The following is a 55,437-nucleotide window of genomic DNA, read 5'->3' on the forward strand; positions in this document are numbered from 1 at the left end:
GCGTCGCCGCGTCGGACCACACCGACCCTGAGGCGTTGCTGTAGCGGACGCGGTACTGGCGACCGTCCATGTCGAGCGTCACCCGCTCGAAGGTGAGTGTGGGGTCAGCGGCGGCATCCGGTACGTCTGCCCAGCTCGCGCCCCCGTCGACCGAGTGCTCCCAGGTGGCGCTCGTCGGCGCAGCCGTACCGGTATACCGACTGGTGAACGTAGCCGAGCCGCCCTCCGAGACGGAACGGGAGACGGGCGACTCGGAGACGACCGCCAGAGCCGGGATAACGGTGAGCCTGGCCGGATTCGTCGCGGCCTCGGTCCGCGCGTTGGAGAACACCGCCCGGTAGGACATGCCGTCGAGAGCGAAGTCCGCCTCGACCTCGAACCGCGCCTCTGCGTTGAATCCGATCGGGACACGGGACCCGTCGATGTCGGTCCACGAGGACTGGTCGCGCGACTCCTGCCAGCGGACCTCGGCCGGGGCGGAGGCCCCGCCATGACGGGCGGTGAACACCGCTGTCGCGCCCTCCGCGAGAGTCTGGCCCTGCGGGCTGGCGTTGACGGCGATCTGCCCGGGGAGAACGGTGAGGGTGGCGGGGTCGCTGTAAATGACGACTCCTGTCGGCGCGGCGACCTTCGCCCGATACATGTAGCCATTCATGTGCCACCAGACGTCGGGCAAGTCGTACGACAGCGTCACCCTGGACGTGGAGCCGTTCATTGTCGTCTCCGTACCTGCGATATCGCCCCAGGTGAGCCCCCCGTTGATGCTCGCCTGCCAGTTACCCGTGAGATCCCTGACGGCCATCGGCCTCACATTCGCCGTGAAGTCGGGCCGGGAGGGCCGGCCATTGCGCTCAACGAGTGACACGTCCCGCGGGTGGGTAGCCCACTCCGGACGCACGCCCCACCCACCTTCACGAGCGAGGTCAGCGAGGCCCGGCGCCGCGCCGGAGCCGCCTCGCGCTGGCACGCCAGCCGCTGGGCTAGCCGCCTTCTGTCCCTCGGGTTGTTCGGGACCACTTCCTTCGCCCTCCGCGAGATCAGTCTCGCTCGCAGCGGCGCCCGCGGCATGCTCTTCCGTGTCCTCGGCGTCGGCCTGCCCCGCGTGTCCGGCCTCAGTCGCCACTATGACGGCGTGAGCCGACGCGGGTGCCTGCAGGAACGAGCCCACGGTCAGCACCGAGGCCAGTGTGAGAGCGATCAGCATCCGGAAGAACAGGTACACGAGAGGTTCCCATGCTCGAGGGCGGCACGACCCATGCGGGTCGTCTGGTCGTTCCGAGTCTGTACGTCACACATAGCGCTCTTACGCGACTGCGGCCGAACTGAGTGCACCCGTGCCCGACATGAGGGCACCGACGCGCCGCGTAGGTGCCCTCATGGTGTGCTCGTGGCCCGCGCTTCGCCGTACCGGGCTCGCGCCGCTGAGCCTGTCGACAGCACGTCGAGCACCCCGAAACCCACGCGACACCGCGGACGAGCAGCCGATCAGTCGTCGAGGAGCTCAGCCTCGATCACGTCCTCGTCTCCGCCGGCACCGGCAGACCCGGCACCGCCGGGCTCCGCCGCGGGACCGGCACTCGTGAGGACGAGCGCCGAGCCGTCGGCGGCGACATCGACCCGCACGATGTCGCCGTCGCGCACCCCGCCCGACAGGATCGCCATCGCGAGGCGGTCCTGGATCTCCGACTGGATGAGGCGTCGCAGCGGGCGCGCGCCGAACACGGGGTCGTAGCCGCGCTCGGCCAGCCAGGCACGCGCGTCGGGCGTGACGGCGAGCGAGAGACGCCGGTCCTTCAGGCGCCGCTGGAGCGCGTCGACCGAGAGCTCGACGATCTGCGCGAGGTCGTCCTGGCTGAGAGCCTCGAACATGACGGTGTCGTCGAGGCGGTTGAGGAACTCGGGGCGGAAGGCCTGCCGCAGCAGGATCTGCACCTGCTCGCGCTTCTGCTCGAGGCTCAGCGTCGGGTCGATGAGGATCGGCGATCCGAGGTTCGACGTCAGGATCAGGATGACGTTGCGGAAGTCGACCGTGCGGCCCTGACCGTCGGTGAGGCGGCCGTCGTCCATGACCTGCAGCAGCACGTCGAAGACCTCGGGGTGCGCCTTCTCGACCTCGTCGAGCAGCACGACCGAGTACGGACGGCGCCGAACGGCCTCGGTGAGCTGGCCGCCCTGCTCGTAGCCGATGTACCCGGGAGGGGCACCGACGAGCCGCGACACGGAGTGCTTCTCGCCGTACTCCGACATGTCGATGCGCACCATGGCGTGCTCGTCGTCGAAGAGGAACTCGGCGAGCGCCTTGGCGAGCTCGGTCTTGCCGACACCGGTCGGACCGAGGAAGAGGAACGAGCCCGTCGGGCGGTTGGGGTCGCTGATGCCCGCGCGTGAGCGGCGCACGGCGTCGGCGACGGCCTTGACGGCGGTCTTCTGCCCGATGAGGCGCTTGCCGAGCTCGGCCTCCAGCCGCACGAGCTTCTCGGTCTCGCCCTGCAGCAGACGTCCGACCGGGATGCCGGTCCACGCGGCGATCACGGCGGCGATGTCCTCGTCGGTGACCTGCTCGTTGACCATCCGCTCAGGACCGTCGACGGCGGTCTCGGCCCGCTCCGCCTCGATGACCTCGCGCTCGAGCGCCGGGATCTCGGCGTACAGCAGGCGCGACGCCTTCTCGAGGTTGCCCTCGCGCTGGGCCCGCTCGGCTTCGACCCGAGCCGCGTCGAGTCGCGTCTTGAGGTCGCCGACGCGGTTCAGCGAGGCACGCTCGCGCTCCCATCGCGCCTGCAGGTCGTCGAGCTTCTGCTGCTCGTCCTTCAGCGTCGCGCGCAGGGCCTCGAGACGCTCGCGGGACGCGGCATCCTTCTCCTTCTTGAGCGCGAGCTCTTCGAGCTTCAGCCGGTCGACGTGCCGGCGCAGCTCGTCGATCTCGAGCGGCGCCGAGTCGATCTCCATGCGCAGGCGCGAGGCGGCCTCGTCGATCAGGTCGATCGCCTTGTCGGGCAGCTGACGTGCCGGGATGTAGCGGTTCGAGAGGGATGCCGCGGCGACGAGTGCGCCGTCGGCGATGGCCACCTTGTGGTGCGCCTCGTAGCGCTCCTTGAGCCCGCGGAGGATCGCGATCGTGTCCTCGACGCTCGGCTCGCCGACGTAGACCTGCTGGAAGCGGCGTTCGAGGGCGGCATCCTTCTCGATGAACTCGCGGTATTCGTCGAGGGTGGTCGCGCCGATGAGGCGGAGCTCACCGCGGGCGAGCATGGGCTTGAGCATGTTGGATGCCGCGACCGATCCTTCGCCGCCACCCGCGCCCATCAGCACGTGCAGCTCGTCGATGAAGGTGATGATCCGGCCGTCCGACTCGGTGATCTCCTTGAGCACGCTCTTCAGCCGCTCCTCGAACTGGCCGCGGTACATCGCGCCGGCGACGAGCGCGGAGATGTCGAGCGAGACGAGCTCCTTGTTCTTGAGGCTCTCGGCGACGTCTCCCGCGACGATGCGCTGCGCGAGGCCCTCGACGACGGCCGTCTTGCCGACGCCGGGCTCGCCGATGAGGACGGGGTTGTTCTTCGTGCGCCGCGTGAGCACCTGGCTGACGCGGCGGATCTCGCTGTCACGCCCGATGACCGGGTCGAGCTTCCCCTGGCGGGCACGGTCGGTGAGGTTGATGCCGAACTGCTCGAGGGCGCTCTGCGCCTCCTCCTGTCCGGGCTGTTGCGTGGCGTTCATGTCTCTCCTGAAATCTCTCGGCTCAAACTTGAGCCTGTCTGACTCAAGTTTATCACCGCGAGGCTCAGGGCGCTACGGCCTCCGGCGCGACGCCGGACACCGACGCCGCCTCGGGTGTGCACGCGAACCGCGCCCGATACGCACTCGGGCTGAGCCCCAGGGCCCGGGCGAAGTTCTGGCGCAGGACGGATGCCGACCCGAATCCGCTGTCGGCCGCGATCTGGTCGAGCCCGAGGTCGGTGCGCTCGAGCAGGCGCTGGGCCCGCAGGATCCGCTGCCGCCCGAGCCACGCCGCCGGCGTCGTGCCGTAGTCGGCCTTGAACCGCCGCGCGAAGGTCCGGGGCGACATGTGAGCGCGCGATGCGAGGAGGTCGACGGAGAGGTCGAGGTCGAGGTTCGCGATCATCCAGTCGGTGATAGGCGCAAGCGAGAGCGACGCCGCCGCGGGAAGAGGACGGGCGATGAACTGGGCTTGACCGCCGTCGCGGAGAGGCGGGACGACCATCCGCCGGGCGATCGTGTTCGCCGCCTCGGCACCGAGCTCGATCCGCAGCAGATGCAGGCAGGCGTCGAGCCCGGCCGCGGTGCCAGCCGATGTGATGATCCGGTCGGACTGCACGTAGAGCACGTCGGGGTCGACCTCGATGAGCGGATACATGCGCGCCATGGTCTCGGCGTAGCGCCAGTGCGTCGTGGCGCGCTTGCCGTCGAGCACACCCGCCGCCGCCACGACGAACGCGCCGCTGCAGACCGTGAGCACCCACGCCCCGCGTTCGACCGCGCGGCGAACCACCGCCGTGACTCGCTCGTCGACGGCATCCCAGCTCTCGCGCGGGATAGGCGTGATGATCACCAGGTCGGCCTCGTCGGCGAACTCGAGTCCCGCGTCGACGTTCAGCGAGAACGCGAGGTTGGCCGGAACCACGCCGGGGTCGGGCGCCACGACCCGGAAGTCGAAGTTCGGAATCCCCTCGTCGCTGCGATCGAGACCGAACGCCTCGCAGGCGAGGCCGAACTCGAACGGTGCGAATCCGGGCTGGACGACGCAGGCGACCGTGTGCATGGCAGGAATCCTCCGAATACCGTCATCTCCGCCAGTATCGGCAGGATGACGCCTATCGTAGCTTTTCTGCCATGGATTCCGACATGCTTCTTTTCGCCGTCGCCCTCGTCGTCATCGCCGCGGTGACGGGCACCCTCGCAGTCGTCGCGCGCGACGGCTACCGCCGAGTGCCCACCGACGCGACGCGCGTGCCGCCGCGGGACGAGGCCGCCCCGACGCGCCCCAGCGCCAGCCGGCGCCGCGTCGAGGGATCAGCCGAGGTCAGCGGGCGCGGAGCGCGCGGGCGCGACGCGATGCCGCGAGCAGTCGCGACGCCGATTCCGCCCAGGTGAACCGGGCGATGTGTGCACGACCCGCCGCGACCAGCGCCGCACGAGCGGCATCGTCGTCGAGCGACTCGACGGCCGCCGCGAACGCGCGCGGGTCGCGGGGCGGCACGTAGAGCGCACCGTCACCACCGACCTCGTGGAAGATTTCCATGTCGCTGACCACCGCCGGCACCCCCAACGCGAGCGCCTCGGCGATCGGCAGCCCGTACCCCTCGTCCAGACTCAGCGTCGCGAGCATGCCCGCATCGGCCAGGAGGGCCGCGTACTCGGCATCCGTCACCCCGCCGTGGAAGACGATACGGGCGTCGGCGGGCGCGAGCTTCTCGAGTTCGGCGCGCCGGCTGTCGGAGATCCGGCTCAGCAGGTGCAGCGTACGACCGGGCAGCCACTGCATCGCGCGGACGAGCGTCTCGACGTTCTTGTAGGGCATGAACGAGCCCATGTAGACGATGTTGCGCGGCTTGGCGGCTCCCGGCATCGCCGTCGACGGCGCGAGATCCGCCAGACGCTGCGGAGCGTTGGGGAGGACGACCACCTCGCGCTTGGTCAGCTTCACGTCGGCGAACTGCCGCTTGCTCGTCTCGCTGACGGTCGCGACGAGGTCCGCGGCGTTGAGCGTGGCGCGCTGGGGCGCGTACGAGAGGTGGAAGAGCCGCCAGCCCAGGCGCACGAACCACGGCAGATCGCGGGGCGGCGTGCGGTGACGGTAGTAGATCGTGTCGTGAAGCGTCAGGATGAGGGCGAACCGCCGGCCGAGCGCGCCGATCGTCTGCATGGGTGAGTAGACCACGTCGGGCCGATGCCGGTTCAGCCGCAGGGCCGCGAACGGCTCGAGCATCGACGTGGGGGCGTGCAGCATGACGTGCGGTGCCCCATCCGGCAGGAAGGGAACCTGCGCGGGGTCGTGCACGATGAACGTGACCTCGACGTCCTCGGCGGGGGCCGCCACGAAGACGGCGTGCGCGAGCTCGTGCGAGAAGCGGCTGATGCCGTCGTGGAAGTCGGTGCGGATGTAGCGCGCGTCGAAGTAGAGCCGCATCGTCACGCGTCGAGCGGCTCGCCGCGGTAGAGCTTCTCGAAGGTGTCGAGGGTGCGCTCGATGTCGTGGATCTCGACACCGTCGAGCGAGGCCTGCTGCATCCGCAGGTACTCCTCGGGAGAGGCGGTGAGCACCCGGCGCAGCTTGTCGGCGAGATCGTCGACGTTGCCGGGCTCGAAGAGGTAGCCGTTCACACCGGACTGGACGAGGTGAGGCAGGGCGACGGCATCCGCCGCGACGACGGGCAGCCCCGAGGCCATGGCTTCCATCGTCGCGATGGACTGCAGCTCGGCGATCGACGCGATCGCGAAGACGTCGGCCCGCGTGTATGCCGCCCGCAGGTCGGCCTCGTCGGTACGCCCATAGAACGTGACGCGGTCGCTGATGCCGAGCTGCTGCGCGGTCTGCTCGAGGTTCCGGCGCTGGTCGCCGCCGCCGACGATGTCGAAGTGGACGTCGAGCTCGGGGGCGAGCTTGGCGACGGCCTTCAGGGTGACCTCGACGTGCTTCTCGGTCGTGAGGCGCCCGACGAACAGGATGCGGCGGTGCTCGCGCGGGGTGAGGTCGGGGGTGTAGTTGCGCTTGTCGATGCCGCAGCTGATCGGGATGACGCCCGAGATGTCGATCGTGTCCTCGAGGAACTCCGCGGCCTTGCGCGTCGGCGTGGTCACGGCACGCGACATCAGGAACGTGCGCTTGGCGTCGTCCCAGCAGAGCTTGATGATGATCTTGTCGAGGAACGGCGGGAGCGTCGTGAAGTCGATGACGTTCTCGGCCATGACGTGGTTGGTCGCGACGACGGGGATGCCGCGCTTGCGCGCCTCGCGCGTGAGTCCGCGCCCGATGACGATGTGCGACTGGCTGTGGACCACGTCGGGCTTGACCGAGTCGAGCACGCGCCGTGCGTAGTGCTTCGAGCGCCAGGGCAGCACGAAGCGCAGCCAGTCGTGCGGGTACCAGCGCCACCCGGGCAGGCGGTGGACGGTGAGGTCGGCGCCCTCGATGTTCTCGGTGAAGATGCCCGACTGCGAGTGCTTCACGCTCGGCGTCACGACGTGCACGTCGTGACCGCGGGCGGCCAGGCCGGCGGAGAGCCGCTCGGCGAAACGGGCGGCGCCATTGACGTCGGGGGCGAAGGTGTCGGCGCCCATCACGATGGTCAGGGGCGCGCGCGTACTGTCGGCGGGAACACCCTCGGTCGTCGTGGATTCGGTCACGGGTCAGGCCCAATCTGTACGGCGGAGTGCCGCCGGCTGTGGCCGACGCGGCGGGCCTGAGCTTACCCGAGCGGTCTTGGGGCTTCCGGGAGGCGGTGCGGCGTTGGGGAAAACCGGGCGGCACGGGCCCGCGCCGCGGGCTGCGCGGCAGACGGGGGCGAGCACCCAGGCGGCATCCCTAGGCTGTGGTCATGGCCCGACTCGAAGCCGATGCCGATCCCGCCCGCTGGGTACCCGTCACCGAATCATTCGGATTCTCCGGACGCCGCGCCCGCAAGCGCGCCATCGGGATGCTGCTGAGCCAGGCGAACGCCGCGATCGGCGCCGCGCCGCGCCCGGGCGGGCGCTTCGCGGCGTGGGCTGCGAGCCAGGCCGTGCCGATGCTCATGCGCCGCGCGAACGGGCGCGTACGGGCCTGGATGTGGAAGGCCGACCCCGAGCTGGTCGTCGTGCTCGCGCAGATGCAGGAAGCGACGCCGCAGGTACGCACCGCGCGGGCGATGATGCCGATGGAGTACGACGACACCGAGGACTTCCGCTCCCCCTACCTCGGGGCGGGCGAGAAGCTCGTGATGACGCTGCCGCCCGACCCGCGGACGCCGCCGTTCGTCTCGTACACGTGGGACACCGGGACGCATCTCGTGACGCTCTCGGCTGTGTGCAGCGACCGCGAGCGCGTGGGAACGGTTCTGGACGAGCTCGATCACCTCGCCCGCTCGCTCCGCGTCGTCGACGACCTGACCCTCGACGAGTCGGCCAACACCCTCCGCCTCCCACCCGCCTGATCGCCGACCCGACGCAAAGCGTCGTCGATCACCGGCCGGAGCGACCTTTCGCGTCGGTTGGGCGCAGAGTCGCGGAGGGCCGGGGTCAGCGGGCCAGCGCCTCGCGTGCGCGGAGGAGAATGGCGCGCCGCCGCGCGCCGCGGTGGGTCCTGTTCACCCGGATGACGCGCCAGCCGAGGCGAGCGAGGTCGTCGAGGCGGTCGACGTCGCGGCCGTACTGCGCGTCGTCGAGCCGGTGCTGCTGACCGTCGTACTCCAACAGCACGCGCCGCTCGACGTCGACGAGGTCGCCATAGGCCACGAAGCGCCCGGCCTCATCGCAGATGACCGCGTTGACCTCGAACGTGGTCAATCCGAGGTCTTCGGCGTCGAGACGCAGCTCCGTCTCCGCAACGGAGTCGGTGCGTTCCCGACAACGTTCGTACGCGAGTCGGAGCGCGCGTACGCCGCGCCGACCGGACCACCCCGCCACCGCTCCACGGAGCTGCTCGATCGACAAGACAGGATCATGCCTGCGCATGAGAGAGTCTGCCGCGATGACGAGCTCGCGTTCGCCCATGAGCTCGGCCGATTGGCACCAGGCGACGGCCGGGTGCGCGATCGGAACGGGTCCGAATCGCCACGGACTCGCCGCCGCGGCTTCGTGCCCGCGCACCCCGGCACCACGGGCACGCCCGAGCGGTCGCGGCGCCGCGACATCCACCTGCGCGCGCAGCCGCTCTGGGATCCAGCCGCCGACGAGAGCCACTGCCGTGGCATGACTGATGTGCTCGCCCGGGCGCAGTTTCGGCAGATAGGCGGTCACCAGCGCGCGCACATCCGTCACGGGCGCACGCGAGCGGAGGCCGTGGAAGGGCGCGGCCAGGTCGGCCGAACGGAGTCTGCCGCGCGTCACCCCGGTCGCGCGCGCCGTCCCGACCGTGAAGGCACCCGGCAGCGCCTCGGGAAGCTCAGCAGGAGTGCGTGCCACCCGTCCAGGCTGGCGGCCCTCCGCACCCCACCCCGAGATCTCCCCAGCCCGTTCGACATCCGATCTCCGTCGCCCCGCCTGTGCAGGACCCCTGCTCACATCCCCGCCACACGCGCGAACCGACCCGAATGGTCGGTTCGCGCGCCGGATAACGCCCCTTTGCGTCGGGTCGCTACGACTGCGGGGACGCGGGCGGGTCGGAGGGGCGGCGGTAGAGCACGACCTCGGTCGCCCGGCGCACGCGCGCGCCGTGACGCAGGGTCACGACCGCGCCGGTGGCGCCGGCCGCGAAGACCCGCGCACCGGGACGCTGCTGCATCTCGTCGCGCAGTCGTTGCTCGAGGTCGCGCACCTCGCGGCGGAGCCCAGCGACCTCGTTCTCGAGCTCCAGGATGCGCGCGATGGCGGGGAGGCTGATGCCCTCCGCAGACATCCGCGCCACCTCCCGCAGCTGACGGATGTGCCGCAGGGAGTAGCGTCGCGACCCGCCCTGCGTGCGGCCCGGCACCACCAGGCCCAGCCGGTCGTACTGCCGGAGGGTCTGCGCGTGCATGGCGGCGAGCTCCGCCGCGGCCGCGATCGCGAAGATCGGGGCGTCCTCGTCGATGTCGTCTTCAGCCATGGTTGGTCACCTCCTGGGCGTCGCGGGTGTCGCCGTCCAGCCCGCCGCCCCCGTTCCGTGGGATCGGGGACGGCGAGCGGGCAGCGGGTGGATCAGCCGCGCGCCTTGTTCATCAGGTCGGCGCGGGGGTTCTCGCGGGGCTCGACCTCCGCGAAACGTTCGAGGGCCGCTCGGGCCTCCTCGTCGAGATGGGCGGGAACGGCGATTTGAACCTCCGCCAGGAGGTCGCCCGTGCCTTTGGACGTGCTCACGCCGCGCCCCTTGACCCGCAGGACGCGACCCGACGGGGTGCCGGGCGCGACCCGCAGCTTGACGGGGTCGCCGCCCAGTGTCGGTACCTCGATCGTGGCGCCGAGGGCCGCCTCGGTGAAGGTCACCGGCACCACGACACGGAGGTTGAGTCCGTCGCGCGTGAACACCGGATGCGGCCGGACGGTCACGCTCACGACGATGTCGCCCGGCTCTCCGCCATCGGGCGAGGGACGCCCGCGACCGCGCAGCCGGATCTTCTGCCCGTCCTTGACTCCGGCCGGGATCTTCACCTTGAACGGCTTGCCGTCCTCGCCCTGGAGCGTGACGGTGTCGCCGCGAACCGCCGTGGCGAAGTCAAGCGTCGTCCGCGCCGTGACGTCGGCGCCGCGCTGCGGGCCGCCGAAGCCCTGGAATCCTCCGGTCGAGCGGCCGAAGCCGCCCGACCCGAAGCGACTGGACCGCCCGGTCTGCTGGTTGAACATCGCGAAGATGTCGTCGAAGTCGGCGCCGCGCGCTCCGGCGCCGCCCCGCGCACCCTGGTTGAAGGCGCTGAAGACGTCCTCGAAGCCACCGGCGCCCTGGCCACCCGCGGTGAAGCGGGCGCTGCCCGACCCCATCGCCCGGATCTGGTCGTACTCGGCACGCTGCTCCTTGTCGGAGAGCACGGAGTACGCCTCGCTGATCTCCTTGAACTTCGCCTCGGCCGCGGGGTCGCCCTGCGTCGAGTCGGGGTGGTACTTGCGCGCGAGCTTGCGGTAGGTCTTCTTCAAGTCGCTGTCGGAGACGTCTTTGGAGACGCCCAGCACCTTGTAGAAGTCCTTGTCGAACCAGTCCTGACTGGCCATGTCGTTGCCTCCTATTCGGCCGGCACGGCGACGACGACCTTCGCCGGACGCAGCTCGATGCTGCCGAGGCGGTAGCCGACCTCGACGACCTCGAGGATCGTCGGCTCGGCCGTGCCCGGGGTGGGCGCCTGGAAGATCGCCTCGTGCTGCTGCGGGTCGAAGGCGTCGCCGGCGGCGCCGTAGGACTCGACACCCAAGCGCGCCACGACCCCGCGGAGCTTGTCCGCGATCACCGCGAGCGGCGATCCCTCGACGAGGTCACCGTGTTTGTCGGCACGGTCGAGGTCGTCGAGCACGGGCAGCAGCCCCTTGGCGACCGACCCCTTGGCGCGCTCGATCTCGGCCTCGCGCTGGTCCTCGGTACGCCGACGGTAGTTGGCGTACTCGGCCTGCACGCGCTTGAGGTCGAGTAGCAGGTCGTGCTCCTCGGCCGGCGCCTCGGCGACGGCCGCCTCGTCGGACTGCGTCGCTCCGAGGATGTCGTCGATGGTCAGTTCGTCGTCCGCAGCCGCGGCGTCGGCGGCATCCGATGCTCCGGAGGCCTCGTGCGCGTCGGGGCCGGACGCCTGGGCGTCCGACCCCTCCTCGCCGAGGACCTCGTCATCGCCGTGCGGCTCTTCGAAGTCCTTGTCGGTCATGATTACTTCTTCTCGTCCTCGTCTTCGACGACTTCGGCGTCGACGACGTCCTCATCGGATGCCGCCGCACCGGTGTCACCGGTCGGAGCGTCGGTCGGGGCTCCCGGCGCCTGGTCGGCCTGACCCTGCGCGTAGATGGCCTCGCCAAGCTTGCCCTGCGATGCGTTGAGCTTCTCGAACGCGGTCTTCACGGCCTCGTCGTCGTCGCCAGCGAGCGCGGTCTTCAGCGCGTCGACGTCGCCCTGGACCTCGGTCTTGACGTCCTCGGGGAGCTTGTCGGCGTTGTCGGCGATCAGCTTCTCGATCGAGTACGACAGGGTCTCGGCCTGGTTGCGGACCTCGGCGGCCTCGCGGCGCTTCTTGTCCTCTGCCGCGTGCTCCTCGGCCTCGCGCACCATGCGCTCGATGTCGTCCTTCGGCAGCGACGAGCCGCCGGTGATCGTCATCGACTGCTCCTTGCCGGTGCCCTTGTCCTTCGCCGAGACGTGAACGATGCCGTTCGCGTCGATGTCGAAGGTGACCTCGACCTGCGGGATGCCGCGGGGCGCCGGTGCGATGCCCGTGAGCTCGAACGTGCCGAGCGGCTTGTTGTCGCGGGTGAAGTCGCGCTCGCCCTGGAAGACCTGGATGGCGACCGACGGCTGGTTGTCGTCGGCGGTCGTGAAGGTCTCGCTGCGCTTGGTGGGGATGGCGGTGTTGCGCTCGATGAGCTTCGTCATGATGCCGCCCTTGGTCTCGATGCCGAGGCTCAGGGGGGTCACGTCGATGAGGAGGACGTCCTTGCGCTCGCCCTTGAGGACGCCGGCCTGCAGGGCGGCGCCGACGGCGACGACCTCGTCCGGGTTCACACCCTTGTTGGGCTCCTTGCCGGCTTCCTTCTTCACCAGCTCCGACACGGCGGGCATGCGGGTGGAACCACCCACGAGCACGACGTGGTCGATGTCGCCGACCTTGATGCCGGCCTCGCGGATGACGTCCTCGAACGGCTTCTTCGTGCGGTCGAGCAGGTCCTTGGTGAGGTCCTCGAACTTCGCGCGCGACAGCGTCTCGGACAGCGAGACGGGGCCCGAGTCGGTGAGCGAGAGGTAGGGCAGGTTGATCGAGGTCGACTGCGAGCTCGAGAGCTCCTTCTTCGCCTGCTCAGCGGCCTCCTTGAGGCGCTGCAGCGCGATCTTGTCGCCGGAGACGTCGACGCCGGTCGTGTCCTTGAACTGCTTGATCAGGTACTCGACGATGCGCTGGTCCCAGTCGTCACCACCGAGGCGGTTGTCACCGGCGGTGGCGCGCACCTGGATGGTCGAGAAGTCGTCGTCCTTGCCCACCTCGAGCAGCGAGACGTCGAAGGTTCCACCACCGAGGTCGAAGACGAGGATGAGCTCGTCCTCCTTGCCCTTGTCGAGACCGTAGGCGAGCGCGGCGGCCGTCGGCTCGTTGATGATGCGCAGGACGTTGAGACCCGCGATCTCGCCGGCCTCCTTGGTGGCCTGGCGCTCGGCGTCGTTGAAGTACGCAGGGACGGTGATGACGGCGTCCGTCACCGTGTCGCCCAGGTACTGCTCGGCGTCGCGCTTGAGCTTCTGGAGGATACGGGCCGAGATCTCCTGCGGCGTGTACGCCTTGCCGTCGATCGACTGGGTCTTCCAGTCGGTGCCCATGTGGCGCTTGACCGAGGTCAGCGTGCGGTCGACGTTGGTAACGGCCTGCCGCTTGGCGGTCTCACCGACGAGGACCTCGCCGTCCTTGGTGAACGCGACGACCGAGGGGGTCGTACGGAGCCCTTCGGCGTTGGCGATGACCTTGGGCTCGCCGCCCTCGAGGACGGCCACGACGGAGTTCGTCGTGCCCAGGTCGATACCCACTGCACGTGCCATGAGTTGTCTCCTTACTTGCGGTTCGAATGGATCGGAAGTCTGCGGCGGCCCAACCTGAGCCGCGATGACTCAACTGTACTCGCGCCGGAAAACCCTGTCAAGAGAACTTGAGTCTGGTCGTATCAAGTTCGGCGATAAGCAGCGTCAGCCGCATGACAATGGCCTGAGGAAAAGCTGAGTAACCCTGAGGCGGCATCATCGAATCCTCCCAGGGGGGCGCTATATGTTGAGTCCACCCATGACAAGAAGCGTGAACCCGAACTCGCCTCTCGTCGACATAGAGCCCGCGATGGGCGGTCGCCGAGCGTTCCCGCGCGCACGGAGGCGCTCATGACTCGCAGCGCTGTCGTCATCGAGGATGACGACGACCTCCGTCACCTGCTGACCCAGACCCTCGAACAGCACGGCTTCGCCGTGCATGCTTTCCCCGACGGCCCGGCCGGCGTCGACGCGGTGCGCTTGCTGCGCCCCGACCTCACGACCGTCGACGTCAAGCTCGACGGGATCGACGGGTTCGAGGCCGTCCGCCGCATCCGGGCGTTCCACGACGGGTACGTGCTGATCATCAGCGCCGTCGACGACGAGACCGCGACGGTCGAGGGGTTCCGCAGCGGTGCCGACGACTACGTCATCAAACCCTGGCGCCCCTACGAGCTGCGCGCCCGGATCGACGCCCTGATGCGCCGCCCCCGCGCCCTCCAGCCCGGCGAGGCGGCGCCGGGGGCGTGGCTCGAAGCCGGCGGGCTGCGGCTGAGCCCCGGCTCGCGCCGCGTCGAGCTCGACGGCCGGTCGCTGGATCTCACACGCTCCGAGTTCGACGTCCTGCAGGCGCTCATGCAGCGCCCCGGCGACGTCATCGAGAAGGCGTGGATCGCGCTCATGCTGCGCCGGCAGAGCGGCGCCCACGGCGAACACGTCAGCGGACATGATCTCCACGCGGTCGAGGTCCACCTGATGAACCTGCGGCGCAAGCTCGGCGACGACGGCCGTACGGGCCGCTGGATCGAGACGGTGCGCGGCATCGGCTACCGGTTCGCGCGTCGCGACTGAAAAGCACGCTCCCCGCCCGGCAACGGATACGCTGACCCCGTCGCGATGACGCGACGCGCCGCCGACCGGCGGCACCGAGTGTTCACGGAGAGGTCGTAGCGTGCCCGGCATGTCACCCGAGACCGACCCACCCGGCGCGGGCCGCTCCCCGCAGGCATCCGATCCCGGCGTGCCGGCGCCTCCGACGGCCGCCGACACGCAGGCCCTCGGGCGCATCGCCGCCATGCGGACCCGCGACGTCGACGAGCAGCCGATCCCCCGCAAGGCCGTCGTGTCGTGGGCGCTCTGGGACTGGGCGACGCAGCCCTTCAACTCCGTCATCCTCACATTCGTCTTCGCGTCGCTGTTCCTCGTCTCGGATTCGTTCCTCCCCGCCGACATCGCAGCGCTGCCCGACACCGACCCGGTGAAGGAGGCAGCGCTGGCCGAATTGGCGAGCGGCTACGGCGTCGCCTCGACCGCCGCCGGCATCCTGATCCTGCTGCTCGCCCCCGTGCTGGGACAGACCGCCGACCGGTCGGGGCGGAAGAAGCGATGGCTCGGGGTGTTCACCGTCGTCCTCGCGCTGCTGCAGTTCGCCCTGTTCTTCACCTTCGCCGACCCGGCCTTCTTCTGGTACGGCGCGATCGTGCTCTCTCTCGGCGCCGTCGTCTCGGAGATCGCGGGCGTCAACTACAACGCCATGCTCGTCGAGGTCTCGACCCCCCGCACGATCGGACGGGTCAGCGGCCTGGGCTGGGGGCTCGGCTACATCGGCGGCATCATCGCCCTGGCCCTCGTGGTCGTCCTCACCTTCGCCGACTGGTTCGGGATGGACACCAGCAACGGTCTCGCCTACCGGCTCATCGCCGTGGGCTGCGGCGTGTGGACGATCGTCTTCGCCATCCCGCTGATGCTGAACGTGCCCGAGCGCTCCGCGCCCCACACCACGGAGAAGGTCGGCTTCTTCGCGGCGTACGCGCACCTGGTGGCCGACATCGTCCGCCTGTACCGCACGGAACGCCCGACGTTCTGGTTCCTCCTGGCGAGCGCGGTGTACCGCGACGGCCTGGCGGGCGTCTTCGCCTTCGGCGGCGTCCTGGCGGCACGCGCGTTCGGGTTCTCGGCGACGGAGGTCATGATGTTCGGCATCGCCGCGAACCTCGTCGCCGGCGCGTCCACCATCGTCGCCGGACGATTCGACGACCGGTTCGGGGCACGCGCCGTGATCGTCGCGACCCTGTCGGGCCTCATCGCTGTGGCCGTGCTGCTGTTCGTCCTGCAGGATGCCGGATCGATCGTGTTCTGGATCGCCGGACTGATCCTCTCGGGGTGCGTGGGCCCGGCGCAGGCCGCCAGCCGTTCGCTGCTGGCCCGGGTGACGCCCCCGGGGATGCAGGGTGAGATCTTCGGCCTCTACGCCACGACCGGACGCGTCGCGAGCTTCCTCTCCCCCGCGATGTGGGCGCTGTTCATCGCCTGGTTCGGCAGCATCATCTGGGGCGTCCTGGGCATCGCGGTGGTGCTGCTCCTCGGACTCGTGCTGCTGCTGTTCGTGCGGCTGCCGAAGCAGGCCGGCATCCGCTGACCGGGTTCAGGCGGGGCGGCGCATGGGCACGTGCGGGATGTCGTCCTCGGAGAACTCCGCCCCGCTGATCGCGAACCCGAACCTCCCGTACCAGTCGGCGAGGTGCTTCTGCGCATCGAGGTCGATCGCGGCACCGGGCCACCGCTCCCCGGCGCGCTCGACCGCCGCGCGCATGAGCTGCGCAGACAGACCACGGCCGCGCGCGTCGGCTGCGGTCGCCACTCGGCCGATGCGGGCGTTTCCCGAGGCATCGCGAAGCAACCGGAGCGTCGCCAGCACCCGCCCGTCGTCTTCGATCCAGAAGAGCTCGGTGTCGGGCTCGAGGTCGCGGCCGTCCAGCTCCGGATAGGCGGCGGCCTGCTCGACGACGAAGACGCTGACGCGCAGCCAGAGCAGGCGGTAGAGCGTCTCGGCGGGGACATCTGTCAGACGGGCGGAAGACACCGGGAGCATCCGCCCAGCGTACGACGAAGGCGCCGAGCGGTCGTGCCCGGCGCCTTCGAGGCGGTTCACTGACGACTCGCGGCAGCCGTGTCAGCCGCGCCTGCCGCCGATCCAGGGGAAGCGCACCCCCCGCTCGTTCGGCTCTTCGACCTCGAGCCCGTAGTGGTCGCCGATCCGCTCGATGAACTGAGCCCGCTCCGCGCGGGCGTAGGCGCGCCGTTCGCGCTGGAAGGCGAGCACCGTCGACCAGCACATCAGCAGCATCACGACCGAGAACGGCAGGGCGATGAGGATTGCCGCCGTCTGCAACGCCTCCAGACCTCCGGCCAGCAGAAGCGCGCTCGCGAGGGCGGCGGTCGTGATGACGAAGAACACGCGCACCCAGCGGGGCGGCTCGGGATTACCGCCCGTCGCGATCATGCCCATGACGAGCGCACCCGAGTCAGCCGAGGTGACGAAGAACACCGCGATCAGGATGATGGCGCCCACTGTGAGCACGCCGCCTGCCGGCACGCTCTCCAGCACCTGGAAGAGGGCACCCTGGAGGTTCACGCTGCCGTCGGCCGCGAGCATCGATCCGGGCTGCTCGAGCTCGCGGTACAGCGCCGAGCCGCCGAGGACGGCGAACCACAGGATGCCGATCAGCGTCGGGACGAGCAGCACGCCCGCCACGAACTGGCGCACCGTGCGCCCCTTGCTGACGCGCGCGATGAAGATGCCGACGAAGGGCGCCCACGAGATCCACCAGCCCCAGTAGAACGACGTCCACTGCGCCTGCCAGGCCTCACCCTCAGTGCCCTGAAACGCGCTGACCGTGAACGAGAGCCCGACGAAGTTCTGGATGTAGGCGCCGATCGACTGCACCCATTCACGCAGGAGGAACTGCGTCGGGCCGACGAAGAGCAGGAACAGCAGCAGGAGACCGGCAACGATGAGGTTGAAGTTCGAGAGCCACTTCATGCCCTTCGTCACGCCGGAGATCACCGACAGAAGCACGAAGACCGAGACGATGGCGATGAGACCGATGAGCATCGCGTCGTTCATGGGGGGAAGACCGATGAACTCGAGACCCGAACCCATCTGCATCACGCCGAGGCCGAGCGAGGTCGCGACACCGAACAGGGTTCCGACGAGGGCGACGACGTCGATCACGTTCCCCGCCACCCCACGCACGCGGTTGCCGAGCAGGGGCTCGAGCGCCCACCGGATCGAGATGGGCCGACGCCTACGGTGGATCGCGTAAGCGAGCGCGAGTCCGACGACGACGTACATCGCCCAGGCGTGCACGCCCCAGTGGAGATACGTCTGCGTGAGGGCTCCCTGGGCCAGCTGCTGCTCGGTGCCGGTGACACCGGGCCGCGGGTTCACGAAGTGACTGAGCGGTTCGCTCACGCCGTAGAAGACGAGGCCGATGCCCATGCCCGCGGCGAAGAGGAGCGAGAACCACGATGCCGTCGAGAACTCGGGTTCGTCGTCATCGCGTCCGAGCTTGATGTCGCCGAAGCGACTGAAGCCCACGAAGATCGCGAAGCCGACGAAGAAGGCGGCGATGAGGACGTAGTACCAGTTGAACGAGTCGACGATCGAGGTCTGGATGGCGCCGAAGAACGACTCGGCCGTGGTGGGGAAGATGATCGCGAAGGCACTGAACCCGACGATCACCACCGCGGCGGGCCAGAACACCCAGCGGGCGATCGTGCCCGGGGTGGACACCGCGGCTATGCGTTCTGCGGGAGAGGGCTGATTGTCGGTGCTCACCGAACCAGGGTGACAGGATACCGGCGCGACGCAAAGCGGGGAAGGCCAGTTGCCCGCGGCGGCGACAGCGGCTATGCGTCAGGGGCGCGGCCAGGCGTCGGCGAGTTTGGTGAGCAGTCGGGCCAGCTCGGAGCGCTCGTCGTCGGTGAACCCGTCCAACGCGCTGCCGAGGGCAGCGCGACGCTCACCCCGCACGCTCTGCGCGAATCGGCGCCCCTCGTCGGTCAGCGCGATGCGGGTGCGGCGGGCATCGTCGGGGTCGGCCTCCCGACGCACCAGGCCGAGGTCGACCGCCTGCTGGACGAGCCGCGAGGCACGCGGCTGGTCGACACCGATCGCCTCGCCGATCTCGCTGACGGTGAGCGGATGGGATGCCGCGACGAGCACCTCGAGCATCCGCAGGCGCGCAAGCCCCGCCATCCGGCCGCGCCCCTCGGCGAACGGGCCGCCGCGATGTCCATGCGGACCATGCCCGGCGTGGGCGCCGAACCCCCCGTGCGTGTGCGGTCCGCGCTCGATGCCCGGCCCGGGCCGCCGCAGTCCGCGGAGGCGACCGAGGGCATCGGCGATGGCATCGATCTGCGGGTCGTCGGCGGCCGTCATGCTTCGAGAATACATGCGACTTGACATGCACCTGATCTACATGTCATAGTGCATGTACATGACAAATGACATACATCTTGGGTCGAACGCACCGGCCCACGAAGGGAACACCATGGACACCCACGACAACACCTCCGAGACTCCCCACCCGCGTACGCGGCCCCTGACCTTCTGGATGCGCGCCGCCGAGACGGCCCTGTCGTCCGAGATGCATCGGACGCTGTCGGCCGAAGGGCTCGACCGCCGCGACTGGGCGGTGCTCAACGTCCTGGCCGGCGAGCGCGACATCCCCGAGCTCGCCGAGCGCGTGCAGCGGGGCGGCAAGCGCGTCCGGTCGCTCGCCGCTCGCGGCTGGGCCGCCGAGCGCGACGGAGCCTGGATCATCACCGACGACGGCCGGCGCGAACGCGACCGCATCCACGCGCTCGTGAGCGGCGTGCGCGACCGCGTGCGCAGCACCGTCAGCGAGGAGGACTACGCCACCACCGTCGCCTCACTCGAGGCGATCGCCCGCGGGCTCGGCTGGGACGAGACCTCGCCGCGCCGATTCGGCCCTCGCGGTCGGCACGGCTTCGGGCACGGCTTCGGTCGCGGCCACGGCTGCGGCCCGCGCTTCGGCGAGCACCCGCACCGCGGCGAGCACGCGCACCGCGGCGAGCACGCCTTCGAGCGCGGCTTCACCGCGGGCTTCGCGGCGGGACGCGACGCCGCCTGATCCGCGGCATCGCCTGCGACGGCCCCGAGGCGCGAGCCTCGGGGCCGTCATGCATGCCGCACGCGGCGTCAGGCGCCGCGCGACCCGGCGTCGATCGTGCCGACGTCGGTGCGGTGGAAGTTCTGGAACGAGCGGGATGCCGTCGGCCCGCGCTGCCCCTGGTAGCGATTGCCGTAGGGGCCCGATCCGTAGGAGTTCTCACTCGGCGAGCTGAGCTGGAAGAAGCAGAGCTGGCCGATCTTCATGCCGGGCCAGAGCTTGATCGGCAGGGTCGCGACGTTGGCGAGCTCGAGCGTCACGTGGCCGGAGAACCCTGGGTCGATGAAGCCGGCCGTCGAGTGGGTGATGAGGCCGAGGCGGCCGAGCGACGACTTCCCCTCCAGGCGCGCGGCGACGTCGTCGCCGAGGCGCACCTGTTCGAAGGTCGATCCCAGCGCGAACTCGCCGGGGTGCAGGATGAACGGCTGGTCGGGCTCGACCTCGATCAGCCGGGTCAGCTCGGGCTGGTCCTGCGCCGGATCGATGAAGGGGTACTTGTGGTTGTCGAACAGCCGGAAGTACCGGTCGAGGCGCACATCGACACTCGAGGGCTGCACCATCGAGGCATCCCAAGGGTCGAGGCCGATGCGGCCCTGATCGATTCCGGCACGGATGTCGCGATCACTCAGCAGCACGCACACAGCCTAGAGCGCGTCGCGGTGCGCCGCCGTCATCCGGCCCGTTGCCGCACCGGCGGCGCGGTCGTCTGCCGGGCGACGAGCTTCGTCGGGAGGCGCAGGTGCGTGGCCGGCGGAGTCTCACCGCGCATGAGGGCCAGCAGCATCTGGACGGCGGCCGCGCCCAGCCGCCCCATCGGCTGCCGCACCGTCGTGAGGGGGACCGGAAGCCGCGTCGCCTCGGGGATGTCGTCGAATCCGACGATCGACAGGTCGCGGGGAACCTCGAGCCCGAGCTCGGCGGCGACCTGCAGGATCGCGATGGCCGACACGTCGTTCGCCGCGAAGACCGCGGTGGGCCGGTTCGGCGTCGACAGCATCTCGATCGCGACCTCGCGCACCGTCGCCTCGCGATAGCGCCCCGCACCGACGTAGGTCGCATCGAACGGGATGCCGGCGTCGGCGAGCGCCCGACGATACCCCGCGTCACGTGCGATCGACGAGCGCAGGTCGGCGCGCCCGGCGATGTAGCCGATGCGCGTGTGCCCCATGCCGATGAGGTAGGCCGTCGCCTCGCGGGCGCCTCCGTAGCTGTCGCTCTCGACGATGGGGACGTCGGCCGGACCGGTGTGCGGGTCGATCGCGACCAGCGGCACGTCGGCGCTCGCCTTGACGACGGTCGGGGTGACCATGATCGCCCCGTCGATCAGCGTTCCGCTCAGGCGGGACAGCGACCGGCGCTCCCACCCCTCTTCGTCGCCGCGCGACCCCGAGTAGGCGAGCAGGTCGTAGCTCGTGTCGCGGAGCGCCTCGCCCACCCCCTTGAGGATCTCGGCGCTGAACGGTTCGAAGTCGGCGACGAGCACGCCGATCACACCGGTCGAGCGCGACCGCATGCTGCTGGCGATCAGGCTCGACTCGTAGCCGAGCTCCGCGACGGCCGCCATCACAGCATCCACGGTCGCCGTCGCAACCCCGTAACGGCCGTTGACAGCCTTCGACACGGTCGACACCGAGACGCCGGCACGCTCCGCGACGTCGTGGATGGTGGGTCGTCGTCGGTCCATGACCGCATGCTAGCCCGAAATGGAAACCGTTTTCGAAAACGTTTGACACCTCTTTGTTGCCCGCGCAAACTTTCGGTGTCCGACAGCACCAGCGAATGTCCGACGACACCGAGCATCGCCGCTCGGCGGTTCGAGCAGCCCAGCCCGGGCCCGGCCGCGGCGCGCTCATCGGCAGATGTCCACTCAACGAAGAGAGAAGGAATCACATGGCACGCACCATCACGGCTCGCCGCAAGGCGGCCGTCACGGCAGCCGTCCTGGCGGTGGGAGCCCTCGCCCTCACCTCCTGCAGCGGCAACGGCGACGGAGGCAGCGCTGACGGCACCGTCGAGATGACGCTCTGGCAGAACTCGACGACCGGCCCCGGCCAGCAGTTCTGGAAGGATGCCATCGCCGCATTCGAGGCGGAGAACGAGAACGTCAAGATCTCGATGCAGTCCGTGCAGAACGAGGACATGGACGGCAAGCTCCAGACCGCACTCAACGCGGGCGACCCGCCCGACATCTTCCTGCAGCGCGGTGGCGGCAAGATGGCCGCCATGGTGCAGGCCGGACAGCTCATGGACCTCACCGACCTCATCGGCGACACCGCCAAGGAAGAGATCTCCGAGGGCTCGTTCAAGGCCGAGACCTACCAGGACAAGGTATGGGCGATGCCGCTCGCGGTGCTCCCCAGCGGCTTCTGGTACAGCTCCGACCTGTTCACGCAGGCCGGAGTCACCGAGGCCCCCGCGACGATCGACGATCTCGAGACCGTGGTCGGGCAGCTCAAGGATGCCGGAATCGCCCCCATCGCCCTCGGGGCGAAGGATGCTTGGCCGGCGGCGCACTGGTTCTACAACTTCGCCCTGCGCGAGTGCAGCCCGGAGACGATCGAGGAGACCGGCGACTCGAAGGACTTCAGCGATGAGTGCTGGCTGAAGTCGGCCGAGGACCTCGCCGACTTCGCCCAGCTGCAGCCGTTCAACGAGGGCTACCTCACGACCTCGGCTCAGCAGGGCGCCGGCAGCAGCGCGGGCCTCATCGCCAACCACCAGGCGGGCATGGAGCTCATGGGCGCCTGGAACCCGGGCGTCATCGCCTCGCTCACGCCGGACGAGCAGCCTCTCCCCGACCTGGCATGGTTCCCCTTCCCCGAGCTGTCGGGCGGCGCCGGTGAGCCCGGCTCGATCATGGGCGGCGTCGACGGCTACTCCTGCTCGGCCAAGGCCCCGAAGGAGTGCGCCGACTTCCTGAACTTCCTCGCCAGCGCCGAGCAGCAGGAGGCCTACTACAAGGCCTTCAACGCTCCCCCGGTGAACTCGGTCGCGCAGGAGGCGGTCGAGGAGGAGTACCTCCAGGAGGTCCTCGCCGCGTACAACAAGGCGCCCTTCGTCTCGCAGTGGCTCGACACCGTCCTCGGACAGAACGTCGGCAACGCGCTCAACGTCGCCGTCGTCGACCTGCTGGCGGGCAAGAGCACGCCCGAGCAGATGATCCAGTCGGTCTCCGACGCAGCGAAGAAGGGCTGATCCGCATCATGTCGCTCAGCGAGACAGCCGTGGCGGGCACCGCCGACGGCGTGGATCTCGCGGCCCGGGGCGAGGGCGTCTCCACGACGCCCTCGCCCTCCCGGCGCCGCCGAGGCCTGGGCTGGTCGGGTCGCCTCGAGATCGCGGTGCTCGTCGGCCCCGCCCTGGTGATGTTCGTCGGGTTCGTCATCTTCCCCGTGGTGATGGCGGCCTACTACGGCTTCTTCCGCTGGCAGGGCTACGGGCCGCCCACCGAGTTCGTCGGCCTGCAGAACTACATCACGATCCTCACCGACCCCACCTTCGTCGAGGCCCTCAGCCACAACGCGATCATCGTCGTGGCGTCCCTCGTCCTCCAGGGTCCCGTCGCGGTCCTCCTCGCCCTGCTGCTCAACCGTCGCATGCGAGGACAGTCGCTCATCCGCGTGCTGATCTTCGTGCCCTACGTCATCGCCGAGGTCGTCGTCGGCACGGGCTTCGGACTCATGCTGCAGACCCAGGGCGCCCTCAACGGGGCCCTCGATCAGCTCGGCCTCGGGGCGCTCACGCGGGACTGGATCGCCGATCCATCGATCGCGATCTGGACGCTCATGGCCATCCTGACCTGGAAGTACGTCGGCTTCGCCGTCATCCTCTTCCTCGCGGGCCTCCAGGGCATTCCCGACGAGCTCTACGAGGCCGCCGCCCTCGACGGCGCGGGCTACTGGCAGATGCACTGGCGGATCACCCTGCCCCTGCTCGCCCCCACCCTGCGCATCTGGGCGTTCCTGTCGATCATCGGCGCACTGCAGCTGTTCGACCTCGTCTACATCATCTGGGGTCAGTACGTCGCGTCGACCGCCGGCACCTCGACGATGGCCACCTACATGGTCGTCAACGGCCGCAACGCCGGCAGCTACGGCTTCGGAAACGCCGTCGCCGTCGTGATCTTCCTCATCTCCCTCGTCGTCGCGATCGTCTACCAGCGCTACGTGCTGCGTCGCGACACCGCGGGGGCCATCACCGAAGGGAAGCAGGAGCGATGACCGCCCTCACCTCCCCCGCCACGCGCGCGATCGTCGCGCCCGCACCGACCGGGCGTCGCGGACGCCGCAAGGAACGCCTGCCCTGGGGCAGCCCCGTCGTGTACTTCGTCGCCCTCGTGGTGATCGCACTCATGCTCGCGCCGGTGCTGTACATCATCATCGGCGGCTTCCGCAGCAACGCCCAGATCACCGTCGACCCCGCCGGGTGGCCGTCGCCGTGGAACATCGAGAACTATCTGGCGGTGCTCACCGGCTCGCAGTTCTGGCAGCAGGTGCTCAATTCGACCATCGCCGCCGGCGCGACGACGATCGGCGCCGTGCTGCTCGGGCTCATGGCCAGCTACATCCTCGCCCGGTACCGGTTCCGCGGCCGCGGGGTGCTGTACGCCGTCTTCGCCTCGGGCCTCATGTTCCCCATCACCGTCGCGATCACGCCGCTGTACATAGTCATCCGCGACCTGGGCCTGATGAACTCTCTCGCGGGCATCATCCTGCCGCAGATCGCCTTCGCGCTGCCGATGACCATCATCATCCTGGTGCCGTTCCTGCGGGCCATTCCCGACGAGATCCAGGAGGCCGCGTTCATCGACGGATGCGGGCGCCTGTCGTTCTTCTGGCGGATGGTGCTGCCCCTGTCGGTGCCCGGCGTCATCACGGTCGGCATCCTGGCCTTCATCGGCAGCTGGAACAGCTACCTGCTTCCGCTGTTCATCCTCAACAACGAGGCGACCTTCACCCTGCCGCTCGGCGTGCAGGCGTTCTCGTCGCAGTACTCGGTCGACACCGCGAAGGTTCTCGCCTTCACCTCGCTGTCGATGCTTCCCGCCCTGGCGTTCTTCAGCCTGTTCGAGCGCCGCATCGTCGGTGGCCTGACCGGCGCCGTCAAGGGCTGATCCCCCGTAGAGAAAGCACGAACCGTGACCCTCACCGATATCTCCGTCTCGACGCGCGTCTCCGACCTGATCGCGCGCATGACCCTCGACGAGAAGCTGGCCCAGCTGGTCGGCTTCTGGGTCGACCAGGGCGATGAGGTCGTCGCCCCGATGGCGGGCGAGATGGCGTCGTCGACCGCCTACGCCGACGCGACCGTCCACGGACTCGGGCAGCTGACCCGCGTCTACGGCACGCGGCCCGTCGACCCGATCGAGCGGGCGGCGTGGTTGTGGAACGAGCAGCGCCGCCTGGTCCGCGAGACGCGTCTGGGCATCCCCGCGCTCGTGCACGAGGAGTGCCTGACGGGTCTGGCGGCGTGGCAGGCGGCGACCTTCCCCACACCTCTCGCGTGGGGCGCGGCGTTCGACCCCGAGCTCGTCGAGGAGATGGGGGCGCTTATCGGCGAGTCGATGCGCGAGCTCGGCGTCCACCAGGGTCTCGCCCCGGTGCTCGACGTCATCCGCGATCCCCGCTGGGGACGCGTCGACGAGTGCATCGCGGAGGATCCGTACGTGGTGGGCGTGATCGGCACCGCGTATGTGCGGGGTCTTCAGAGCACGGGGGTCCACGCGACGCTGAAGCACTTCGTCGGGTACTCGGGCTCGCAGGCGGGCCGGAACCACGCGCCGGTCCACGCGGGACCGCGCGAGATCGCCGACGTGTTCCTGCCGCCGTTCGAGATGGCCGTCCGCGACGGCGGCGTGCGCTCGGTCATGAACTCGTACGCCGAGATCGACGGGATGCCGGTGGCGGCGACGCCCGCCTACCTCACCGACCTCCTGCGCGAGACGTGGGGCTTCGACGGCACCGTCGTGTCGGACTACTTCTCCGTCGCCTTCCTCCAGACGATGCACGCCGTCGCCCGCGACCGCGGCGAGGCCGCGCAGCTCGCCCTCGAGGCCGGCATCGACGTCGAGCTACCGACGGGCGACGCCTACGTCGGCCCCCTCGCCGAGCGCGTTCGGGCGGGCCAGGTCGACGAGGCCCTCATCGATCGCGCCGTGCGTCGCGTGCTCATCCAGAAGGAGGAGCTGGGGCTCCTCGACGAGACCTTCGAGGAGCCGCCGACGAGCATCGACCTCGACTCGCCCGCCCACCGCGCGGTCGCCCGTCGCCTCGCCGAGGAATCGGTCGTGCTCCTGACCAACGACGGCACCCTTCCCCTCGCATCGCCCCGTCGCGTCGCCGTGATCGGGCCGAACGGCGACAGCTCCGACGCCCTCATGGGCTGCTACTCGTTCGCGAACCACGTGCTCGCCCACCACCCGGGCGTGCCGATGGGATTCGAGATCCCGACGCTCGCGGCATCCATCGTCGATGCCCTGCCCGACGCCGACGTCACCGTCGTGCGCGGCTGCGAGGCCGAGGGCGACGACCGGTCGGGCTTCGCCGAGGCGGAGGATGCCGCGCGCGCGGCCGACGTGGCGATCGTCGCCGTCGGCGACCGGGCCGGCCTGTTCGGCCGGGGCACCGTCGGCGAGGGGAACGACACCGACTCGCTCGAGCTGCCCGGCGTGCAGCGCGAGCTCGTCGAGCGTCTCGTCGCGACGGGCACCCCGGTCGTGCTCGTCGTCCTGTCGGGCCGGCCGTACGCGATCGACTGGGCGCTCTCGGGCGAGGGGGCCGTCGCGGCGGCGCTGCAGACCTTCTTCCCCGGCGAAGAGGGGGGTGCCGCGATCGCCGCGATCCTCAGCGGCGAGGTCTCACCCTCGGGCCACCTGCCCGTCTCGCTCCCCCGGTCGTCCGGCTCGCAGCCCTACAGCTACCTGCACCCGATCCTCGGCGGACCCAACGAGATCACGAGCGCCGACAGCACCCCCGCGCTCCCCTTCGGACACGGGCTCGGCTACACGACGTTCGAGCGGACCGGTCTGTCGGTGACGGAGACGGTCTCGGCCGGAGACGCGTTCACGGCGAGCGTGCGCGTGCGGAACACGGGCGAGCGCGCCGGCACCGACCTCGTGCAGCTCTACGCCCGCGACGTCCACGGAAGCGTGACGCGTCCCGTCGCGCAGCTGCTCGGGTTCGCCCGGGTGGAGCTGGCTGCCGGCGCCGAGGCGACCGTCTCGTTCGATGTCCCGACCGCGCGGCTGGCGTTCACGGGACGCGAGGGCGTGCGCATCGTCGAGCCTGGCGACATCGAGCTGTGGGTCGGACCGTCGTGCGCGGAACGCGAGACCGAGGCGGCGACACAGATCGTCGGCGCGGTGCACCGCGTGACGGCATCCGACCGGCGCATCGTAGAGGTCTCGATCGAGCGGTGACCGGGGGTCGTGCGCGGCGGGATCGAGCGATAGTGTGCGGGCCATGTACAACGACTACGCAGGGCCCGCGGCGGCCTTCGGCATCGGCTTCATCGTGCTCGGGATCGCGATCTACCTCGGGACGATCGCGCTCATCCTGTGGGTGAGCTACCTGCTGATGCGCACGGCGGTGAAGAACGGGATGCTGCTCGCGATGCGCGAGAGCGGCGGGCAGTTCCCGGGTGGGGGCGGGGCCGGTGTCGGGGGTGTCGGGGGTTATGGTGCCGGTCCGCGTCCGGCGGCGCCGCCGTACCCGCAGGCTCCGCCCGCGCCGGGAGGCCACGGTGCTCCGGGTGCTCCGGGTGGGCCAGCTGCTCCCGGCGCACCGGGCGGTCCGGCTTCCGGCGGTCCGGCTTCCGGCGGTCCGAGCCCTGTGGGGTAAGCTGACCGAGCACCTCCGGGTGCGTGGGGCTGTAGTTCAATGGCAGAACATCTGCTTCCCAAGCAGATAGCGCGGGTTCGATTCCCGTCAGCCCCTCCACTGCCCCGACGGGCGGCCACCGGCCGCGCGTCGGGGCATTCGCATGGTTGCCGCCGGAACCGACCCGCGAGCCGCGATGCAATGCTCCGTGCCCGACACCCCGCTCAGCGGCATCCGTCCCGGGGTGTCGTGTCGGATCCCTTGCATCCCGATCCAGGCGGGCGGATGCCGGCTCGCCGGCTCAGCGCTCGATGATGACCTCGTCGCCGACCCGCACGACACCGCCGCCGTCGGCGGGGAGGAGCAGGATGCCGAGGGTCGGCTCGGCCTGATCGAACTCGGTCGTCAGCACGCGCAGCAGCCGGGCGTCGCGCTCGCCCGTGTCGGGATTGGCCATGATCGCGGCGCACCGGCCGATGGGGCGCTGCACCTCGAACGCGACCTCTCCGATGCGGATGCGGCCGCTCCAGCCGAGCTCGTCCCATGCCCCGGCACCCGAAACCACGATGTTCGAGCGGAACCGCCGGCTGTCGACGGGCGCGGCCACGGCGGCGTCCACGTCGTCGACCGACGCGGCGCCGTGCAGCGAGACATAGCCGCGGGCCCGGTCCTGGAACCGGGCGGTGACACCGTCGCCGACGAGCCGCAGCGGCAGCACGCCCTCCTTCTCGAGCCGTCGGGCATCCGGCGAGGCCTGCACGAACGCGGTCACGGCTTCCTCGAGCTCGCGCCGGCCGGCGTCATCGAGCCCCGCTTCGGCGAGCACCGCGCCATCGGCGCTCAGCCGCAGCCGCTGGGCGTCGGCGTCGAACAACAGAGCCACGCGGGCGAGCGCCGGGAAGTCCATGAGCGCGAGGCCACGGCTCTTCGGCCACGACTCGAGGCCGTCGGCATCCTCGGGCTCCACCGCGTCGGCGAACCGGAAAGCGAGCACCCGGTCGCCGGCGATCCGACCGTCGGGCTGGACGACGAGCTCGTCGCGCGCTTCGGGGGTGAATCCCTTGACGGGGTAGCGGTACAGGGCGGAGACGGCGAGCACACCGCTACTCTGCCGCACAGCACAGTGCTGCGCCGCACCGAGATCAGCTGCCGGCGACCGCCCAGGCCGCGAGGGCGGCGACGAGCGTGCGGTGGCCGGAGGCCTCGAAGGCGCGTGCGTCGTGCCCGAGCACGTCGACCGCGATGCGGCCGCCGCCGTACTCCCGCACCCACGCCGCGGCCTCCTTCGCACCGTCTCCCTCGTGCCATGCCACGACGGTGCGCTGCCCGAGCCGCTGCAGCGCGCAGTAGCGCTCGTCGTGGGTGTGGAAGGTCGTGGGAACCTCGACGGGCACGGCATCCGGTTCGACCTGGACCGTCATCTCGCCCGCCTCGGGGTGGAACGAGAGCTCGGGCAGCCAGATGGCGCCCAGCGCGGGCGCCCACTCCGGGTAATCGCGCAGCGACGAGACCGCCGAGTGCACCGCGAGCACGCCGATGCCGCGCTCGAGCGCAGCGGCGAAGCCCGCGACCGACGACGGCGGAGCGCCGCGCGTCAGGCTGCTACCGCCGCGCCAGGGATCGCCCGCGCAGACCGCGACGAGGTCGTACCCGTCGAGGTTCGCCATGCCCTGATCGACGTCGTCCGACACGGCGACATCCCAGTCGCGGTGACGGAGGATGTCGGCGACCTCGGCCCCGACTTCCGCGAAGGGGTGCCACGGGTCGGCGTACCGCCCCGATCCGGTCAGGACGAGTGCTCGATGTGCCATGGCGGTGTCCCCCTCGCGTCTGTGCTCCCACCGTAGGGGCCCCGCGCCCCTCCCGCCGACGGGTTGAGAATCGACGCCGCCTGTGACACCGCGCGGTCAGGGCGCCGTGAGCTCACCCGGCCGGAGCCCGAGGAGAGCCTCGACGGCGGTGGACATGAGGCGGATGCGGGCATCGGCGTCACGCCACGACACGAGAGCGTGGGCGTTGAGCCCATCGATCATCCCGAGCACCTGGGCCGCGACGGCGACGGGGTCGTCGACCCGGAACGTGCCTGCGTTCACGCCGTCGCGGATGATGCCCTCGAGGAAAGCCGTCCAGGCATCCATCTGCGCGCGCACGCGCTCGGCGAGCGCTTCGTTGCGGCGACCGAGCGCCCACGACTGCACCCACACGAGGGTGACATCGGAACGGGTGCCGTCGAGGAGCGTGCGCAGCAGCTCGCGCACCAGCAGCACGCTGTCGGGACTCCTCTCTCGCAGGCGCTCGAGGTCGCTCAGCTCGGCCGCGACGATCGTGTCGAACGCGCCGGCCACGACGTCGTCCATGCTCGGGGCATGATGCGCGACGAGCGCCGACCCGACGCCGACCGACGCCGCGACGGCACGCAGGGTCACCGCGCTCAGTCCCTGCTCGCGGGCGATGCGCTCGGCGGCGGCGGCGATCTGCGCGCGGCGCTGTTCTCCGCTCAGCCGCGCTCGCCCCGCGGAATCCTTTGACGCCATGCCCGCCAGTCTGTACGCTTCCCAGAAATTGATCAACCGATCAACTGGATCCGGAGGAACGCGATGCCCTGGAGGATGCCGGCCGAGACCGCGCCGCACGAGCGCACCTGGATGGCCTTCCCGCGCGTCGGGTTCACTCTCGGCGACACCGAGGCGGATCGCGCCGAGGGGTACGCCGCCTGGACGGCCGTCGCCCGCGCCGTGGCCGAGTTCGAGCCGGTCTCGATGCTCGTCGACCCGACCGAGACCGCGCGGGCGCGCGACCTTCTCGGCAGCGGGATCGACCAGCACGAGACGCCGGTCGACGAGTTCTGGATGCGCGACCACGGCCCGACCTTCGTCGTCGACGACGAGCGGCCCGGCGTCCTCGGGGCCGTCGACTGGATCTTCAACGGGTGGGGCGCCCCCGACTGGGCGGACTGGCGCCTCTCCGCCGAGCACGCCCGCATCATCGCGGCCCACGTCGGGGCGGAGCTCGTCAGCTCGATGCTGGTCAACGAGGGCGGCGGCATCCACGTCGACGGTGCGGGCACCGTGCTGCTGACCCAGACCGTCCAGCTCGACCCCCGCCGCAATCCCTTCGCCGATCGGACGCGCGTCGAGGCCGAGATGCTCCGCACGATCGGCGCCGACACGGCCATCTGGCTGCCGCGCGGACTCACGCGCGACTACGACGAGTTCGGCACGAACGGCCACGTCGACATCGTCGCGACCTTCGCCGCGCCCGGACGGGTGCTCCTGCACGCGCAACCCGACCCCGCGCACCCCGACCACGCCCTCATGCCCGAGATCCGCGCCGCCCTCGAGGCGGCGACGGATGCCGCGGGCCGGCGCCTCGAGATCATCGACCTGCCGGGCCCCGCGCAGCTGCGCGACGACGAGGGCTTCGTCGACTTCAGCTACGTCAACCACCTCGTCGTCAACGGCGGGGTCATCGCCTGCGGCTTCGGCGACCCCGCGGCCGACGACCGCGCCCGCGGCATCCTCGCCGACGCCTACCCCGGCCGCCGCGTCGTGACGGTCGACGCGCGCCCGCTCTTCGCCCGCGGCGGCGGCATCCACTGCATCACCCAGCAACAGCCCGCCCCCGCCCCCTCCCCTTCCCCCGTCGACTCGCCACACTCTGCGGATGCCGCCCCCGCCGGATCCGCACTTCCTGGCGACTCGTCGGTGGGCGCGACGGGGACAGACCGGTGATCGAGGTCTGGGAGGCCTCCATCAGCGAGCTGGGGGCGGCGCTCGCGCGCGGCGAGACCACCGCGGTCGGGCTCGTCGAGGCGTACCTCGCGCGCATCGACGCTTACGACGGCCCGGACACCGCCACCGCGCTCAACGCGATCGTGGTCCGAAACCCCGATGCCCTCGCCGAAGCCCGCGCATCCGATGAGCGTCGCGCGCGCGGCGAGAGCCGCGGCCCGCTCGACGGCATCCCCTACACCGCGAAGGACAGCTACCTCGTGCGCGGCCTGACCGCGGCCGCCGGAAGCCCCGCGTTCGCCGACCTCGTCGCCCAGCGCGACGCCTTCACGATCGAGCGGCTGCGGGATGCCGGCGCCATCTGCCTCGGGCTGACCAACATGCCCCCGATGGCCAACGGCGGCATGCAGCGCGGTCTCTACGGGCGGGCCGAGAGCCCGTACAACGCCGACTATCTGACCGCCCCGTTCGCGTCGGGATCGTCGAACGGCTCGGGGACGGCCACCGCAGCGAGCTTCGCCGCGTTCGGGCTCGGCGAGGAGACGTGGTCGAGTGGGCGCGGACCGGCCTCGCACAACGCCCTCTGCGCCTACACCCCGTCGCGCGGCGTGATCTCGGTGCGCGGCAACTGGCCGCTCGTCCCGACGATGGATGTCGTCGTCCCCCACACCCGGACGATGGCCGATCTGCTCGCCGTGCTCGATGTCGTCGTCGCCGACGATCCCGACCCTCACGGCGACTTCTGGCGGGTGCAGCCCTGGGTCGAGATCCCGGCCGCCTCGGCCGTCCGCCCGCAGACCTACCGCGACCTCGCGGTCACGGGCCCCGCCGACGCCCGCGCGGTGCTGGCCGGCCGACGCATCGGTATTCCGCGCATGTACATCGGCGCCGATCCGGATGCCGGCACCGCCGACTCCCCCGGCATCGGCGGGCCGACCGGGCGACGCATCGAGACGCGGCCAAGCGTGATCGCGCTGTGGCGGTCGCTTCGCGCTGAGCTCGAGGCAGCCGGAGCCGAGGTCGTCGAGACCGACTTCCCCGTCGTGTCGCGCTACGAGAACGACCGGCCCGGCGCGGGGTCCATCGCGACGAACGGTCGCGTGAGCCCCGAGTACCTGCGCCGCGAGATCGTCGATCTGTCGGCCTGGGCCTGGGACGACTTCCTCCGGGCCAACGGCGACCCCGCCTTCCCCGGCCTCGCGCGCGTCGACGGAGCACGGATCTTCCCGCATCCCGACGGCGCCCTGCCCGACCGCTACGACGGATTCGACGACGACATCGCCGGGTATCCCGACTGGGTCCGCGCGCACCCGCGCGTCGCGCTCACCGACATCCCGCATCTCGAGGCCGGGCTCCGCGGGCTCGAAGAGACCCGGGCGGTCGACTTCGAGGAGTGGATGGATGTCGCGGGCCTCGACGCCGTCGCCTTCCCCGCCGTCGCCGATGTCGCACCCGCCGACATGGACGTCAACTCCGCGTCGGCCGATCTCGGCTGGCGCAACGGCACGTGGATCGCCAACGGCAATCTCGCCATCCGCCACCTGGGCATCCCGACGGTGACGGTTCCGATGGGACTCCTCCCCGACATCGGGATGCCGGTCGGCCTGACGATCGCCGGGCGCGCGTACGACGACAGCGCGCTGCTGCGGCTCGGGACGGCCGTCGAGGCGATCGCTCCGCGGCGGGTCGCACCGCCGCGGACTCCGCCGCTGACCTGATCCATCCGCCGGGCACCGACCTGTCCCGCACCGCCCCGACGGAACTACCCTCGACGCAAGGAGGACCCATGACCGAGCGCTTCCCCGCCCGCATGCACGACGTCACCGATGAGACGCGCGCGATCGTCGATCTCGTGCTGGAGTATTCGCGCGGCCGGCTCCTCGCCGAGGACACCCCGCTCGACAAGCCCCTGCCACCCTCCGAACTGCGGCGCCTGGCCGGGCGGACGATCGACGCGGGCGGTATCGGCGCACGCAAGGCCATCGGCGTCTTCGAGCACATCCTCGCGCCGTCGTGCATCTCGACCGACGACCCCCGCTACCTTTCCTTCATCCCGAGCGCCCCGTCGAAGGCCGCCGCGGCGTTCGATCTCGTCGTCTCGGCGAGCGCGCTCTACGGCGGGTCGTGGCTCGAGGGCGCCGGAGCGGTGCACGCCGAGAACGAGGTGCTGCGCTGGCTCGCCGACGAGTTCGGGCTGCCCGCGAGCGCCGGTGGTGTCTTCGTGCAGGGCGGCACGCTCGGCAACCTCTCGGCGCTCGTCGCCGCTCGCGAGTCCGCCCGCGGGCGCGGCATCCGTCCCGACCGCTGGCGTGTGGTCTGCAGCGCCGAGGCGCATTCCTCGATCGCGTCGGCGGCCCGCGTCATGGACGTCGACGTCGTCGCGGTACCCGTGGCCGATGACGGCGTGCTGCGGGGCGAGGCGGTGCGCGCCGCACTCGCGGAGCACGGCGAGAGCGTCTTCGCCGTCGTCGCGACCGCCGGGTCGACGAACTTCGGCATCGTCGACGACATCGCCTCCGTATCGGCTGTCACGCGCGAGCACGGCGTGTGGCTGCACGTCGACGGCGCTTACGGCCTCGCGGCGATGCTCTCCCCGATCGCGCGCCACCGCTTCGCCGGTGTGGAGAACGCCGACTCGGTCATCGTCGACCCCCACAAGTGGCTGTTCGCGCCGTTCGACGCGTGCGCGCTGATCTACCGCGACCCCGAGCTCGGGCGACGGGCGCACACGCAGCACGCCGAGTACCTCGACACGCTGACCGAGACCTCCGACTGGAGCCCGTCCGACTACGCCGTGCACCTCACGCGCCGGCCGCGCGGCCTTCCGCTGTGGTTCTCGCTCGCGACCTATGGCACCGACGTGTACCGCGACGCGATCACGCGGTCGATCGAGCTCGCCGAGCGCATCGCCGCCGAGATCGAACGCCGCCCGGAGCTCACACTGGTGCGCCGACCTCAGCTCGGTGTCGTCGTCTTCGAGCGGGTCGGGTGGGAGCGGTCCGACTATGCGCGCTGGTCGTCGGATCTGCTGGAGCGTCAGCACGCGTTCGTCACCCCGAGCAGTCACACGGGGCGGACGAACGCCCGGTTCGCGATCCTCAACCCCCGCACGACGTACGACGACCTGACCGGCATCCTCGACACGATGGCTTGATCGACGCGATGGGGCCTCATCACGTCGCGCAGGACGACGTGAGGCCGAGCGCGACGGAGAGGAAGCCGATCGTCGCGGTGTTGGTGGCGGCACGCTCCCACCCGCCGGGGCCGACGGCGTACAGGGTGAAGACCGACGAGCCGAGCTCGACGAGGCTTGGCGCGAGCGATACCGACGTGGCCGTGGCCGGAAGCGTGCCGGAGCGGTTGGAAGAGCCCACGAGCGTCCACCGGTACCCGGTGATATTGCCGCCCACCGGTGCCGTGTTCCACCCGACGACCGCGGGAACGAGCAGCCCGGATTGCACGCACCGCACCGCACCGGGCGATGTCACGGTCACGGCCGAGAGGCTCGTCGAGGCGGCGACCTCGGCGTCGACCCAGGCCGCATCCGTCTCCACCGGTGCGATCAGCCCGACGGCGACGCACCCGGCGAGCGCGAGCCCCGCGGCGACGAACCACGAACGGCTCCGAGGCCGCGGGGAGCTCACGCGCGCCCCCTCGGCCTACGCCGCCGCGACCGGTCTCCCCGGTCTCGCCGCGGCCAGAAGATCGCCACGACGAGCACCGTCGCAGCCCCGGTCACCCCGGCCATGACGGGCGGCGTCCCCACGCCAGCGATGAGCGGCGCGATGCCCGGAACCGAGAACATCACGATCCGAACGCGCTCCACGTCGTAGGGGAACGGATCCTCGACGACATTCGCGTCGCCGCGCATCGTGATCCGACGCGCCTCGGGGTCACCGTCCGGAACCGCGACGACACTCGTCACCCGGTGCGTGATCGGCAGCTTGCCCGCGCGCTCGACGGTCACGACGTCACGCACGCGGACCTCGGACGCCGGGATGCCGCGAGCGACGGCCGCCGCACCGGCGGGGATCGTCGGCGACATCGAGCCGGTGCTGAACAGCGTCACCCGGACGTCGAACACGGCCGCCGCGATCGTCAGCGCGATGCAGAGCGCTCCTGTCGCCGCAGCGAGCACGAGCATCGCGTCACCGACGCGCGAGAGGGGCCGCCGTCGTGGGGTCACGACCCGCGCCGTCCGGGCTTCGGCGCGGGTCGCCGGCTTCGTCAGCTTCGTCACCGTGGTCGGCGAGGTCATACGGATCTCAGCTCGCCGATGTTCCCGTGAACGTCCACGTCACCGTTCCGGAGGTTCCCTGGAAGGAGTTGGCCGCACCGGGCTGGATGCGCACTTCGACGCAGAAACCGAGCTGCGCCCCCGCGGCGTCGATCGGGTTCGCGACGATGGTGCCGGGAACCGTGGTCACCGGGATGTAGGTCGAGGCGCTGCCCGCGACGAAGACGGGGGTGCCCGACGTGAACGCTGCGGCATTGCAGGTCGCGGTGGGGACTGCGGCACTCAGCCGGACTGCGCGGTACTCGAGTGCCGGCGCCAGCCCGCCGGTCGCGGTCGCGGATGTCAGCGAGATCGTGCCCCCGACGGTCGAGGCGGGCGACGTGCGCACGTTGATCCAGGCCTGAGCGAGGGCACCCGGTGAGAGCGCACCACCCGAGAAGGTCAGGGTCGCCGCATTCGGCGCCGTCGCGTGACTCGCATAGGTTGGAGAGCCAGCCGTCTGCGACTGCGTGTCGAAGACGCTCGCGACGAACGACCCGGTGGCCACCTCGCTGTCGGTCCAGGCGGCGATCGTCGATGCCGTGCCCACCCCGAGCACGCTTCCCGCCGCGAGGACCGCCAGGACGCGTCGGCGCCGCCACCGGCGTCGCGCATCCCCTCTCGTCTGCATCCGCGGAATCAGGGCAGCGTGTCGCCCGAGGTACCCGCGAACTCCCACGTGATCGTCCCGGCTTCGCCCTGCTCGATCGCACCGGCAGTGACCACGAAGCAGAGGTTCACCGGGGTCCCGGCGGCGGTGAGGTCGAAGACGTCGACGGTTCCGGTCGCGTCGGCGGCACGGTCTGCGACGACCTCCGTGCCCGTGGGCGGGGTGGCTGCCGAACACGTCACGCCGAAGTCGTCCTCGACGAAAAGCGAGTACGTGAGGTCGTCGCCGATGGCTCCGCCGATGACGTTCTCGACAGAGACGGCGGCCTCGTTCGTCGAGGTGCCCGACAGCTGCACGGCGAACGGCGCGTAGACCACGTCATCGGGGGCGAGGGCGTCGGCGTCGAGCGTGAAGGTGAGGGTCTTACCCGGTGCGGCGGCATCGCTCGTGAACGTCGTCCCGTCGGTGCTGCCCTGGAGGTCGAACGACCCGGCGCCGAACGTTCCCGTGGCGAACTCCGAGTCGTTCCAGACAGCGAGCGTGACGATCGCACCGACCCCGAGGACCAGGCCGCCCGCGGCGAGCGCCAGCGCCATCCGCCGGCGGCGCTGCGGGTCGGGGGACGCATCCGCCCGGGATGGTTCTGCTGATGCGGGTGCGGATGTCATGGGCGGGGCTCCTCGGGCGCGACGCGGACGGTTCAGATCCTGAGGACTGTAGCCGCGGAATGTGCAGGTCCGAGAGGCTTCCGTGCCGAGACCAGTACACCGGGATTCATCCTCGGCATCCCTCAGTAGCCGGGTTCGCCGACTACTGAGACCCGCGCCCCGAACTCAGCGTCAGCCGATGACGGCGATGCGCTGCTCGTCGCCCGCGGGCGACACCAGCACGATCTCGCCCGGACGAGCGTCGTCCGAGACGCCGTCGACCCCGAGCACGCTCAGCCGGGGGGCGTAGTCCATCGTGCAGACCTGATCGGCCGCTCCGGCGGCCTCGGTGGCGCGCACCGCGTCACCGTCGAGCGCCACGGTCTCGAACACGGGCGGGCAGCTCGACGAACCCCAGGTGAGCAGCACGAGTCCCGCGTCATCGAACCAGCCGGCGCTCGGCACCATGTCGCCGGTCACCTCGCCCGTCGGCCCCTCGAGCCCGGCGACTCCGTCCAGATCGGCGTCGCCGGTGTATCCGCCGGTCACGACGATGTCGACGTCCTGGGTGGGGTCGACGCCCGCCGGCAGCCCGACGTACGACGCGCGCGGAACGTAGTCGCGCGTGCAGGCCGCGCCCTCGGGGTCGGTGAGCGCGACGGTGACCGTCTGTCCCGACGCCGTCACCTCGCCGACGACGGGCTGACACGAGGAGCTGCCGTAAGTCACGAGGCCGACAGCACGGCCGCCGTCGAGCCACGCCGCCTCGACATCGGCGTCCTGCGACGGCGCCGCCGAGCCGGTATCCGACCCGCTGGCACCCGTGTCGCCGGGCGCGGCCCCGCCGGGGGTCGTGGCGCAGCCTGCGAGCGCGAGCGCCGAGAGGAGCAGCAGAGCGGATGCCGCGGTCGTGCGTGTCGTCGTCATGGTCTCATCCTTCCGTCATCCCGAAAGTGTCGCGTCGCCGCGCATCGTCTCAGAACCCGATCACTGCAGCGCGGAGGTCAAGCGCGCGAGGTTGTCGAGCACCGTCGACCGGAGCGGCTGCTTCATCCACTCCTCGAGGGTGAGCTCACGCGAGAGCGACCGGTACTGGTCTTCGACCTGACGCAGCTGGGCGATGAACTCCTCGCCGCGCACGAGCATGGAGATCTCGAGGTTCAGACCGAACGACCGCATGTCCATGTTGCTCGAGCCGATGATGGCCACATCGTCGTCGATCGTCAGGCTCTTCGTATGCAGGATGTAGGGCTTGCGATACATCCAGATCTTCACGCCCGCCCGCAGCAGCGCCTCGTAGTAGCTGCGCTGGGCGTGGTAGACCATCGCCTGGTCGCCCTCTTCCGAGACGAACAGCTCGACCTGCAGGCCGCGCTGGCAGGCCGTCTGCACCGCCAGCAGCAGCCCCTCGTCGGGCACGAAGTACGGGCTCACGATGATGACGCGCTTCTGCGCCGCGAACAGCAGGGCGGTGAACAGCTTGAGGTTGTTCTGGAACTCGAACCCGGGCCCGGACGGGACGATCTGGCAGTCCAGGTCGCCCGGCCCGCTCTCGAGCTCGAACAGACCCACGTCTTCGGAGGGCGCCGAGCCGGTCTCGCTGTACCAGTCCGAGAGGAACACCGCGTCGATGCTCGCCACCACGGGACCCTGCACCCGCACCATCAGGTCGACCCAGTGCAGGCCGCGCTTGATGTTCTTCTTCAGGTTGTAGGTCGAGTCGGTCATGTTCTGCGACCCGGTGAACGCCACCCGCCCGTCCACGACGATGAGCTTGCGGTGGTTGCGCAGGTCGGGCCGCTGGTATTTGCCGCGCAGCGGCTGCACCGGGAGCATGTGGTGCCAGTCCGCGCCCATCGCCGTGAGGCGCTTCACCGTGGCGCGATAGTTCGGCTTGCCGCGGTTGGCCCAGTAGTCCAGGAGCACGCGCACGGTCACACCGCGCGCGGCGACCTCTTCGAGCGCGGCGAAGAAGACGTCGGTCGTCTCGTCGGACTGGAGGATGTAGAACTCCACGTGCACGTACCGCTCGGCTTTGCGGACCTCCTCCGCCATGCGGCGGATGCTCTCCTCGTAGTCGGAGATGATCTCGGCGCCGTTGTCGCCCGCGAGCGGCATCGCGCCGAGGTTGCGGTTGAGCGTGACGACCGAGGTGAACCACGCGGGGGCGTCGGGACGCAGAGTGCCGAAGTCGAGCCCCTGACTGGTCTCGCGGATGTACTGGTTGATCTCGCGCTGCATCCGGCGCCGCTTTCGCGGCAGACGGGGATTGCCGATCAGAAGGAACAGCAGCACGCCGACGAACGGGATGAAGTAGATCGCGAGCAGCCACGCCATCGCGGCCGTGGGGCGCCGATTGCGGGGCACGACGATGATCGCCGTGACGCGGATGACGAGGTCGGCGATGAAGACCAGGACGAGCCACCAACCGGGGAACTCGAACGCGGTGAACTCGATCGTCACGCCGCCCCTCCGATCTCCTCGGAATCAGCGTATCGGGCGCGACCGCTCATCCCACGGGTTCAGGGGGCCGAGCTGTCGGGCGCGGGAGCGGCGAGCCCACGGGCCGCACGCTCCTCGGCCTCGATCTTCGCGTACGCCCGGCGCTCGGTGCGATCCATGCGCAAGATGCCGCGGAGGACGAAGACGAAGAGCACCGAGACCACGAGGGTCGGCAGCAGCGACCAGATGACCGCGCTCACGTATTCGTCCATGCCCCCTATCGTACGTGTCCCCGCTGATGAAAGGCCCAGTCGGGCAGGTGGCCGATCTGCGCGAACGACGCCAGGATCTCGGCGAGCCCGTGGTCGGGGTCGATCTCGAGCGCCCGCTCGGCGTACGACGCGGCATGCGTGGATCGCCCCAGCGCCCAGGCGAGCCACGCGCACAGCGCGAGCGGTCCCGGCCGCAATCGACGCGGGGCCAGCGCGGCTACCTCGCGCACCACCGCGAGCGCGGCGAGCAGGCGGTCGGGGTCGGGTCTGTCGCCGTCGCCCCACATGATGCGCCCGAGCCGTTCGGGATACTCCTCACCTCGCTCCCACCGTCGCTGGGCTTCGAGGGCGTCCTCGCCGCGGTCGGCATCCGTCGCCCACTGCACGAGGGCGACATCGCGCAGCGACGGTCGTGACAGGCACCAGACCAGCAGCGCCACGACGAGAGGGTCGAGCTCGGCGGGATCGCCCCCGAGCACCCGCTCGAACAGTCGCGGCGGGGCGTCGAGCTCGCACGCCGCCTCGAGTGCGGCGGGGTCGACACCGCCGCCCTCCGCCCCCGACTCGCGCGTATGCCGGCGGCCACCGCCCACCCGGGGGATGCCGCACACCACCGCGAGCGCCGTCTCGAGCGAGCGGAGCGCGCCGCCCACCGCGCGCCGTTCTGCGGCGCTACGACGCGGCAGAACGGCGCCCGATGCGTGATCGCTGTCGATCGCGGGATCGGGGCCCGGACCGGGGTGCCGCGCAGCGGCCCGCTCGATCTCGTCGAGAGACCGGCCGCCCGTCGGGCACGACGAATCGAGGTGCGACCCCCAGCCGTCGGTCGCGACGGTCAGCAGGTCGACGACCCGCACACCGCAGACGTCGGCCGCCCGGCTGACCGCCGTCAGGACGGGCACCCCCGGCAGCCCGTCAGCCGCCGACTCCGGGACGTACGCGATCGCTGTCAGGGCATCGGCGTCCGGAATGCGGCACACCATCCCGACGATCGTCGCAGCGGCACTGTCGAGGTCGCCGAGCGCGCCGGTCGGCAGGTCGACGCGCATCGCGCCGAGGCTCCGCGACCCCGCGAAAGGCACCACGATGAGGCTTCGGCTCGGGACGAAGCCGAGCAGATGAGGAACGAGGGAGAGAAAGTGCGCGGCATCCGCGGCGCGAACAGTCGTGGTCATGCAGACCAGGCTGGCGCCGGGCGAGGCGGTGCAGAGCGCGAGCGGGACGGGATGTGGAAACCCGGACGGACCTCGCGGCCTCGCAGGAATCGGCGGTTACTTGACCAGCGGGAAGAGGATCGTCTCGCGGATGCCGAGGCCCGTGATCGCCATGAGCAGGCGGTCGATGCCCATGCCCATGCCGCCGGTGGGCGGCATCCCGTGCTCGAGCGCCCGCAAGAACTCCTCGTCGACGCGCATCGCCTCGTCGTCGCCGCGAGCGGCGAGCTTGGCCTGCTCGACGAAACGCTCGCGCTGGATGACCGGGTCGACGAGCTCGGAGTAGCCGGTCGCCAGCTCGAAGCCGCGGACGTAGAGGTCCCACTTCTCCACGACGCCCGCGATCGTGCGGTGCTCACGGACGAGCGGCGACGTGTCGACAGGGAAGTCCATCACGAAGGTGGGGCGCTCGAGCCCGCCCTTGACGAAGTGCTCCCAGAGCTCCTCGACGAGCTTGCCGTGCGTCGCGACCTTCTCGGGCACGACGACGCCCACCTCGGCGGCGAGCGTCTGGAGCTCCTCGAGCGAGGTGGCGGGCGTGATCTCGCGCCCCGCGGCGGCCGAGAGCGAGTCGTACATCGAGATGCGGTCCCATTCGCCGCCGAGATCGAACTCGGTGCCGTCGGCCCACGTGACGGTCGTCGATCCCGCGACGGCGATCGCCGCGTTCTGGATGAGCTCCTGCGTCAGATCGGCGATGCCGTTGTAATCGCTGTACGCCTGGTAGGCCTCGAGCATCGCGAACTCGGGGCTGTGGGTCGAGTCGGCGCCCTCGTTGCGGAAGTTCCGGTTGATCTCGAACACGCGGTCGATCCCGCCCACGACGGCGCGCTTGAGGAACAGCTCGGGCGCGATGCGCAGGTACAGCTCCGTGTCGAAGGCGTTCGAGTGCGTGATGAACGGGCGCGCGGCGGCACCACCGTGCTGCACCTGCAGCATCGGGGTCTCGACTTCGAGGAAGCCGTGCTCGTCGAACGTGCGACGCAGCGAAGCGTTGACCTTCGCTCGGGCCACGACCGTCTCGCGCGCGGTGTCGCGCACGATGAGGTCGAGGAAGCGCGAGCGCACGCGGCTCTCCTCGCTCAGCTCGGAGTGCAGGTTCGGCAGCGGCAGCAGCGCCTTCGACGCGATCTGCCACGCGGACACCATGATCGACAGCTCGCCGCGGCGGCTGGAGATGACCTGGCCCGTGACCGAGACGTGGTCGCCCAGGTCGACGAGCTCCTTCCACGCCTGCAGCGGCTCGTCGCCGACCTCGGCGAGCGAGACCATGGCCTGGATGCGGCTGCCGTCGCCCGACTGCAGCGACGCGAAGCAGAGCTTGCCGGTGTTGCGGCTGAACACGACGCGTCCCGCGACCGACGCGGTCACGCCGGTCTCGGCGCCCGCCTCGAGGTCGGCGAAGCGCTCGCGCAGCGCCGGGATGGTGTCGGTGACGGCCACGGCGACGGGATAGGCGCCGCCCGCGGCATCCGCTCGTTCGCTCAGCAGCCGCTCGCGCTTGGCGAGGCGCACGGCCTTCTGCTCGATGACGTCGTCGGCGTCGTCGACGGGGGGCACGGGCGCGTCGCTCATGGCAGAAAAACTCCTCGGGATTCGACGTGCCAGTCTACCGAGCGCGCCACGGCTGCTCGGCGATACACCCGTGCTCGGCGATACACCCGTCGGACCGGCGGTGCTGGTGTCGCCTCGGCGGCGCCGCGGCACGACTCCAGCACCGCCGGTCCGACGAATGTGCACCCAGCACGCCGCCGGCAGCGCCGAGCCGGCCGGCTACGCGACGGGACCGCGGGCGACGCGCAGGCCGATGTCGTCGTGCGCGCTGTCGGGGCGGGCCCCGCGGCGCGTGCCGGCCCGCACGGATGTCGCGGCGTCGGCGAACCCACCGCCCCGGAACACCCGGTCGCGCGACCCGGTGTGGGGGGAGAAGAGGTCCCAGCACCACTCCGAGACGTTTCCGAGCATGTCGAACAGGCCGAAGAGGTTCGGATGCCGCCCGCCCACGTTCTGCGGCGACGAGAGGTTGTCGGCCGCGGTCCAGGCGATCTCGGCGAGCGGGCCGTAGTGCGCCGCCGCCGAACCCGCACGGCAGGCGTACTCCCACTCGCGCTCCGTCGGCAGCCGGTACCCGTCGGCGTCGTCGTACCAGTGCACCTCGTCGCCGTCGACGGCGTAGGCGGAATCGAGCCCCTCCCACTCCGACAGCGCGTTGCAGAAGCGCACGGCCCGAAGCCACGACACCGCGACGGCCGGGCGACGGGGATGCGCGGCGGTGATCCCGAGCACCTCCCCGAGCTGCTCTTCGGTCACGGGATAGACGCCGATCTCGAAGGAGGCGACCCGCGGTCCCCGCCCCGCGCCGGCGACAGGCAGCTCTCCGGCCGGGATGCGGGCGAGCTCGACGTCGCTCACAGCAGTTCGTCGTCGGGGTCCGCGCCCCGGCCCGCGGCGGTGAGCGCACGGTCGACCGTCGAGTGCACGAGCGTCGAGAGGAAGCGCCCCGGGGCGTCGACTCCGGCGTCTTCGAGCAACGCGGCCGATTGCTGGACGATCGAGGCGGCGAACTGCGTCGCGGTCGCGATCGCCTCGCCGTAGGCCGGACGGTCGGCGTCGGCGACGACGACGGGCTCGCAGCCCAGCTCGACGGCGAGCGCCTGCCCGATCGGCAGGACGGCTGCCGGCGCGGTCACCGCGGCGTAGGCGCCCGTGAGCTGGCGGAGGTCGAGGGTCGACCCGGTGAACGCGATCGCCGGGTGCACCGCGAGCGGGATGGCGCCTCGCGCGGCCGCGGGCGCCAGCACGTCGAGCCCGTGCCCGGGATCGGTGTGCAGCACGAGCTGCCCGACCTGCCAGGCACCGAGCTCGGCGAGGCCGCTGACCAGCGGGCCGAGCTCGTCGTGCGGCACCGCGATGACGACGAGCTCGCTGCGGCGCACGACCTCGTCGGCGTCGAGCACCGGCACCCCCGGGATGACCGCGTCGACGCGTTCCCGATCGGAACCCGCGGTGACGCCGGTCAGCGCATGACCGGCACCCGCGAGCGCCGCGCCGATAACAGGCCCCACCCGGCCGGCGCCGATGATGCCGACGCCCAGGCGCGAGTTCGCGGTCATCGTCCACCCTCCGGAGGCGTCTGCCCCGCCGGCGGCGTCTGCTCCGCGGGAGGCGTCTGCTCCACGGGAGGCGTCTGCTCCACGGGAGGCACGAACGGAGGCGCATAGGGCGGGGGCGGCACAGTGCCCGGCGGAAGCTCCGTCGCGCTCGGCGGGGGCGGCACGGGGCTCGGGCCGGCACTCGGGCTGGGCGCCGGAACAGGCGTGGCCGGAACGGGCGGCACCGGCTCGACGGCATCCATCAGCGCGTCGGCATCCGCCAGCGCGTCGGCATCCGTCGGTCCGTCGGCATCGGTCGTCTCCGCCCAGCGGTGCGAGCGGTCGGATGCCGCCGCGGCGACGGCCACCCGGGCGACGCGCTCGAACGCCGCGATCGCGTCGTCGCGATCGATGCCCGCGACCGCGGTGAGCACCGGCCCCGAGACGGTGTGAGCGCGCAGCGTCGCGACCCGCAGCGCGCGTGAGACCGGCCCCTGGTGCAGCGCGACCGACTGCAGCCGCGCGAGCGGCAGCACCGCGAGCATGCGCCAGATGAGCCCGCGTCGCAGCATCAGCAGGTCGCCGTTGATGGCAAGACCGTTCCGGCGCCACGACAGCAGACGCACGATGCGTGCGCGCCGCGGCGTCGTGACGTATCCCCCGGCGGACGAGCCGCCGAGCACACCGTCGCGGATGATCGCCGCGCGCTCCTCCTCGCTGGCCGACGGCAGGATGAGGCCGAGCACCCGCTCGACGTCGGCGAGCGTGCCGACGGGAAGGACCGTGGTGAACTGGTCGGTCGTCGTGTCGGAGGCGCTTCGGCCGGTCATGCGGTTGATCCGAACCGTCCACCACCCGAACCCGCGCCAGAGGATGGACTGCGTGATCTCCACGGCGTGGATGCGTCCGGGAGGCAGAATCTCCGACACGGTCGTGAGCAGGCCGAACGTCACGCGCACGCCGTCACGCGTCGGCGCGATGGAGTAGCGCAACGACTTCACGATCGTCCGCACCCAGTACGCCCCGAAACCGAGCAGTGCCGGGAAGTAGGCGAAGAGCACCCAGAACACGCCCTGCGACAGGGCGATCGCGAGCGCGGTGGCGCCCGCGAGGATCACGACGGTGCCCCAGCTGGCGAGCTGCGACCCGATGAGTCGCCCGGGCGGGATGCGCACGACGGACTCGGGCTCGGCGGCATCCGCATCGTCGCCTTCGATGAGACCGGTGATGCCGCGTGCGACGGTGTCGGCCACCGCGATGCGCGCTCCGCCGGCGGCTGCCGCGGCAGCCCGCTGCTCGGCGAGGCGCTGTCCCGAGGCGAGCCGCAGGATGTCGGCGCGGATCGTCTCGGCGTTACCGGTCGAGAGGTACTCGAGCTTGACGTTCGCGTCGGCGCCCGCACCCACGATCTCGAGCTTCGCCGCCCCCAGAAGCCGCGCGACCGCGGGGCGGGTGAGGTTGACGCCCTGCACCCGGTCGAGCGGTGCGCGGCGCTGCGTGCGCGAGAGGATGCCGCTGCGCACCTCGACGTCGTCGTCGGTGATGCGGAACGTGTGGAAGCGCCACGACAGATAGAACGCCCCGATGATGAGCGCGAGCAGGCCGACGGTGACGAGCAGGGCGATCAGCAGGAGGTTGTTCGCCAGCACCCACCCGATGGGGTCGCCGGCGGCCTCGTACTCCTCCCACTCGTCGATGGGCGCATCGGGCGCGAGCGCCGGCACGAAGATGCTGATGAGCCGGTCGCGCATGTTCGCGACGACGATGCCGAGCACCACGAGCAGCGCCAGGCCGCCGCGCAGCAGCGGCGTCAGCGGATGCAGCCGATGCCACTCGCCGTCGCTCAGCGGCGAGCGGACGAGCTCGGACGGCGGCGCGGAGACGGTCGCGTCGGCCGGGGGCGGGCTCGGAACGGAGTCGCTCACAGCCCGGTCCGCCGCGATTCCGCCACCGACATGAGGTGGTCGCGCAGCGCCTCGGCGGCCTGCTGCGTGAGGCCCGGGATCACGACGCCCGTCGCTGCAGCGGCGGTGACGAACTTCAGCTGCGCGATGCCGAATCCGCGGTCGAGGGGCCCGTGCGTGATGTCGACGAGCTGCATCCGCCCGTACGGCACGGCCACCATGCGCTGCCACAGGATGCCGCGACGGAAGACGAGGTCGTCCTCGCGGAGCTGGTAGCCGATCGAGCGCACCTGGCGCGGCAGGATCGCCATGCCCGCGACGGTGAGCACGATGAGGATGACGCCCGGGATGAGCGCCCACGACTGATCGGCCACCAGGAGCAGCACGAGCATCACGGCGACGATGATCGCCAGGATGAACCCGTTGCTGATGAGCTGGACGGCGAGGTACTTGCGCGAGATCTGGTGCCAGACGCCGTGCTCGAGGGCGAGCCTCCCGGCACCGCGCGGCTCGCGGATGCGGTCGTAGGTGCCGGCGTCGAGGGTGGCGTCGATCGCACCCGGCTCCGCAGCGTCAGTGGTGGGAGGGAGTGGCGTCGGGCTCGGGTGGTCCGGGCTGGTCGTCATCGTCGTCCTTCCGAATGGTGCAGAGCTGTTCTGCGATCACACCGGCCGCCACGAGCACCACGGCTCCGACGATCGCGGCGACGACCGCTCCCGTCGAGCCTACTGACGGCGGCACCGGCCGTGTGAGAAGGAAGAGCAGGAGGCCGACGCCGACACCGCCGACGAGCGCCCCGACGATGCTCGACGCCTTCGCGAGCATCGCCACGCGCACCGCCCGGAACGGGTCGACCCGCGGAGCCTGGCCCCGGGTCGCCCGGCGGATCGGCAGCGCGAGGGCGATGACCGAGACTCCCAGCAGCACGAACAGGACGGGGAGCATGACCGACGGGGTGAAGGTCGCGCGGCCCGCGCCCGTGAGCACCTGGTCGATGACGAACCCCGCGGCGATGCCGAGCACCGCCGACACGATGAGGGTCGCGGGAGAGGTTCGTCTCACAGCGTGCTCCCGGGCAGAGCCGCCAGCAGCGCGTCGACGCGCCCGCGTCCGGGGAGCACGGCGTCGGGGTCGACCGCGAGCCACGGCCGGAGCACGAAATCGCGCTCGTGCGCACGCGGATGCGGCAGGACGAGCGTCGGGGTCTCGCACACGACGTCGCCGTGCGCGATGAGGTCGAGATCGAGCGTGCGATCCTGCCACCGGGCCTGATCGGCCGAGCGCGGGGCCCGGCCGTGACGCTCCTCGATCGCGTGCAGGTAGCCGAGGAGCACGCTGGGGGCGAGCCTGGTCTCGACGAGGGCCACGGAGTTGAGATAGGCGGGGGCCGCGGCATCCGGGCCGTCGAGGGTCAGCGCGACCGTCTCGATCGGCTCGGCGGCGCGCACCACCTGCGTCAGCGGCAGCCGGTCGAGGTCCGCGATCGCGCGTGCGACGGTCTCGGCCCGGTCGCCGAGGTTCGCACCGATCGCGATGACGGCTCGGCGCGCGGCGGGGTTCTCGGCCGCACGGGGCTCGGGCGATTCCTGGGCGAGGCGGCGGCTCATCGGTTCTCCCGTCGTCGGCTGAGGGTCACGCTGACATCGCCGAACGGCACCGCGATGGGCGCCTGCGGCTTGTGCACGGTCACGGCGACGGCATCCACACGGTCGAAGGCGAGAGCCGCACGGGCGATGCGGTCGGCGACCGTCTCGACGAGGTTCGCCGGCTCTCCCGACAGGATCGCGGCGACCTGTTCGGCCAGCTCCCCGTAGTGGACGGTGTCGGCGACGTCGTCGCTCGCGGCGGCATCGGCCAGCGACAGGTCGAGCTCGACGTCGGCGATGAACTCCTGACCCTCGCGCCGCTCGTGCTCGTAGACGCCGTGATACCCGACGGCCCGGATGCCGCGCAGCGTGATCCGATCGCTCATGAGCCCTCCCGCCACCGCGAGCGCACCGCCAGCGCGTCTCGGGTCGTCGCGACGTCGTGCACCCGCACGCCCCACGCTCCCGCGTCGGCGGCCAGCGCGCTCGTCACGGCGGTCGCGAGGTCGCGACGGCCGATGTCGGTGCCGTCCGCGCCGGGGGTGTCCGCGCCGGGGGCGTCTCCGATCGCCTCGCGCAGGAAGCCCTTGCGGCTCGTGCCGACGAGCACACGCCTCCCGAGTCCGACGATGCGGTCGAGGCGGTGCAGCACCGCCCAGTTCTGTTCGCCGCGTTTACCGAAGCCGATGCCCGGGTCGAGGATGATGCGCGAGGGGGCGATACCGGCCGCGGCTGCCGCGCTCACGCGCTCCTGGAGCTCGGCGACCACTTCCGCGACGACGTCGTCGTAGCGGGCGGTGGCATACATATCGGTCGAGTGTCCGCGCCAGTGTCCGATGACGACGTCCGCGTCGGATGCCGCGACCGCGGCGAACATGTCGGGATCGGCCAGGCCTCCCGAGACGTCGTTGACGATCCGGGCTCCGGCGGAGACGGCGGCTGCAGCGGTGCCGGCGTTCATGGTGTCGACGCTCGCGACGATCCCCCGCGCTGCGAGGGCCTCGATCACCGGGACGACACGACCGCGCTCGAGGTCGGGGTCGACGCGCTCGGCACCCGGGCGGGTCGACTCGCCACCGACGTCGACGATGTGCGCGCCGGCTCGTCGCAGCGTCTCAGCGTGGCCGATCGCGGCGTCGAGATCGAGGTACCGCCCGCCGTCGCTGAACGAGTCGGGCGTGATGTTGAGGATGCCCATGATCGTCGTCATGCCGCGCCGCCTGAGATCAGGGCGATCAGCTCGGCCCGCTCGGCCGGCTCGGTGTAGACGCCGCGGGCGGCGACGGTCACTGTCGAGGCATCCGCCTGACGTCCGCCGCGCATCGTGACGCACTCATGGGCGGCATCGAGCACGACCAGCACGCCGCGCGCGTCGAGCGCACCCGAGATCGTGTCGGCGATCTGCTCGCCCAGACGCTCCTGCACCTGCGGCCGCGCCGCGAGGGTGTCGACCACGCGCGGCAGCGCGCCGAGCCCGACGACCTGCTCGCCCGGCAGGTACGCGATGTGGGCGTGCCCCGCGAAGGGCAGCAGATGGTGCTCGCAGAACGAACGGAACCGGATGCCGCGCACCATGACCGCGCCCGACGGCAGCGTGTCGGGCGCCGGACCCCGCGCCACCGAGATCGTGTGCGCGAGCGGTTCGGCGGCGTCGGCACCGACTCCCGAGAAGAACTCGGCGTACGCGTCGGCGACCCGCTGCGGGGTCTGCTTCAGCCCGGGACGGTCGGGGTCCTCCCCGATCGCCTCGAGCAGGTCGCGCACGAGGGCGGCGACGCGTTCGCGATCGACGGCCACGCCCCGAGCCTACGCGGTCGCGGGTCGCGCCTGCCCCGAGGGGCGACGGTGCGGAGCCCGCTCGGCGGCGGTCTCGGCTTCGGTCTCGGCGACGGTGGATGCCGCCAGCCCGGCCTCTTCGCGACGCTTGGGGACGTCGATCGGGGGCAGGGACGACACCGGGCGGTCCTGGCTCGAGAGCCACTGCGGGCGCGGCGGGAGCTTCTTGATGTCCTTGAAGATCTCGGCGAGCTGCAGGTGGTCGAGGGTCTCCTCTTCGAGCAGCGCGAGCGCGAGCTTGTCGAGGATGTCGCGGTTGGCGTTGATGACCTCGTACGCCTCGTTGTGGGCCTGCTCGATCAGCAGCCGGACCTCGGCGTCGACGCGCTCGGCGATGCGCTCGGAGAAGTCGCGGCCGTGACCCATGTCGCGGCCCATGAACACCTCGCCCGACGACGACCCGAGCTTCACGGGGCCGACCTCGGTCGTCATCCCGTACTCGGTGACCATCTTGCGGGCGATGCCGGTGGCCTTCTCGATGTCGTTGGAGGCGCCGGTCGTCGGGTCGTGGAACACGACCTCCTCGGCGACGCGTCCGCCCATCGCGTAGGTGAGCTGGTCCTGGAGCTCGTTGCGCGTGACGGAGTACTTGTCTTCGAGCGGCAGCACCATCGTGTACCCGAGCGCCTTGCCGCGCGGGAGGATCGTGACCTTCGTGACCGGGTCGGAGTGGTTCATCGCGGCAGCGGCGAGGGCGTGGCCGCCCTCGTGGTACGCCGTGATGAGCTTCTCCTTGTCCTTCATGACGCGGGTGCGGCGCTGCGGACCGGCGATCACGCGGTCGATCGCCTCGTCGAGCGCGCGCATGTCGATCAGCTGCGCGTTGGAGCGCGCGGTCAGCAGCGCGGCCTCGTTCAGCACGTTCGCCAGGTCGGCACCGGTGAAGCCCGGGGTCTTGCGAGCGATGACGGCGAGGTCGACCGAGGGCGAGAGCGGCTTGCCGCGTCCGTGCACCTCGAGGATCTTCTGACGGCCCTTCAGATCGGGGGCGTCGACGCCGATCTGCCGGTCGAAGCGGCCCGGACGCAGCAGCGCCGGGTCGAGGATGTCGGGACGGTTCGTCGCCGCGATGACGAGCACCGAGACCTTCGGATCGAAGCCGTCCATCTCCACCAGCATCTGGTTGAGCGTCTGCTCGCGCTCGTCGTGACCGCCGCCCATGCCGGCGCCGCGGTGGCGGCCGACGGCGTCGATCTCGTCGATGAAGATGATGGCGGGCGAGTTCTCCTTCGCCTCCTTGAAGAGGTCGCGAACGCGGCTCGCGCCGACGCCGACGAACATCTCGACGAAGTCCGAGCCCGAGATCGAGTAGAACGGGACGCCGGCCTCGCCCGCGACAGCGCGTGCGAGGAGTGTCTTACCGGTTCCGGGAGGGCCGTACAGCAGCACGCCCTTCGGGATGCGAGCGCCGACGGCCTGGAACTTGGTCGGGTCCTTCAGGAAGTCCTTGATCTCCTGCATCTCCTCGATGGCCTCGTCAGAGCCGGCCACGTCGCCGAAGGTGACCGTCGGGGTCTCCTTCGTGACGAGCTTGGCCTTCGACTTGCCGAACTGCATGACGCGGCTGCCGCCGCCCTGCGCGCTCGACATCAGGAACCAGAAGAGCAGGCCCAGCAGCACGAGCGGCAGCATGAGCGAGAGGAAGCCGTCGAACCACGTGGCCCGCGGCACGACGTCGTTGTACCCGTCGGCGGGGTTCGCCGCGTCGACGGCCGCGACGACCTCGTCGGCACGCGCGGAGGTGTAGTAGAACTGCACCTGCTTCGAGCCCTCGAAATCCTCCGAGAGCGTCAGATCCACGCGCTGATCGCCGTCCGTGGTCTGCACCTTCGTGACGGTGTCGCCCTTGAGCAGCTCGAAGCCCTGCTGGGTCGTGATCTGCTTCGCACCGGTGAGGCTGGAGATCAGCATGAAGCCGATCAGCAGCAGCGCGCCGATGAGCAACACGTACATCAGCGGGTTGCGCGTGACTTTCTTGACGTCCATGGTGCGATCAGGCTACCCCGCGACGACTATGCGGGCTCTGTGCGTTCGTTTTGGGCGTACCGGGAGCCGGCTCGCCCGACGAGGGATCGACGCCCGCTCAGCTGTAGACGTGGGGCGCGAGGATGGCGACATCCCGCAGGTTGCGGTACTTCTCCGCGTAGTCGAGGCCGTAGCCCACGACGAAGTCGTTCGGGATGTCGAAGCCGACGTACCGGCAGTCGATCTCGACCTTCGCCGCCTCGGGCTTGCGCAGGAGGGCGAGAACTTCGAGCGACTCGGCACCGCGCGACTGGAAGTTCTCGAGCAGCCAGCTGAGGGTGAGGCCCGAGTCGATGATGTCCTCGACGATCAGGACGTGCTTGCCGTGCAGGTCGGCGTCGAGGTCCTTGCGGATCTGGACGACACCGCTCGACTTCGTGCTCGCGCCGTAGGACGACACCGCCATCCAGTCCATCGTGATGTCGCGCTTGAGCGCGCGGGCGAAGTCGGCCATGACCATCACCGCGCCCTTGAGGACGCCGACGAGGATGAGCTCCTTGCCCTCGTAGTCGGCCTCGACCCGGGCGGCGAGCTCGGCCAGCTTGGCCTGGATCTCCTCCTCCGTGACGAGGACGTCGGTGAGCTGGTCGGCGATCTCGGCGGCACGCATGCGACGAGTTTAGGCGCCGCTCCCGGCCGCCGAGAACTCGACGAGTCGGCCGACGCGGCGGGCGCGGCATCCGGGAAGGTCGATCGGTCCCTGGCCGGAGTAGTCGGTCACGAGCCGGGCGACCTCGAGGGTCTGGCTGCGCGACAGGCTCTCGTGGAACTCGCTCTGCACGACGTGACGGATGATGCGGTGGCGCAGCGCCGGCGGGTTCGCCGCGAGCGCCGCGACAGAGATCGCGATGCCCGCCTCGGCCGGCTCGACGATGTCTTCGATCGTCTCGGCGATCATGTCGTCGAAGGCCTGCGCATCCTCGCGCAGCTGCTCGGCGGTGCGGGCCAGCGCCTCGGCCACGCCCGGACCGAGCTCGGACTCGAGGAGGGGCAGCACACGCTCGCGGACCCGCACCCGCCGGAAGCGGTCGTCGCGGTTGTGCGGGTCGAGCCAGGGGTCGAGTCCGGCCGCCGCGCACGCCGCGACCGTGGTCGCTCGGCGGACCGCGAGCAGCGGGCGAAGCCAGCGCACGCCCGAATCATCATCAGTGCGGTCGGGGGCCATGCCCGCGAGGCTCGTCGCGCCGGCACCTCGAGCGAGCCCGAGCAGCACCGTCTCGGCCTGGTCGTCGAGCGTGTGGCCCAGCAGCACGGCGGCGGCGTTCGCGTCGCGCGCGGCATCGCTCAGCACGCCGTAGCGCGCCTCACGGGCCGCGGCCTCGGGGCCGCCCGCGGTGCCGACCTCGACGCTCACGACCAGCGGGTCGAGACCGAGCTCCGCGGCGGTGCGGGCGGCGGCGAGCGCGACCTCGTCGGAGCCCGGCTGCAATCCGTGGTCGACCGTCACCGACGCGGCGCGCAGGCCGAGCTTCGGGGCCTCGAAGGCGGTCGCAGCGGCGAGGGCCAGCGAGTCGGGGCCGCCCGAGAGCGCGACGATCACGGTGCTGCCCGCGGGCAGTGCCGACAGCGACGCGCGGACGGCGCGACGGACCTCGGCGAGGGCGGGGTTCAGCGACGGCACGCCCCTACGGTAACCGGGCCCGTGCCGTCGGCGGGCTGAGAAGCCTCGGCAGGCGCAGCCTCGGGCGGGAAACTCGGGCTGAGCCTGTATGCGGCACGGCGAGCGGCGCGAAGTAGGCTGGACGGCGGCATCCCACCGTCTTATCGAAGGAGCACACGTATGGGCGCGTACGACGCCGTCATCGAGATCCCCCGCGGCAGCCGCGTGAAGTACGAAGTCGACCACGGCACCGGCCGGGTCTTCCTCGACCGCGTGCTGTTCACGCCGATGGGATACCCCAGCAACTACGGCTTCTTCGAGAACACCCTCGGTGAAGACGGCGACCCGCTCGACGTGCTCGTGCTGCTCGACCGCGACATCTACCCCGGCGTGCTGGCGAAGGTCCGCCCCGTCGCCGTGCTGAAGATGAGCGACGAGGCCGGCGGCGACGACAAGGTCGTGGCCGTGCTGGCGAAGGACCCGCGCTGGGCCCACATCCAGGATGTCGACGACATCGACGACTGGACCAAGAACGAGATCGGCCACTTCTTCGAGCACTACAAGGACCTCGAGCCCAACAAGTGGGTCAAGGTCGACGAGTGGGCCAACGCCGCCGAGGCCGAGCGTCTCGTCGCCGAGGCGTTCGAGCGCTTCGAGGAGCACGAGGGCCAGACCAAGACGCAGGGTGAGGGCGAAGCGCCCAACTCGCTCTGAGTCTCACCCGGAACGACGAAGGAGGGGCGGATGCTGCGGCATCCGCCCCTCCTTCGTCGTTCCGGGCTCGTGAGCGTTGAGGCTCAGACCGAGATGCCGCGGTTGCGCAGGAACGGCGCCGGGTCGATGCGGACGCCGCCCTGGTAGATCTCGAAGTGCAGGTGGCAGCCCTGTGAGATGCCGGTGTTGCCGGCGTAGGCGATGACCTGTCCGGCCGAGACGCGCTGTCCGTATCCGACGTTGTAGCCGCCGTTCTGGATGTGCGCGTACCCCGAGATGATGCCGCCGCCGTGGTCGATCTTGATGTAGTTGCCCCAGTCGCCGGTGTAGGAGGCGTGGACGACCGTCCCGGATGCGGCGGCGTAGATCGGCGCGCCGCAACCGCCGGCGAAGTCGATGCCGCGGTGACCCGTGGTGCAGTACCCGTTCGAGCAGATCGTGCCGCGGTTGCCGAACCACGAGCTGATGTAACCGGGGCCGGGGCGCACCCATCCGGAGGGCTGAACCTGACCGGCGCCACCGCCTCCGCCACCGCTGTTACCGCCGCCTCCGCCGCCGCCGCCACCACCGCTGTTGCCTGCCGCAGCGGCCGCCGCTGCAGCTTCCTGACGACGACGCTCTTCCTCCGCGGCACGGCGGGCTGCTTCTTCGCGCTCGCGCTGCTTGCGGGCCTCTTCGCGGCGACGCTCCTCCTCGACGCCCGCCTGGTAGCCGGCGACCGTGGCCGCCGTCTCGTCCTTGAGCGCCGCGAGCTGAGCCTGGAGGGTCGCCATGTTGGCGGTCTGCTCTTCGAGGGCGGCCTGGGCGACCGCTGCTGCTTCCTGAGCGGCGGCGAGCTTCTGCTCGGCCTCCTTCTGCAGGCGGTCGCGCTCATCGCGGGCGACGCCGGCCTGATCGCTCAGGCTCTGCGCGGTCTCGCGGGCGGCGACGGCATCCGTGTAGATGCCGCGGTTCGCCTGCAGCAGCTTGTCCATCGTGCCGAGTCGGGCGAGCAGGTCATCGGCGCTCGCAGCGGAGTCGGAGAAGAAGAGCTTGAGGCTCGTGTCGTCGCCGCCGTTGCGGTAGAGCTGCGCCGCGAGCTTTCCGGCTCGGCGGGCCGCCTCGAGGGCGGCTGCCGACTGGGCGTCAGCCTGCTCCTGAAGCGAGGTCGCGCGGTACGCGGCATCCTCGAAGTCGGCCTGCGCCTTGGCGTACTCGGCCCCCAGCCGTTCGGCCTCGGCCTGCTTGTAGGCGACGTCGGCGGTGAGGTCGGCGATCAGCTTCTCGATGCGCGCGATCTCGGCGGCTTTCGCGGACTCGTTGCCCTTGGCGCGCTGCACGTCATCCCACGACGGGTAGCCCTCGATACCGAAGGCGGACGGGATGCCGGGGGCGAGGAACGCCGTCGCTGCGACGAAGCCGACGGCGCCGAGACCGAGGGCGCCGCGGCGCGAGATCAGCTGCGAGAGCTTCTTGCTCTCTGCGGGCGTCGGGGCGCAGCCGCAGTCTTCCGGGGAGTCGAGGCTCTCGTATCGCACGCGGGTGATCCTCCATATCGCGTGGGCAACTTCGTTCACAGTAGCAACACCCGTCACATCGCCGAAAGCGTCGGGGGCTGCGTCCGGCGCGCGCGAACCGGGCCATTGTGCCCCGCAGACACGCCCGGGCGGCGGACGCCACGCCCCCGATTCGCACATCGGCGCCGGATCGCATATGCTTGTCCCTCGGTAAGCGTGAACGTTTGACTCCCGGGTCTGGGTTCGCTCGGCCCCATCGTTTAGCGGCCTAGGACGCCGCCCTTTCACGGCGGTAGCACGGGTTCGAATCCCGTTGGGGTCACTCCCACAACTTAATAAGCATGGCCCTGTAGCGCAGTTGGTTAGCGTGCCGCCCTGTCACGGCGGAGGTCGCGGGTTCAAGTCCCGTCAGGGTCGCTCTAAAGCGACGGGCCCTTTGGTTTCCAGAGGGCCTTTCGTCTAGGACATGGCATCTCTGACGCCATGCGGCTCTGTAGCTCAGTTGGTAGAGCGCACGACTGAAAATCGTGAGGTCACGGGATCGACGCCCGTCGGAGCCACACGGACCGTCATTACAACGGCCCCAGAAACCCTCGCCTAGCTTCTACATGGCGGGGGTTTTGCTTTGCCCCGGTGTCGCCGCGCGTC

Annotated in this window: 54 protein-coding genes and 4 tRNA genes (1 of these 58 only partly in view); 18 read left to right on the forward strand and 40 right to left on the reverse strand. The window is 70.7% G+C overall.

All coding sequences use genetic code 11. The features are described from left to right. The 3 genes from C3481_RS07745 to C3481_RS07755 all read right to left on the reverse strand — a co-directional run. Positions 1–715 carry the start of an immunoglobulin domain-containing protein gene (locus C3481_RS07745; RefSeq protein WP_146053633.1) on the reverse strand. Its footprint begins 1,934 nt before the window's first position, so only the first 715 of its 2,649 coding nucleotides appear in the window; its start codon is at positions 713–715; its stop codon lies off the left edge, out of view. Positions 716–1,485: 770 nt separating this feature from the next. Continuing rightward, entirely contained in the window at positions 1,486–3,720 is a 2,235-nt protein-coding gene (locus C3481_RS07750; RefSeq protein WP_103841493.1) for an ATP-dependent Clp protease ATP-binding subunit, read from the reverse strand. 64 nt (positions 3,721–3,784) lie between these two features. Further along, the gene (locus tag C3481_RS07755; RefSeq protein WP_103841495.1) at positions 3,785–4,783 is read right to left on the reverse strand and encodes a helix-turn-helix domain-containing protein; all 999 of its coding nucleotides are present in this window, start codon (positions 4,781–4,783) and stop codon (positions 3,785–3,787) included. Positions 4,784–4,854: 71 nt separating this feature from the next. Here C3481_RS07755 and C3481_RS07760 point away from each other — a divergent pair, with 71 nt between their 5' ends. After that, positions 4,855–5,115, forward strand: coding sequence for a hypothetical protein (locus tag C3481_RS07760; RefSeq protein ID WP_103841497.1), 261 nt, complete (start codon positions 4,855–4,857; stop codon positions 5,113–5,115). On the opposite strand, the gene C3481_RS07765 is transcribed toward C3481_RS07760, so the two are convergent. Together C3481_RS07765 and C3481_RS07770 are read right to left on the reverse strand one after the other, a co-directional pair. Beyond that, entirely contained in the window at positions 5,045–6,151 is a 1,107-nt protein-coding gene (locus tag C3481_RS07765) for a glycosyltransferase (RefSeq protein WP_103841499.1), read from the reverse strand. The two genes, C3481_RS07760 and C3481_RS07765, sit on opposite strands and share 71 nt — an antisense overlap. 2 nt (positions 6,152–6,153) lie before the next feature. After that, positions 6,154–7,302, reverse strand: coding sequence for a glycosyltransferase (locus C3481_RS07770; RefSeq protein ID WP_370576219.1), 1,149 nt, complete (start codon positions 7,300–7,302; stop codon positions 6,154–6,156). 257 nt (positions 7,303–7,559) lie between these two features. On the opposite strand from C3481_RS07770, the gene C3481_RS07775 reads away from it, so the two are divergent. Next, positions 7,560–8,153: a hypothetical protein gene (locus C3481_RS07775; protein ID WP_071918638.1), complete on the forward strand. Its 594-nt coding sequence runs from the start codon at positions 7,560–7,562 to the stop codon at positions 8,151–8,153. Positions 8,154–8,238: 85 nt separating this feature from the next. Here the strand turns inward: C3481_RS07775 and C3481_RS07780 are convergent, their stop codons facing one another. The 5 genes from C3481_RS07780 to dnaK form a co-directional block, all read right to left on the reverse strand. After that, positions 8,239–9,123, reverse strand: coding sequence for a hypothetical protein (locus tag C3481_RS07780; protein WP_258039052.1), 885 nt, complete (start codon positions 9,121–9,123; stop codon positions 8,239–8,241). Between the two features lie 172 nt (positions 9,124–9,295). Next, the gene (locus tag C3481_RS07785) at positions 9,296–9,745 is read right to left on the reverse strand and encodes a heat shock protein transcriptional repressor HspR (RefSeq protein ID WP_023952824.1); all 450 of its coding nucleotides are present in this window, start codon (positions 9,743–9,745) and stop codon (positions 9,296–9,298) included. Between the two features lie 92 nt (positions 9,746–9,837). After that, positions 9,838–10,842 (reverse strand): DnaJ C-terminal domain-containing protein, encoded by a 1,005-nt coding sequence (locus C3481_RS07790; RefSeq protein WP_064956374.1) that lies wholly within the window; start codon positions 10,840–10,842, stop codon positions 9,838–9,840. Positions 10,843–10,853: 11 nt separating this feature from the next. After that, complete coding sequence (locus C3481_RS07795; RefSeq protein ID WP_071918640.1) at positions 10,854–11,480, reverse strand: nucleotide exchange factor GrpE; 627 nt, start codon at positions 11,478–11,480, stop codon at positions 10,854–10,856. 2 nt (positions 11,481–11,482) lie between these two features. Continuing rightward, on the reverse strand, positions 11,483–13,351 hold the full coding sequence (dnaK, locus tag C3481_RS07800; RefSeq protein ID WP_103841501.1) for a molecular chaperone DnaK: 1,869 nt from the start codon (positions 13,349–13,351) through the stop codon (positions 11,483–11,485). A gap of 330 nt (positions 13,352–13,681) precedes the next feature. On the opposite strand from dnaK, the gene C3481_RS07805 reads away from it, so the two are divergent. Both C3481_RS07805 and C3481_RS07810 read left to right on the forward strand, forming a co-directional pair. Beyond that, on the forward strand, positions 13,682–14,401 hold the full coding sequence (locus C3481_RS07805; RefSeq protein WP_103841503.1) for a response regulator transcription factor: 720 nt from the start codon (positions 13,682–13,684) through the stop codon (positions 14,399–14,401). Positions 14,402–14,510: 109 nt separating this feature from the next. After that, complete coding sequence (locus C3481_RS07810) at positions 14,511–15,968, forward strand: MFS transporter (protein WP_258039053.1); 1,458 nt, start codon at positions 14,511–14,513, stop codon at positions 15,966–15,968. Between the two features lie 6 nt (positions 15,969–15,974). Here the strand turns inward: C3481_RS07810 and C3481_RS07815 are convergent, their stop codons facing one another. The 3 genes from C3481_RS07815 to C3481_RS16760 form a co-directional block, all read right to left on the reverse strand. Then, on the reverse strand, positions 15,975–16,421 hold the full coding sequence (locus C3481_RS07815) for a GNAT family N-acetyltransferase (protein ID WP_103841505.1): 447 nt from the start codon (positions 16,419–16,421) through the stop codon (positions 15,975–15,977). A gap of 81 nt (positions 16,422–16,502) precedes the next feature. After that, complete coding sequence (locus tag C3481_RS07820; protein WP_374754846.1) at positions 16,503–18,170, reverse strand: BCCT family transporter; 1,668 nt, start codon at positions 18,168–18,170, stop codon at positions 16,503–16,505. 78 nt (positions 18,171–18,248) lie between these two features. Next, positions 18,249–18,773 (reverse strand): MarR family winged helix-turn-helix transcriptional regulator, encoded by a 525-nt coding sequence (locus C3481_RS16760; protein WP_023952837.1) that lies wholly within the window; start codon positions 18,771–18,773, stop codon positions 18,249–18,251. A 112-nt stretch (positions 18,774–18,885) separates the two neighbouring features. Between C3481_RS16760 and C3481_RS07830 the strand changes: the two genes are divergently transcribed. Continuing rightward, the gene (locus tag C3481_RS07830) at positions 18,886–19,488 is read left to right on the forward strand and encodes a MarR family winged helix-turn-helix transcriptional regulator (protein ID WP_103841509.1); all 603 of its coding nucleotides are present in this window, start codon (positions 18,886–18,888) and stop codon (positions 19,486–19,488) included. A gap of 68 nt (positions 19,489–19,556) precedes the next feature. On the opposite strand, the gene dcd is transcribed toward C3481_RS07830, so the two are convergent. Together dcd and C3481_RS07840 are read right to left on the reverse strand one after the other, a co-directional pair. Next, complete coding sequence (gene dcd, locus C3481_RS07835) at positions 19,557–20,162, reverse strand: dCTP deaminase (RefSeq protein WP_023952839.1); 606 nt, start codon at positions 20,160–20,162, stop codon at positions 19,557–19,559. A gap of 35 nt (positions 20,163–20,197) precedes the next feature. Further along, positions 20,198–21,211: a LacI family DNA-binding transcriptional regulator gene (locus C3481_RS07840; protein ID WP_023952840.1), complete on the reverse strand. Its 1,014-nt coding sequence runs from the start codon at positions 21,209–21,211 to the stop codon at positions 20,198–20,200. A 206-nt stretch (positions 21,212–21,417) separates the two neighbouring features. Here C3481_RS07840 and C3481_RS07845 point away from each other — a divergent pair, with 206 nt between their 5' ends. The 6 genes from C3481_RS07845 (at position 21,418) to C3481_RS07870 (ending at position 27,464) form a co-directional block, all read left to right on the forward strand. Next, complete coding sequence (locus tag C3481_RS07845) at positions 21,418–22,722, forward strand: ABC transporter substrate-binding protein (RefSeq protein ID WP_052007628.1); 1,305 nt, start codon at positions 21,418–21,420, stop codon at positions 22,720–22,722. 8 nt (positions 22,723–22,730) lie between these two features. Beyond that, a complete protein-coding gene (locus tag C3481_RS07850; protein ID WP_103841511.1) occupies positions 22,731–23,747 on the forward strand; it encodes a carbohydrate ABC transporter permease in 1,017 nt (338 codons plus the stop codon). After that, positions 23,744–24,640, forward strand: coding sequence for a carbohydrate ABC transporter permease (locus tag C3481_RS07855; RefSeq protein ID WP_094261028.1), 897 nt, complete (start codon positions 23,744–23,746; stop codon positions 24,638–24,640). The genes C3481_RS07850 and C3481_RS07855 overlap by 4 nt, the downstream gene beginning before the upstream one ends. A 78-nt stretch (positions 24,641–24,718) precedes the next feature. After that, positions 24,719–26,944 (forward strand): beta-glucosidase, encoded by a 2,226-nt coding sequence (locus C3481_RS07860; RefSeq protein ID WP_103842087.1) that lies wholly within the window; start codon positions 24,719–24,721, stop codon positions 26,942–26,944. A gap of 43 nt (positions 26,945–26,987) precedes the next feature. Then, entirely contained in the window at positions 26,988–27,365 is a 378-nt protein-coding gene (locus tag C3481_RS07865; protein ID WP_023952846.1) for a hypothetical protein, read from the forward strand. A gap of 25 nt (positions 27,366–27,390) precedes the next feature. Beyond that, positions 27,391–27,464: transfer RNA gene (locus tag C3481_RS07870), tRNA-Gly, on the forward strand. 181 nt (positions 27,465–27,645) lie between these two features. Here C3481_RS07870 and C3481_RS07875 read toward each other — a convergent pair. From C3481_RS07875 to C3481_RS07885, 3 genes are all read right to left on the reverse strand, one after another. Continuing rightward, entirely contained in the window at positions 27,646–28,443 is a 798-nt protein-coding gene (locus tag C3481_RS07875; protein ID WP_103841513.1) for an MOSC domain-containing protein, read from the reverse strand. A gap of 43 nt (positions 28,444–28,486) precedes the next feature. Next, positions 28,487–29,155 (reverse strand): ThuA domain-containing protein, encoded by a 669-nt coding sequence (locus C3481_RS07880; RefSeq protein WP_023952898.1) that lies wholly within the window; start codon positions 29,153–29,155, stop codon positions 28,487–28,489. A 96-nt stretch (positions 29,156–29,251) separates the two neighbouring features. After that, a complete protein-coding gene (locus C3481_RS07885) occupies positions 29,252–29,878 on the reverse strand; it encodes a TetR/AcrR family transcriptional regulator (RefSeq protein WP_036304702.1) in 627 nt (208 codons plus the stop codon). A gap of 63 nt (positions 29,879–29,941) precedes the next feature. Here C3481_RS07885 and C3481_RS07890 point away from each other — a divergent pair, with 63 nt between their 5' ends. The 3 genes from C3481_RS07890 to C3481_RS07900 all read left to right on the forward strand — a co-directional run bounded on the left by C3481_RS07890 (position 29,942) and on the right by C3481_RS07900 (position 34,229). Then, entirely contained in the window at positions 29,942–31,075 is a 1,134-nt protein-coding gene (locus C3481_RS07890; protein ID WP_103841515.1) for an agmatine/peptidylarginine deiminase, read from the forward strand. Next, positions 31,072–32,793: an amidase gene (locus tag C3481_RS07895; RefSeq protein ID WP_103841517.1), complete on the forward strand. Its 1,722-nt coding sequence runs from the start codon at positions 31,072–31,074 to the stop codon at positions 32,791–32,793. Before C3481_RS07890 ends, C3481_RS07895 begins: the two co-directional genes overlap by 4 nt. A 68-nt stretch (positions 32,794–32,861) precedes the next feature. Beyond that, positions 32,862–34,229, forward strand: a complete 1,368-nt coding sequence (locus C3481_RS07900) for an aminotransferase class V-fold PLP-dependent enzyme (protein WP_103841519.1) — start codon at positions 32,862–32,864, stop codon at positions 34,227–34,229. Positions 34,230–34,248: 19 nt separating this feature from the next. Here the strand turns inward: C3481_RS07900 and C3481_RS07905 are convergent, their stop codons facing one another. From C3481_RS07905 to tilS, 21 genes are all read right to left on the reverse strand, one after another. Continuing rightward, entirely contained in the window at positions 34,249–34,719 is a 471-nt protein-coding gene (locus tag C3481_RS07905; RefSeq protein ID WP_064956388.1) for a hypothetical protein, read from the reverse strand. Next, positions 34,716–35,333 (reverse strand): S26 family signal peptidase, encoded by a 618-nt coding sequence (locus tag C3481_RS07910; protein WP_103841521.1) that lies wholly within the window; start codon positions 35,331–35,333, stop codon positions 34,716–34,718. The genes C3481_RS07905 and C3481_RS07910 overlap by 4 nt, the downstream gene beginning before the upstream one ends. A 7-nt stretch (positions 35,334–35,340) precedes the next feature. Further along, complete coding sequence (locus C3481_RS07915; RefSeq protein ID WP_036304703.1) at positions 35,341–35,982, reverse strand: SipW-dependent-type signal peptide-containing protein; 642 nt, start codon at positions 35,980–35,982, stop codon at positions 35,341–35,343. 8 nt (positions 35,983–35,990) lie between these two features. Beyond that, positions 35,991–36,629, reverse strand: coding sequence for a CalY family protein (locus C3481_RS07920; protein WP_258039054.1), 639 nt, complete (start codon positions 36,627–36,629; stop codon positions 35,991–35,993). Positions 36,630–36,800: 171 nt separating this feature from the next. Continuing rightward, complete coding sequence (locus C3481_RS07925; RefSeq protein WP_023952912.1) at positions 36,801–37,535, reverse strand: hypothetical protein; 735 nt, start codon at positions 37,533–37,535, stop codon at positions 36,801–36,803. Positions 37,536–37,595: 60 nt separating this feature from the next. Continuing rightward, complete coding sequence (gene cls / locus C3481_RS07930; RefSeq protein ID WP_258039092.1) at positions 37,596–39,065, reverse strand: cardiolipin synthase; 1,470 nt, start codon at positions 39,063–39,065, stop codon at positions 37,596–37,598. A 65-nt stretch (positions 39,066–39,130) separates the two neighbouring features. After that, positions 39,131–39,322 (reverse strand): hypothetical protein, encoded by a 192-nt coding sequence (locus tag C3481_RS07935; protein WP_064956394.1) that lies wholly within the window; start codon positions 39,320–39,322, stop codon positions 39,131–39,133. Positions 39,323–39,327: 5 nt separating this feature from the next. Further along, complete coding sequence (locus C3481_RS07940) at positions 39,328–40,497, reverse strand: DUF4192 family protein (protein WP_103841527.1); 1,170 nt, start codon at positions 40,495–40,497, stop codon at positions 39,328–39,330. A gap of 96 nt (positions 40,498–40,593) precedes the next feature. Beyond that, positions 40,594–42,111, reverse strand: a complete 1,518-nt coding sequence (gene lysS / locus C3481_RS07945) for a lysine--tRNA ligase (protein ID WP_103841529.1) — start codon at positions 42,109–42,111, stop codon at positions 40,594–40,596. A gap of 198 nt (positions 42,112–42,309) precedes the next feature. Next, a complete protein-coding gene (locus tag C3481_RS07950; RefSeq protein ID WP_103841531.1) occupies positions 42,310–42,948 on the reverse strand; it encodes an SUMF1/EgtB/PvdO family nonheme iron enzyme in 639 nt (212 codons plus the stop codon). Continuing rightward, entirely contained in the window at positions 42,945–43,649 is a 705-nt protein-coding gene (locus C3481_RS07955; protein WP_023952922.1) for a DUF2520 domain-containing protein, read from the reverse strand. The genes C3481_RS07950 and C3481_RS07955 overlap by 4 nt, the downstream gene beginning before the upstream one ends. Next, on the reverse strand, positions 43,646–45,553 hold the full coding sequence (locus C3481_RS07960) for a PH domain-containing protein (protein ID WP_308457277.1): 1,908 nt from the start codon (positions 45,551–45,553) through the stop codon (positions 43,646–43,648). Before C3481_RS07960 ends, C3481_RS07955 begins: the two co-directional genes overlap by 4 nt. Continuing rightward, positions 45,550–46,158, reverse strand: coding sequence for a PH domain-containing protein (locus C3481_RS07965; RefSeq protein WP_023952926.1), 609 nt, complete (start codon positions 46,156–46,158; stop codon positions 45,550–45,552). Before C3481_RS07965 ends, C3481_RS07960 begins: the two co-directional genes overlap by 4 nt. Next, complete coding sequence (locus C3481_RS07970; RefSeq protein ID WP_023952928.1) at positions 46,106–46,594, reverse strand: DUF3180 family protein; 489 nt, start codon at positions 46,592–46,594, stop codon at positions 46,106–46,108. The genes C3481_RS07965 and C3481_RS07970 overlap by 53 nt, the downstream gene beginning before the upstream one ends. Further along, the gene (folK, locus tag C3481_RS07975; RefSeq protein ID WP_103841533.1) at positions 46,591–47,139 is read right to left on the reverse strand and encodes a 2-amino-4-hydroxy-6-hydroxymethyldihydropteridine diphosphokinase; all 549 of its coding nucleotides are present in this window, start codon (positions 47,137–47,139) and stop codon (positions 46,591–46,593) included. The genes C3481_RS07970 and folK overlap by 4 nt, the downstream gene beginning before the upstream one ends. Then, entirely contained in the window at positions 47,136–47,504 is a 369-nt protein-coding gene (folB, locus tag C3481_RS07980; protein WP_088379852.1) for a dihydroneopterin aldolase, read from the reverse strand. The genes folK and folB overlap by 4 nt, the downstream gene beginning before the upstream one ends. Then, positions 47,501–48,328: a dihydropteroate synthase gene (gene folP / locus C3481_RS07985; RefSeq protein WP_103841535.1), complete on the reverse strand. Its 828-nt coding sequence runs from the start codon at positions 48,326–48,328 to the stop codon at positions 47,501–47,503. Before folP ends, folB begins: the two co-directional genes overlap by 4 nt. Beyond that, a complete protein-coding gene (gene folE / locus C3481_RS07990; RefSeq protein ID WP_103841537.1) occupies positions 48,325–48,915 on the reverse strand; it encodes a GTP cyclohydrolase I in 591 nt (196 codons plus the stop codon). Before folE ends, folP begins: the two co-directional genes overlap by 4 nt. Positions 48,916–48,924: 9 nt before the next feature. Beyond that, positions 48,925–50,940, reverse strand: a complete 2,016-nt coding sequence (ftsH, locus tag C3481_RS07995; RefSeq protein ID WP_023952934.1) for an ATP-dependent zinc metalloprotease FtsH — start codon at positions 50,938–50,940, stop codon at positions 48,925–48,927. 97 nt (positions 50,941–51,037) lie between these two features. Further along, a complete protein-coding gene (hpt, locus tag C3481_RS08000; protein WP_023952935.1) occupies positions 51,038–51,589 on the reverse strand; it encodes a hypoxanthine phosphoribosyltransferase in 552 nt (183 codons plus the stop codon). Positions 51,590–51,598: 9 nt separating this feature from the next. Next, positions 51,599–52,600, reverse strand: coding sequence for a tRNA lysidine(34) synthetase TilS (gene tilS, locus C3481_RS08005; protein WP_103841539.1), 1,002 nt, complete (start codon positions 52,598–52,600; stop codon positions 51,599–51,601). A gap of 159 nt (positions 52,601–52,759) precedes the next feature. On the opposite strand from tilS, the gene C3481_RS08010 reads away from it, so the two are divergent. Continuing rightward, positions 52,760–53,293: an inorganic diphosphatase gene (locus C3481_RS08010; RefSeq protein WP_064956402.1), complete on the forward strand. Its 534-nt coding sequence runs from the start codon at positions 52,760–52,762 to the stop codon at positions 53,291–53,293. An 83-nt stretch (positions 53,294–53,376) separates the two neighbouring features. Here C3481_RS08010 and C3481_RS08015 read toward each other — a convergent pair whose 3' ends face one another. After that, positions 53,377–54,810, reverse strand: coding sequence for a M23 family metallopeptidase (locus tag C3481_RS08015; protein WP_071918665.1), 1,434 nt, complete (start codon positions 54,808–54,810; stop codon positions 53,377–53,379). Positions 54,811–55,038: 228 nt separating this feature from the next. On the opposite strand from C3481_RS08015, the gene C3481_RS08020 reads away from it, so the two are divergent. From C3481_RS08020 to C3481_RS08030, 3 genes are all read left to right on the forward strand, one after another. Next, positions 55,039–55,111: transfer RNA gene (locus tag C3481_RS08020), tRNA-Glu, on the forward strand. A gap of 21 nt (positions 55,112–55,132) precedes the next feature. Next, positions 55,133–55,206, forward strand: a tRNA-Asp gene (locus C3481_RS08025). 70 nt (positions 55,207–55,276) lie between these two features. Next, positions 55,277–55,349, forward strand: a tRNA-Phe gene (locus C3481_RS08030). The last annotated feature ends 88 nt before the right edge of the window (positions 55,350–55,437 follow it).

It is taken from the genome of Microbacterium sp. Ru50, from assembly GCF_002920555.1.
GTDB lineage: Bacteria > Actinomycetota > Actinomycetes > Actinomycetales > Microbacteriaceae > Microbacterium > Microbacterium arborescens.

Coding starts and splice junctions, on each gene's coding strand:
- C3481_RS07750 (WP_103841493.1), bottom strand. CDS start 3,720: ATGAACGCCACGCAACAGCCCGGACAGGAGGAGGCGCAGAGCGCCCTC.
- C3481_RS07755 (WP_103841495.1), bottom strand. CDS start 4,783: ATGCACACGGTCGCCTGCGTCGTCCAGCCCGGATTCGCACCGTTCGAG.
- C3481_RS07760 (WP_103841497.1), top strand. CDS start 4,855: ATGGATTCCGACATGCTTCTTTTCGCCGTCGCCCTCGTCGTCATCGCC.
- C3481_RS07765 (WP_103841499.1), bottom strand. CDS start 6,151: ATGCGGCTCTACTTCGACGCGCGCTACATCCGCACCGACTTCCACGAC.
- C3481_RS07770 (WP_370576219.1), bottom strand. CDS start 7,302: ATGGGCGCCGACACCTTCGCCCCCGACGTCAATGGCGCCGCCCGTTTC.
- C3481_RS07775 (WP_071918638.1), top strand. CDS start 7,560: ATGGCCCGACTCGAAGCCGATGCCGATCCCGCCCGCTGGGTACCCGTC.
- C3481_RS07785 (WP_023952824.1), bottom strand. CDS start 9,745: ATGGCTGAAGACGACATCGACGAGGACGCCCCGATCTTCGCGATCGCG.
- C3481_RS07790 (WP_064956374.1), bottom strand. CDS start 10,842: ATGGCCAGTCAGGACTGGTTCGACAAGGACTTCTACAAGGTGCTGGGC.
- C3481_RS07795 (WP_071918640.1), bottom strand. CDS start 11,480: ATGACCGACAAGGACTTCGAAGAGCCGCACGGCGATGACGAGGTCCTC.
- dnaK (WP_103841501.1), bottom strand. CDS start 13,351: ATGGCACGTGCAGTGGGTATCGACCTGGGCACGACGAACTCCGTCGTG.
- C3481_RS07805 (WP_103841503.1), top strand. CDS start 13,682: ATGACTCGCAGCGCTGTCGTCATCGAGGATGACGACGACCTCCGTCAC.
- C3481_RS07810 (WP_258039053.1), top strand. CDS start 14,511: ATGTCACCCGAGACCGACCCACCCGGCGCGGGCCGCTCCCCGCAGGCA.
- C3481_RS07815 (WP_103841505.1), bottom strand. CDS start 16,421: ATGCTCCCGGTGTCTTCCGCCCGTCTGACAGATGTCCCCGCCGAGACG.
- C3481_RS16760 (WP_023952837.1), bottom strand. CDS start 18,773: ATGACGGCCGCCGACGACCCGCAGATCGATGCCATCGCCGATGCCCTC.
- C3481_RS07830 (WP_103841509.1), top strand. CDS start 18,886: ATGGACACCCACGACAACACCTCCGAGACTCCCCACCCGCGTACGCGG.
- C3481_RS07840 (WP_023952840.1), bottom strand. CDS start 21,211: ATGGACCGACGACGACCCACCATCCACGACGTCGCGGAGCGTGCCGGC.
- C3481_RS07845 (WP_052007628.1), top strand. CDS start 21,418: ATGGCACGCACCATCACGGCTCGCCGCAAGGCGGCCGTCACGGCAGCC.
- C3481_RS07850 (WP_103841511.1), top strand. CDS start 22,731: ATGTCGCTCAGCGAGACAGCCGTGGCGGGCACCGCCGACGGCGTGGAT.
- C3481_RS07855 (WP_094261028.1), top strand. CDS start 23,744: ATGACCGCCCTCACCTCCCCCGCCACGCGCGCGATCGTCGCGCCCGCA.
- C3481_RS07860 (WP_103842087.1), top strand. CDS start 24,719: ATGACCCTCGACGAGAAGCTGGCCCAGCTGGTCGGCTTCTGGGTCGAC.
- C3481_RS07865 (WP_023952846.1), top strand. CDS start 26,988: ATGTACAACGACTACGCAGGGCCCGCGGCGGCCTTCGGCATCGGCTTC.
- C3481_RS07880 (WP_023952898.1), bottom strand. CDS start 29,155: ATGGCACATCGAGCACTCGTCCTGACCGGATCGGGGCGGTACGCCGAC.
- C3481_RS07885 (WP_036304702.1), bottom strand. CDS start 29,878: ATGGCGTCAAAGGATTCCGCGGGGCGAGCGCGGCTGAGCGGAGAACAG.
- C3481_RS07890 (WP_103841515.1), top strand. CDS start 29,942: ATGCCCTGGAGGATGCCGGCCGAGACCGCGCCGCACGAGCGCACCTGG.
- C3481_RS07900 (WP_103841519.1), top strand. CDS start 32,862: ATGACCGAGCGCTTCCCCGCCCGCATGCACGACGTCACCGATGAGACG.
- C3481_RS07910 (WP_103841521.1), bottom strand. CDS start 35,333: ATGACCTCGCCGACCACGGTGACGAAGCTGACGAAGCCGGCGACCCGC.
- C3481_RS07915 (WP_036304703.1), bottom strand. CDS start 35,982: ATGCAGACGAGAGGGGATGCGCGACGCCGGTGGCGGCGCCGACGCGTC.
- C3481_RS07920 (WP_258039054.1), bottom strand. CDS start 36,629: ATGACATCCGCACCCGCATCAGCAGAACCATCCCGGGCGGATGCGTCC.
- C3481_RS07925 (WP_023952912.1), bottom strand. CDS start 37,535: ATGACGACGACACGCACGACCGCGGCATCCGCTCTGCTGCTCCTCTCG.
- C3481_RS07935 (WP_064956394.1), bottom strand. CDS start 39,322: ATGGACGAATACGTGAGCGCGGTCATCTGGTCGCTGCTGCCGACCCTC.
- C3481_RS07940 (WP_103841527.1), bottom strand. CDS start 40,497: ATGACCACGACTGTTCGCGCCGCGGATGCCGCGCACTTTCTCTCCCTC.
- lysS (WP_103841529.1), bottom strand. CDS start 42,111: ATGAGCGACGCGCCCGTGCCCCCCGTCGACGACGCCGACGACGTCATC.
- C3481_RS07955 (WP_023952922.1), bottom strand. CDS start 43,649: ATGACCGCGAACTCGCGCCTGGGCGTCGGCATCATCGGCGCCGGCCGG.
- C3481_RS07965 (WP_023952926.1), bottom strand. CDS start 46,158: ATGACGACCAGCCCGGACCACCCGAGCCCGACGCCACTCCCTCCCACC.
- folK (WP_103841533.1), bottom strand. CDS start 47,139: ATGAGCCGCCGCCTCGCCCAGGAATCGCCCGAGCCCCGTGCGGCCGAG.
- folB (WP_088379852.1), bottom strand. CDS start 47,504: ATGAGCGATCGGATCACGCTGCGCGGCATCCGGGCCGTCGGGTATCAC.
- folP (WP_103841535.1), bottom strand. CDS start 48,328: ATGACGACGATCATGGGCATCCTCAACATCACGCCCGACTCGTTCAGC.
- ftsH (WP_023952934.1), bottom strand. CDS start 50,940: ATGGACGTCAAGAAAGTCACGCGCAACCCGCTGATGTACGTGTTGCTC.
- hpt (WP_023952935.1), bottom strand. CDS start 51,589: ATGCGTGCCGCCGAGATCGCCGACCAGCTCACCGACGTCCTCGTCACG.
- C3481_RS08010 (WP_064956402.1), top strand. CDS start 52,760: ATGGGCGCGTACGACGCCGTCATCGAGATCCCCCGCGGCAGCCGCGTG.